We start from the raw sequence: 57,671 nt of genomic DNA, 5'->3' as shown, positions 1-57,671 counted from the left end.
ACAGGGGCTTCCGGCTGATTCGACTCCCGCGTCACCTTAATTTTGACTTCCTGATTTTCGTAACGCAATGTAAAGAGATTTTCGCCGAGTTGCAGCGGAAAAGTCGGGGCGAAATGGCCGGATGCGGTGCGCGAAATTTGGTTGCCATTTACTAACACTTGTCCCGGTGCCGGCGCTGTACCGATTAAAAAGATGCGATCGGCTGTAGTTTTGTGGTTAGCGGGAGGATAAGCGACGAACAAAGGTTGAACGGCAACAGCTACAGAGGCGATCGCCATTATTAGACCAAACACACATAATGCTAAAAATTTTCTCATTCTATATGGCAACTAATTGAGACTCTGTTGGTTATTTATACTAGAACTTGTGCTAAACCCGGGAGAAATCTGGGAAGAAACTTAGTTTCTGAGGATTAGCCGTAAGTCCTATTTACTCTACTGGCTCAATTTTATCAGGTTTGTAGTTGCAATTGAGCGATCGGCAACATAAATTTCCGCGTCAAACCCTTAAGTTTTAATTAATTCCGAGGTCGTTCTCCACAGTTGATCCAACCGATTCGCCGGCATCGTCAAATACAAAACATCCCCCGTAGTCAAACAACAATTCAGTAAATCCCAGCCATGGAGAGTTTGACACTTAGTTTCTACATAAAGAGGCACAAAATCCGCAGACTTAGCAGCATCTTGAATGCGCTGGCCGCAGAAAGGATGTTTTGGCGTAATCAATGTGGCTAAGCAAACCCATAGACTGTCAGCAGTCATTCCGTTGCCCAAAATTCGGCCTCCAATCGCCGCCGCCGCGAAAGCAGGAGCCGCCAATTCCGTCGGGTTCAAAACTCCTTCAAACTCAAAAACTTGCTGCACCATTAAAGCAAAATGGGGGTCTTGGTTGCGAACAATAACTGATAGTTTTGGTGCCAATCCTTTAGCGCTCAAGGCAATTTCGACATTAGACATATCGCTGCTAGTAACAGCCAAAAGTGCTGTCGCTTGCTTAACATTAGCAGCTTCCAAAGTTGCGGGCAAACTGGCACTTCCCTGAATGACCGGAATTTTCATTGAGCGAGCTGTGTTCAGAAACCGGCTGTTCGGATCTTGCTCGATCACCACAATATCGTAACCGTTAGTATGCAGTTCTTTAGCAATTTGGATACCCATTCCTCCCAGTCCGCAAATAATGTAATGATTGCGCTGCGGAACTCGCGCCACATCCCAATATTCGGTAAAGCGAGTTCCCAATACATAATCGTTGAGCAGTGCGTAGCAGATGCCGATGATTCCGGCTCCAACTAACATCATGACGACGGTAAATAGTTTAATGCTTTCGGGAGCTTGTTCGGCTACTTTTTCATGGCCTCCGGCTCCGGTAATCATCCCTACTGAAAAATAGAGAGAATCGACAATTGAGATATTATCGTCAACACAAATATAGGTAGCAGTAGCAACGGCAATCATTGACAGCAGCGTCAAGACAACAATTACTGCTGCTTGGCTGTGCTGCTGAAATCTGTGCAGTCTAGTTACTGTTTTGAGCAGTTTTTGAGTTAAAGTTTTTTGGGGGCTGTGGAGAGTGGGCTGAGTGGCAACAATTAGCCGATCGCCCTGCTGACACTGCCGATCGGCAAGCACCGCCGATACTAAATCAGTTTTGTTAGCAGCGGGCAGATAATAAATTAACATTCGCGATCGATTGTCCCACAAATCGCTCAGTTTGCGATTTTTCCAAGGATGTGTTTCATCGATATATTCTTCGTGAATCGGCCAAGTGCGATCGAATAAACGCAACTGTCCTATCGCCTGACTTCCGAGAGCCGCAAAAGCAAAAACCGGAGCCGCTAACGATGAAACGCTCATGGAGGAGTGATCGGGCAAAGTGTGGTCAATCCTGTCGCCCAAGCTAGTATTGAACAATCTGTTGATGATGCGAATCTGAGGATTGAGAATCCTCGCTTGCATCAAAATTGCCAAATTTACAGCATCATCGTCTGCTGCAATTACTAAAGTGTGAGCGTTTTGAATGCCCGCCGCCAACAAGGTAGAAGCTGCTTGCAAATTACCAACAACCACATCAGAAGTTTCGCTGCGAATAGGGCGATCGCTAATACCAACCACAATCGCTCCTTGCTGTCTCAACAAACAAAAAATCTTGTGTCCCGTGTGGCCCAACCCGCAAACAATGATTCGAGGTTTCATAAAAATTTATTGGCCAGCCAATTTCGGAGCTGTCCTTGTAGTTTTATTTACCATTGTTGACTGTCGTGGCTTTGCAGAATGTAGCTAAAAACACTATCTAGGATGCTTGTGTCACAGTCTCGAAGTTTTGGAAACAAGGACACGGCAGTGCCGTTTCCCTACTCCCAAAATAATCGTAGCTTGCGGGGAGGCACGCCATCGCCCTGTTAGTAACAATATCTTTTGTTTTCGTTGGGTTTTGATTGTCTTTTGGAGGTGCGTTTATGTCCTAGGAGGGTGGAGATGATGATGCAGCGTTGGCTGTTTCTTAAGTTGGGATGATATAGCGTTAGGGTTCCTTTGGCTCTGATACTGGTTAGAGTGCAGTCGTGGTCGCTTCGAGATACGGGGCAACCTCTGTGATTGAACATGACTCGCCGGATTGTGCCGTTTTCTTTTTGCTCGTTGTTTTCATTTACTTGGAGCACTGTTGTTTCATCTGGATCTATTTGAATTTGCGGTTCTAACTCTTTCCATTGGTTGGCTGGTATTTGGGCTGGGGGAATGTCGGCTGGGTGAACGGCTATTTGTACGTTTTGTCCTACTTGTTTGAAGCTGGCTTGCCATGAAATTTTGTCACGTTTGGCGTTGCTGTGGGCAAGTTCCATTGCCGAATAAGCCCGATCGACTGATACCTTCAACCGCTGGTTGTTGATGAACATTAGCCAAGACGGGGTGACGATCGCAGAAAATATCCCTATGATTAAAATAATTATCAATAGCTCAATCATTGTAAAACCTGCGGCAGGTGTAGTGGCTCTGCCTTTGAGCGTTTTATATATTGACACGTAGATGCACTCCCTGATATTTAGCTGGCCTAAAAAAACAGCTAGGAGGAGCTATTTTTTCTTGGGTATATTTTAACTTTTGGGTTGGGTGAGTGTGTAGATCGGTATTTACTGAAAATTTATGCGAATTTAAATGCGGGTAAGGAAACGGTAGTCAGGAAATCGGGGTAGGGAAACGGCACTCCCGTGTCCTCTATATCCCAATACGGTTCAGTTAACACTGTTAATTCCCCGGAGATCCCCCTCGCATCCCCCTTAAGAAGGGGGACTTTGAGCAACTTCTTGTCCCCCCCTTTTTAAGGGGGGCTAGGGGGGATCGGTCTTATCTGAACCGTATTGCTCTGTATCCTGTCTGCAATCCGAAACGATATCTCTACAGCAAATTTGTCGATCGCCCGATCGCATAAATTCCCCGATCGCATAAATCGCCCGATCGCATAAATCGCCCGATCGCATAAATTGCCCCAATAAATGCCCGATCGCGTAAATCGTTTGTGTTGATTCGATCGCCCGCTGTGGATGAGAGTCGAGCGCCCGATCGCTAAATTTGGGTTTTCACCCAAGATCGAAAGGCTTTCATGGCGACGTTTCTGCCGGCTGTTTTGCTTTGTTCTAAATACTGGGGGATGAGCTCGGTGATGGGGAAGTTGGGAAACTGGAGACTGCGATCGGACTGTATGTATTTTCCCTCTTGCAATACGCTGATTAGCAGGTTGTGGCCATTGTAGCGCCACAATTCGGGAACTCCTAATGCTTCGTAGTTGTTGAACTGAGTGCGGGAGGTGAGGTCGATTTCTATGGCTAAATCGGGAGGTGGGTCTGTTTCTAAGTCGATGCGGTTTTTGCCTCTGACTGCCGCTTCGTTTTGGATGTAGAAACAGGTATCTGGTTCTACTCCTTGAGCCATTTTTTGATTTTTGAATGTGGTGGAACCCAGAGACCAAAATTCCATACCAAGTTCTTCGAGTAGTGCTTCGACTAAGTTACCAATCAGGACTTTACCAATTTCGTGTTCGGGGAGGGGAACCATGATTTCTAATGTTCCTTTGCTGTAGGAAAGTCGGGATGCGCGACTTTCTCCCAATTCTGTTAGTAGGGTTTCAAACATCGGCCAGGTTATGTCTTTGAGTAATAGTTGATTTCCTGGCTGGATGATTATTTGTTTTAGTTCTAACTGCATATTTTGACGGTTTTAATAGGATTTGGAATATAAAATAATTTAAGTTAATAGATTTTAGCAATTCTGCATTTATACGGAATTGATGTTAGAGATTAAGATTAAATTTATTGAAAGCTATTAGGGGCACCCAGTTACGGGATCATTTCCTTCAGCAGTCCTCATTCCTCCTATGATAGTTTCTACCCTCGCGCACTGCTTAGCACCACCGCCAGATGGAGCAACTGTGACCACAAACGGAGTTGTGGAGGGATTGCCTTGGTAGTCAAAAACGAGCGATGATTTTTTAGGATCTGTAGAATCAGGTTTATTAAAGATAAGTGCAATAGTGCCGGGCTTAATTTCGCCTCCACCATTTAACGTCTGCGTACTACCTCCCGTAGCTACTGGCGGGTCAAACTTAACTTTTGGCGGATCGACAGTTGTATCAAATGTAATTGTGACACTGCTCTTAGTTCGCTTTGCTTCGCTTTGTGCAAGTCGTAATGATTGGAAAACACGATCGTTCACAGTGCGAACTCTTTGTCTGTTGATGAATGCCAGCCAACTCGGAGCGGCGATCGAACTTAATATACCTATGATTAACGCTATCACCAGCACTTCTAGAAGCGTGAATCCTCCATCATCTTTTCTGGATGCAGTTTTGTTAAAATTAGGGCTGGGCTTGGCAGCCGAGTTATGCAAAAGTTTTAATAATATTGGTGGGGTTTTCATGGTAATCTCCTATGTTTTATCGGCGGGCGGCGATGCGGAAATGTGTTTCAGAAATCAGTTATTTTCCTAACCCACCTAAACCTTGTACTTGCACAGTTGCTGTTGGGAAATATGCCGATTTATTGGCATCATAATCAGCATCGGTTTGAATGCGGCGGAGGCTGTTTCCTCTGATCGTAACTCTGGCTATGTTTTTAGATGTATCAACACAACTGTAAAAGCTGTGGTTTGAGGCGTCTGTTATTAGTAAATCGTTTGCATTGAATGTTGCTGGTGGTGGTGGAGGTGTTACGGCAAGAAGAGTTTGACACTGAGTTCCGGTTGGTATTGGAACATTAGTGCTACTGTAGTGGATGTAATTAACCAATACTTCAGGAGCGGGAAAATTGGCTCCCATAGTCACATTTACTGTGGGCTTACTAAAGTCAAAGTCTTTATTAAAGGCCTCACTGCCTTTTTGAGAATCACTTAAATCTGCCGCATCGTAATAAGGTTTTGTGACATCTGTTGTGTAGGGATTTCTAACTGGCTCCCTAATTTCATAGCGAGCAATACGGGTAGGACAATTGCCTCCTGAAGGCTGACACCAAATAGAGTTAGGAGTAGTATCTCTAATCTGGTAGTATGCCACTAAGGATAGTACGTAAGTATCGTTGCACTCACCTGCTGTACCTGTTAGTGCAGCGGGGTTACAATTACTTGGTTTAGGAGTCAATGTGGCATTAACAGGTACAGAATTTTTAATTTGCTGTCGCTTCCAGAAAACTAGAATTGGAGTACCTGTGGTATTTGCAGGAGGAGGAGGAAGTTTAGCAGCAGTGATAGCAGTGATTCCCGCCTGATCGTAAATATAAATAGCTTGGCTCAAATCTTGGGAGATGAAATCAACTGCCGCCTGAAGGTCTTGCTCGGTATTTGACTTGACTTGTTCCCTCCTGTCGGTATTCAGCATATCGACTACAAAACTGAGCATCGGCGTAATGATTAAAAACGCCATAATTGCTCCGACTAATAGCTCGACCAGAGTCATGCCCTTGTCTGTTTGAGCTGGCCCGGAGCGGTGGCGCTGGTGCTGACTTTTGAGAAGCAACCTGAGTAAAGTTTTCATTTTGACGGTTTCCTCTGCCAAATGGGGGGAGCGATTTTAAATTTAATAACGGGGACTTTGATGATTACTGACAGCCTGTGGCGCCATTGATATTGGTGCGAGTACAAAAATTGTTGTAAGCACCTTGTCGATCGCTAGCACCTATTTCTGTTCTCATTTCTACCAAAGGCGCTCGGAGATTTCCCAGCCCTGCGGTAGTAATTCCTTGCTGTGCTTTTAGATTCTTCTGAGTTGTTAGTGTCCCGACGCCACTAGCAAAAGAATTAGCCCTGTAAACCCGAACAATTAAGCTGTAGCCTGTTTTTGCCGGATTTGTAGCAGCGGGTAAGTTGTTATAGTAGTAGCCCTGAACTACAAGGTCTTGATTGCTGTCAGACTCACACTTTTCAGTTACCTCTTTTTTGTCTATGTCTATGCAGTAAAGAGCGCTGATGTCGGTTGGGGCGGCAGTGTCCTCTAATTTATTGCCGGTTGTGGACGGATCAGGAAACCCCTTACTACCTTTTTTGAGCGCCTCTGACCTGAGCGCCTCAATATAGGTTTTGGCGGCTTGAGTGGCCATTTCTATCCGTTTGGCTTGGACGCGAGTTGCTACTGAGAAAGCCATCACAGGGGCGATCGCAATCATCAGCACCGAAACTACAATCATCGCTACCAATGACTCGATAATCGTGTAACCGGCTTCTTGAGACTTATCTGAACTACTTTGTGGCTGTTGGCGTTTGATCATAGTAAGCACTCCGCATTTGGAACTCAGGAATGTGAGGGTTTAAAGGTCAGGGAAGTTAAGGACAGCCTGCTGGTTTAGTAGCGCCGTCATTGACAGCATATATTCCAGATGGCTGGCGATCATTATTGTTCAATTTTTCAGCGCACATTAAAGTTTTTACCCAATCATCATCCCGGCTGATTTCTCTGAAGTATTCGTCAGGTTTTTTCTGAGAAGCAGGGAGAGTGAATTTTTGGGCAAACAAATCAGGCGGCTGTGAAAGCAAACCTACATCAAATCCCCATTCCCGAGTGGGTGGAACAAAATAGCCAACCTTGCCACCAAAGTTGTCTATTTTGTAAGTGGTGGGATTGCTTGCAGTGTCGAATACCGGGGTATTATTAAGAACTGATTGGTAGGGAGCAGTTGCGTAAGCACTGCGCTTGAATTGGATAAACGAACCTGCGATTATGTTAGTTAGGTCTTTCCAATTTTCCACAAAGCGCGGTAAGTTTTGCAGACCACCATTGAAATCGCCAAGGGTGGCAGAGATAGCCCGTGAAGGAACGTCATTGGAGGCGACTATGAGGTTAAACTCGGTAGTTCGTGCTTTTTGTACCCATCGCATTTCGTTGCCGAAGGTGCCTGGTCCAGGGGCAGCACCAGTCGCCGGTTGAGAATTTGTGGCCTGAATCTGCAAAGTAGGTCTTAGCTGTGGCTGCTCCACTGTATTAGGAACTCCGCCACTAACTGTTGGTAATTTGGCGTAAAACAGAGGTTTATCATTGCCATAGTCCATTCCTCCTGTTCGATTAGCAGTGGTGGTGGTCGCATACCAAAGAGCGTTGGGTTTGGGCTCAGGCTGACCCGCGTCGGTGGATACACTAAGCGGACCACTAGATATGGTTACATTGACGCTATTTCCTGCAGCGTAGTGAGCTACCTTGCTACTATTATTAATTCCCAGGGCCACAGGGATAGTGCCATCCAGTACCAGTTTATTTTGGTTAGCACCTGAGCTGTTTCGCAAAAATGCTACGCGACGGGGATATCTGCGATCGGCTGGATCTAGAGCTGGTGTAGCTGTTGTACCTGATAAAACTTTAGCGAGATCTGTACCTGCTGGGACAGCGCTTGCCGGTTCTATTTCACCATTAAATTCCCCAACCGCACCAGCATCAATACCAACTACCCAGTCATTAGGCCCGCAAGCTGAAACAGGCAACTTCCGGCAGATTTCCATCACATATTCTGGAAAACTAGCCCGTCGCTGAACTGGCGTCACGAAATTGTTGAAGTATGAACTATTGGGTGCAGCACCTGTGGTAGTCCTGTAGTTTGTGTCTGTTGGTGTAACGCTAGTCCCCGCGCTTTGCCCGAACTTTTCTTGGTTTGTAATGTCAAAAGCAGCACCGCTACTCAAACCGTTAGTGACGTAGTTGTTAGCACCGAAACCGTTAATCCTGCGAGCTGCTTTAGCCGTTACATCGGTTTCTTTAACAGTCGGATCGGTCTTATTCCCATTGCCATTGAGGTCAAAGTCGAAGCTAACTTCACTAACTGTATTAGTACCTAGACTGCCATTTCCATCGAAGTCATAGCCCACAATCGTGGTACCTGCATTATTTCTCAGGTCAAAATCTCCGTGATTGCGGACACCGTACCGGAAGCCTTCCTGTAAATTAGCTGACACCGGCTCAGAGAGTAGGGTAATCGCATCCGAGAGGACTGTTGCCGCTCGCCAATTATCGCTGCCAGAACATTTACCAGGGTATCGAGGATCGCCGAGGCGACAAGCAAAATTGGGATCTAGGTTGCCAGCCGGGCGGCCGTAGAAATCGCTCGGAGTCCAACTAAAAGTCCCTGTAAATTCCCTCTTGGTGTGTTTGTTAAATTCACCTTGGATGTATACCGGCAGGTTAGAAGTCAACAGCAGACCCTTCTCTTTGAGTACGTCTGTCACCGTGCTTACAGTTGTTGGACGACCCAAGCTAGATCCGTTAATCAGCATAATTCCGTGGGGGCGGCGGCTGGGGTCTAGGCGAGAATCTGTTGAGCTGCTTAGCTGGCTGCGGGTTGTATCTATGGCATTGCCCAGACTATTCGGAGTACGATCGCTGCGATCGGGTGCTGCATCATCACGGCTGGCGTAAATTAGGCCGCTGTAAGGCAGCATATACTCTGGGTTAAGGGCGTTGATCTTGGGTAATCGGTTGTAGGCGATCGAATTTTTCTTCCGGAGTTTATCAATATCTAATTGCGTGACTCGGATTTCTAGGGGTTGTCTTTCTGCTAGCGGAAGGTCGTAATTTCCTGTTAGCTTGGCGCTCTGAGCGCCACCACCCAAAGGACTGCTGAGGCTATAAGTCTCGTCCACTGCTGTGGCTGGGTTGTCCTTGTCGATCGCCTTAACTTCCCTAGGATTGAGAAAAGCCACTTCTCGAATTGTCCCGTGATCCAGATAGGTAGTAGAAATGTCCGCTGTCGGATTGGCCAAAATTTTAAAAGAGCAAAGAGTAGAGTCGATCGCAGCTTTTTCCGACAAGCTACGTTCCGTGTCAACCTTCTGCAAAGCCTTCCTTAAGTTCTCATTGACAAACCGACCGTCGGGGAAAACGATACTGGCTTGATAGTTCAAGCGTTGCTCTGTTGTTCCTGCAGCCAGTGGTGGCAGACTCGATGCGTCTGTCTGGAGAGCCGCCGTCAAAATTGCACCTATCGCCGATCTTCCTGTTGGAGGGCCGTAGACGATGCCGTTGTTGGATTTACCATTTGCGTTTTGTCCCGATGGTAAACCTGGACGATTGAGACTGGAATCAAATAGAGTTGTACCTTTGCTGTATCGGTAGCTCGGATCGTAATAGCTGCTGACACAAGCCAGCGGGGTATCAGCTAATTTAGCAGCTTGATCGCTTGTGTTGTCGGCGTAGTGATAGATGGCACTTGCGCGCATCCGCAAGTCACCCTTAGCATACTGGGGAGTCTTGGGGTCAATGGTAATGGCTGCTCCTCCCGCTGGAGTTCCGTCGATGGGGAGAGCCTGCCAACTGGTAAGCGACAAAGGAACCCAGCCTATAGGACCAGCAGCAGTGTTATTGTTATACACTTGAGAATTCGGGCCCGGTGACATCGGCATGGAGTCGGGCCAAACCACGGGAAACTTTTCTACAGCAGTAGTTGCTGGATCGTCGTAAAACTGCGATACAGCACCACCAACCGGGTTTAAGACTTGAGGAGGTGGCAGAAAAGAGTTTGTGCGCTCGTAAACCCCCGCACCCGTAATTACCCGCAATCCGCCAATGCCATCAACTGCTGTTTGAGGTGCTTGGGCCGCACTTTTTTCCCAGAACCCGTCCCTCTCTGCTCCCCCTACATCAGCGAACTGCTTCACTTGGGGTTCTCGGTAGCGTTGGCCCCCATCCAGCCAATTAACTCCTGTTAATGTGTCTCTTCCTTCCTCACCTTCACCCACAAATTTGGGAGGGTTCAAATCGCTTCTCCACCTCAGTGCTGGTAGATTGTTCCCTACTACTATGCGATCGCCTAACTCGGATTCTTTATTATCTTCCTCTACCTTTTCGGGGCTGTTGGCTTTCAGCCTGACACTTGTTGTATCGAGTTTAGTGTTGCTGTCCAAAGGCATAACCCAGGCATCCACCGGTCGCAGTCCCTCCCCGGTACCGCCGAAGGGAGATGTAGTCACCACTTTTGTTGTAGGGTTAACAAAGCCAGCCAATGCGTCTCCAGTGGCCGGCACTTCTGCAAAAGGCACTTTCCGTGTCCGCAATCTAAAGTAAGATTCCAGGTTCTCTCGGCGAATCTCCTTTTGACGATCGGCGCTGGGAGGAGTGGGGTCAGTTTCTTCTTGAACTTGTGTGTTAAAGGCATTTTGAACTTCCTGGGGATCGGAAGCAGCGGGATTTTTTTCCTGTTCGGAAACTAACAGACCGATGCGATCGGAATAAGCCTTGTTATTGTACATCACCCCCAAAGCACCATCTTTGTAGGCTACAGATTGGTCGCTGCCGCCTTTGATTGCTTTTGTGGTGACTGGATCGTTAGCCTCTTTCCCAAATAGATGAACGGCTACGTCTTTGCCAGTGTTGTCATTACCTCCCGACCAGCCGTTAACCACATTACCACTAATGACTATTTTGCTATTTTCTAGGTTGTAGAAACAAGATTCTTTGCTGCTAACGAGATAGAACGCCACCGGGCCTGTATTCGTGTTGGTGACCATAAAATTACTGTTAGTAAATATCCGTCCGTTCAGACGCAGCGCCGGGCCGGGAGATACTTCTAAATCATCTTCATAAACCACCGCATTATTTTGTAGTGGAATGCGTTTTTGGTCTTGTTGGTACTCCAAAGCTGAGAAACTTTGAGTTCCTTTAAATGTTTCGTAGTTGGCTGCTGAAGCGACTCCCGTAATATTAGTTATCGGCACGTTCACTGTGTAAACAAAGAAGCTTTTTTTGAGTACGCCCTCTCCTTTGTACCAGTCCGTAGTGCCTACCAAACTAGCGCTAGTACCTGTTGCTGCTTTGCAGATCGCGCTGAGAGAACCTTGGCTTGCCATCGGAGGGGTTCTGGCTTCTAAAGCCTTTCTAGCTCTATTAAACTCTCCTGTGGCCGGATCGCGAGGTGGGCTGCGAAAAAATATTCCGTATAGAGTGTAAGTATCAAATTTACCATTGTTGTCAGTATCTACAGGGAACCTCCAAGCGGTATTTATCCTCTCGCTTTCATTAATTTTAGTTAGATCTGTAGGTGGAGGATTAATTGCATTTGAATTATCAAGATCAAATTTTATCTGTAGAACATCCTCATCTCCAAATTTAAAGCGATCTGAATCCATCCCTTGGTAAACGCTCAAGTCTGATGGTGTATCAAGTGTTCCGCTTCCTTGAGGGGATAAGGCATACTGAATTTTGGCTTTTGCCCGATCGAGCGCGGGAGTCGCGGCCGCCAGCACCTGCTGGTTCACGCGCACGTTACGCGCCGTATTGGCCCGATCGAACGATCGTAGCGTAATCGCCACTGTCAACAAAATCACTACCAGCAACACCATCGTCACCGTCGGCAGCACAAACCCCGCCATCGGTAGTCTTGCCCTGCGGCCCATAGCCATCAGCGCTTGCAGCATTGCTCTCATCAGCCGCTTCGCCCCGGATCTGGTAACACCAGCAATCCGCCGCAGCAGGGATACGATAACTTTGGATAATTTGCTCTTAAACATTGACGCCTTCCTGAATAATTTCAGAGATGGTATTGCAGGTAGTTACTGCTCGACAGTACAATCCCATCTTTATAGTTCCCATTTTTTGTAACTTACATATCAGCCTCTTGCACAAATTTAAATCTGTACTTTGGCTGAAAAATCAAACCCACACACCCCCAACCAAAACCACCGCCGATCATATATTTTTCAGCGAAAGATTTGCCCAGCAAGGATGAGATTTCCCTAACTCCACTCTAATCTAGTTAAATAGAAATGTCAGTACCAAGAGCGTGAGTGAATTAGATCACCCCAAAACAGTGATCGCGATCTTATCCGACGTATTGCCCAGCCCTTGCGGAATTTGTTTGTGTGTTCGCCTTGCTAGCAGTTTCAATCACCGGAATCTACAATCAAGATCGGGCAATGGAATTATGGTTAGGCCTATCGGTGCAATCAAATCTAAATTGGGCGATCGAATTTTCGTAATGCGTCCAAGTGCGATCGAATTTCCATTTTACCTTCCGGGGCACTGTCAGTACAAGTGCAAAATATAAAACATACAACCCATGAAACAAACTCCCAAACCCCCCGACTTCATCATCATCGGTGCCCAAAAAGGCGGCACAACATCTCTGTACAATTACCTAATCCAACATCCCCAAATCGCCCCCGCCGCCCAAAAAGAAATCCATTACTTCGACTTGAACTTCGATCAAAGCTGGGAGTGGTACTGTTCCCAATTTCCCCAGCCCCCAACAGGCGAAAACCTACTAACCGGAGAAGCCAGCCCCTACTACATCTGTCACCCCCAAGTTTCCCAGCGAATTTATGATTTATGTCCCAAAGTTAAAATAATCGCCCTGCTGAGAAACCCCGTAGAACGCGCAATTTCCCACTATTATTACTATATCAAAATAGGCTACGAATCTCTCTCATTAGAAGAAGCGATCGCCGCCGAACCCGAAAGACTCAAAGGCGAAATAGAAAAACTCCTAGCCAACCCCAAATATTATAGTTACGAACACCAACACCACAGCTATCTAGCCCGCGGCATTTACGCAGATCAACTTCCAGCCTGGATGAAACTTTTTCCCAAATCACAACTTTTAATCCTCAAAAGCGAAGATTTATATACCAATCCCTGTGGCACATACAACAGCGTGTTAGAATTTCTAGACTTGCAGCCTCACCAACTACAAACCTACCAAAAGTACAACGCCACCCAATATCCCCCCATCAGCGACACAGTATACGAGCAATTGAAAGCATATTTTCGATCGCACAATCAGAGATTAGCCGAAATGTGCGATCGAGATTTCGGCTGGGATTAATCAATATCTCTCCCTTGCATCAAAGTATCGCTCCCCCTCCCATCGGAAAGCTCCCTCTTGTCCCCCCCTTATTAAGGGGGGTTAGGGGGGATCGAAACGAAGGTATAAACGAGAAATACATGAGGACTTTAAATACTCATCCCCCTTAATAAGAGGCGTTAGGGGCGATCGAAACGAAGGTATAAACGAGACATATTCCTGATTAAGGGGCGAAAAGAGCGATCGAACTCCACCTTACTACTTAGCCCCTCGATCCCCCCTAGCCCCCCTTAACAAGGGGGGACAAGAGCGCCCATTATATAAATCTTTTGCTAAAAATATCTTGACATCCCAGTCTCCCTGTGCTAGCTTGTCGAATAGTATTGTGTTTAATCCACAAATCGCAGCACTTCACCTATGTTCACAGCCAACAGCAATTTTTATTTTTGGTACTGGAGAGTTCGCCCGGAGTGAATTTACAATTCACTGTGAACATCCGGGCGAACCGCAGATTAACACCTGCGGTTTTGTTTTTTCTAGTTCTTTTCCCAACAACCAATCGAGTACAAGCGAAAACAGCAATGACATTATTCAGTAACTGGTACTACGGCTTTTATTTTTGGCCCCACAGGAGTTCTGGGTAAATTGTCGCGCTGTCTTTTCGCACCAACCCGGAACTCCTAAAAGTTCCGGGTTTTTTTGTTGTCAACCACCCACTTAAATTTCCCGGAGAATACCCTCATGTTAGAAGCCAAACTCGTAACCAAATCTCATCCCGAACACCAAACAATTGTCAAACTCTCACAAACAGTCTCAGTCGGCGGCACAGAATTATTAATCATCGGTGGCCCCTGTACCGTCGAAAGTTCCCAACAAATGGAAACAGTCGCCCGCCAACTCTCCGCCGCATCCGTGCAAGCTTTGCGAGGCGGAGTCTACAAACCCCGCACATCTCCCTATGCTTTCCAAGGGATGGGAATTGAGGGACTGGAAATTTTAGCCGATGTCAGCCGGCGTTACGGTTTACCCGTGGTGACAGAGGTAATGTCGATCGCCCAAATCGAGCCAGTTGTCACCTATGCTGATATGCTGCAAATAGGTAGTCGCAATATGCAAAACTTCGAGTTACTAAAGGCGATCGGTCAAGCCGGAAAACCAGTCCTCCTAAAACGCGGCTTGTCAGCCACAATCGAAGAATTTGTCATGGCCGCCGAATACATTGTCAGTCACGGAAATCCTGATGTAGTTATGTGCGAAAGAGGCATCCGCAGCTTCGACAATTACACGCGCAATGTATTAGATTTGGGTGCAGTCGTAGCGCTGAAACAGTTAACTCATTTGCCAGTAATTGTAGATCCTTCTCACGCCGTCGGCAAGCGAGAATTAGTCGCACCACTAGCCAAAGCAGCGGTTGCTTGCGGTGCAGACGGGTTAATTATTGAGTGTCACCCGCAACCAGAAAAATCGGTTTCTGACGCGCGGCAAGCTCTTTCTTTGGCAGATATGGTAGATTTAGTTGCGAGTTTGCGGGCTGTAGCGGCCGCCGTTGGGCGGTGCCTACCTGAGATTAATTTGCCGACCCAGGTATTAAGTTTGAAGTGATATTCGTACCAGATAATGTATAACTTTTAACGTCAAACTCTACAGTCGGTTTTAACCGAATTGAGCTTTGAGGCAGGGGTTTAAACCCCTGCCGAAATCGGGAAAAGCGCGTGTTTCACCAATTTAGATTAAAATAAAAAATAATACTGTCATCTACGAAAATTTGCTTAATTATGGCAATACTACTTAACGTTCCCTCGATCGTCTGCTCTGGCTGCGCTGATACAATTACCAAAGCCATCAAAACTGTTGACTCCGGTGCTACTGTGAATGTAGATGTCGCAGCTAAGACTGTTACAGTAGAAGCTCAAGCTTCTGAAGAGTCAATTACACAGGCGGTTGTTGCTACGGGCCACACCGTCGAAGATTGATATTGAGTTTACAGCAGGCAGCCAGAAACCGGGTTTGATGGGCGAGAATACTTCCTTACAGCCTGTATATACGGCAAAAAACCCGGTTATGAAGGTTTACACCAGGAATGGGTGGGTTAGAAAATAGCTTCGAGGCGAGCGATATTAGTCAACCTGCCCCATGCTCAAAAGCTTATTCTGCTTCGTCTAAGTGTTCGGCGACTGCTTGGTAAAGTTCCAAAACGTGGCGATCAAGTAAACTATAAAAAACTTGTCTCCCAACCTTGCGGTAGCTTACCAACCGCATCGCCCGCAATGCCCGCAACTGGTGCGATACTGCTGATTCGCTCATACTCAACGCCGCAGCCAAGTCGCACACGCACAGTTCTTGTTTTGCCAAAACTGACAGCAGCCGCAGGCGATTCGCATCTCCCAAAAGACTGAAAAACTCTGCCATCCGCTGGGCTTTTGCGGTGTTGAGAACTTGTGTTTGGATGTCCCCCGCCCGCCAACAGTCAACTAAGTGCGATGAATCGCACGTTGGTGTATCGTTTTCTTGGTGAGGCTGACTTATCGCTCCATTAACAGCAGAGTTGGGTGACATCTTTTCCCGGCTAGTTTTAATTCTCATTTTCATTTTAGTGCGATCGGCAAACCTTTTGTTACAAAAGTTTTACATTCCCTTGACTAATGTCTGAATATGTGTTCAGATATTAGTAGAGACAAACAACCCCACCAGGAGAATCTAAAGTATGACTACCGCCACCCAAACAAAATGTGCCTGTCCTTCATGCGTGTGTGTTGTTAGCCTCAGTTCCCCCATAGAAAAAGACGGCAAACAATACTGTTCCAGTGCTTGCGCTGACGGCCACCCCAACGGCCAAGGCTGCGGCCACGCCGGCTGCGAGTGCCACAAGTAAATATTCGGCTTCACCAAAGATTAATCAACCACTCTAAAACCTATCTAAAGGGAGATGCGAACAGCGCATTTCCCAATTTTTGTGCTTTTAGGTTAAAGAAAAGTTAAAATAAAGCTAACTTAAGGTTAAGACTGCATTAATAGACTAAATACAGAGCGAAAAAGCACAATTGCTACTTACGCAATACAATAGAAGCAAGTTAGCGCCGCGATACTGAGTACCCATAGTGCTATTAAAAGCAGAGACCGAACCAAAAGTTGAATACCAAAAGTTTAATTAGGAGGGGGCAATGAAAGAGCGGGAAGATTTTTTACATCCTCGCAATCGCTACTACGGTGATTTCACGCCAGAAAACTTGGCGTTTAATGCCAACTTGCAGGAGTTTGCTCAAAAAATAACTTATATTTGCTCGCTGGAAACAGGGGGGAAAATTAGCGCTGAGAAAGCCTATAAAGATATTAAGATGCTTTGGAAAGACTTAAAATCCTCTAAAAAGCAATTGGGAATTGGCCAAAAACCCCCCAGTACCGACGAGCCAAATTCACCTTAAAGTCATCGCAGCAAACGCAGCGTTTGCAATCGAAAACCCCTGCGATTGCGAGCGCTGCGTTTTGCTGCGTACCCAAAAAATATAAGGCAATACGCTTGGGTTAAAACTATTTATTCCTCGGAGATTCCCCTCGCATCCCCCTGGTTGTTGGGGGACGCAAGAGTAAGTTCTTGTCCCCCCCTTAAAAAGGGGCGCGCCAGGGAGAGCGAGCTTAACTGAACCGTATTGAAATGTAAAGTGCTTGCTAGGCGCACTTTAGGAAGTCTATGGTTTGGGATTTGGTGCAGTTTCTCCTGCAAAGGCAGTACAATTACCACCGAGGCCAGAAATAATCGTGCAAGTATTAGTTTTCAGCATTCCCTGATATGTATCAGCACCAGTGCCGGGGCCACCCAACTCGTCGCTGTAGAGTTCCTTGTCGGAAATTTTGACATTTGCCTCCCTCGCCACAGTCTGCATCAACTTCGGATTAGTTGTAGTTTCCGCAAAAATTGTCGGCACTCCCGCGGTCTTAATTTCTGAGGACAATTCGGCAATTCTTGCTGCTGTGGGCTGTTCCTCTGTCGTCACACCTTGCAAAGCTCCAGCAATCTCCAAACCGTAAGCATCGGCATAGTAAGTCAGAGCATCGTGAGTTGTTACTAATTTGCGTTTTTGGGCGGGAATTGTCGCAATCTGAGCTTTTATCCAAGTATCTATTTTTTGCAAATTATCTGTTAAGATTGCTGCCTTTTTAGTATAAATTTGAGCATGGGTGGGAGAAATTTTGATCAATTCATCGCGAATAATTTCTACCATACGGATGCCATTTTGAGGGTTATGCCAAACGTGAGGGTCAGGGACTTTTTCGCCTTCTGCATCGGGTTTGTTTTCCGCTTTCTCTTCACCTTGTTCGTGCTCATGTTTGCCCATCAACGGTTTAGGAACAGCGAGTTCGTGGACGGCGATTTTGGGGGCGGAATTACTGCTAGATTCAATTAGCTTAATGATGCTGGGTTCGTGGTTGTAGCCACCGTATAAAATCAGATTTGCTGTTTCAATCGCTTTGCGGTCTTCCGGCTTGGTTTGGTAGGCGTGGGGGTCGTCTCCCGGCTTGATTAGACAGGTGGTGTCGATCGAACTTTGAGCAATTTCTTTAGTTATGTCGCAAATAACGCCAGTTGTGGCGACGACTTTTGGCAAGTTGGCGGCCCGACTGGCTTGAGTTTGAGTGGCGGCGGGACTCTCGGGCGTCCAATTGCTGGCGTTCTGTCCTCCACTGCACCCAACCACTCCGCAGCCAATTGCCAAAACAGTCGCACCCCACAATCTGGCGGTTTTTCCAGGCAACTTCTTTAACATTTTCACCTTTGGAACGATAATCGTTATTGCTTTTTCGAGTTATCCTATTCTAGTAGCTACGAACAAGAATCGTTCTCAAAATCTCTAATTATGCTAGAAGTGCAAGACTTGGCTGTCAATTATCGCGGAGTTTCGGCCCTCAACAGCGTGAATTTCCATTTAGAATCGGGGCAATTAACTGGTGTGTTCGGCCCCAACGGCGCGGGGAAAAGCACGATGGTGAAAGCCATGTTGGGATTGATCCCGGCCTGTCGGGGTTTGGTAAAATATCAGGGGCGGTTGTTGAAAAAACAGTTGTCGCGGGTGGCTTATGTGCCGCAGCGATCGCAAATTGACTGGGATTATCCGATTACGGTGTGGAATGCGGTGATGATGGCGCGAACCGTTCAGACTGGTTGGTTTCGCAGCCCCTCGAAGCAGTCGCAAGAATTGGTCAAAGCTGCTTTGCTGCGGGTGGGAATGTGGGATTTGCGCGATCGGCAAATTGGCGAACTGTCTGGCGGGCAGCAGCAGCGGATTTTCTTAGCAAGGTCGATCGCCCAACAAGCCGATTTATTCTTCTTCGACGAACCTTTTAACGCGATCGACAAAGCCACCGAAGAAATTATTTTCGATATTTTTGCTGAACTAAAATCTGAAAATAAAACCTTGCTAGTAATCAGCCACGATTTAGGCGAAACATTAAAACAGTACGACAATTTATTATTGCTAAATAAGCAGTTAATTGCAACTGGTTCCTGCCGGGAAGTCCTCACCGCAGCCAATATTCAAAAAGCCTATGGATACGATTTAAGTTTAGTTTCAGCGTAAGCAAAAAAAGATTTATCTTTAAAATTGATTCTGGCACAGGCGTCCCGCCTGTGCAGTTGATGGCGGGACGGGCGTCCCGCCTGTGCAGTTGATTGTGGCACGGGCGTCCCGCCTGTGCAGTTGATTGTAGTTGAAAAAATCCTATTATTGACCTAATTCAATGTTAAACCTACTAATTGAGCCACTCAACTTCGAGTTCATGCGAAATGCGATCGCCGTCGGCATTTTGCTAGGAATTCTCTGCGCGGTTGTCGGCTCCTACTTGATTGTACAGCAAATGGGAATGATGGTTGACATGATTGCCCATTCAGTATTAGCAGGATTGCCAGTAGCTTTTTCTTTAGGTTTCAATATTTCGATCGGCGCGTTTATATCGGGAATTATCAGCGCGGTAATTATGGCGTGGATTCAATCCCAATCTCGTTTAAAAATTGATGCTGTGATGGCATTAATTTTATCTACTTTCTTAGCAATTAGCGTCACGCTAATTAGCCTGTTGCGGACAACCAAATTAGATTTAGACGGGTTTTTGTTCGGGAATATCTTGTCAGTTGCACCTGCTGACGTGCAGCAGACTTTTGTCATAACTTTGATTATTTTGGTAGCGGTTAAACTCCTTTACAAAGAACTGCTATTCTATACTTTTGACCCGCTGGGGGCGCAAGCGTCCGGTTTGCCTGTAAACTGGATTTATTTGGGGATGATTTCGGCGATTACGCTGACGATTGTTGCGAGTTTGCAAACTGTGGGGGCGTTGTTAGTAATTTCTCTGTTAATCGGGCCGGGAATAACGGCGTATTTGTTGGTAAAAGAGCTACATTTAATGATGGGATTGGGAGCTATTATTGGGATTACAGCTAGCGTGACGGGTATGTATCTCAGCTATTATTTTAATATGCCGTCTGGGGCGGCAATTGTATTAGTTATTTTTGGGTTATTTTTAGGGGCCTTGCTGTTCAGTCCCAGTCAAGGAATTTTGACAAGAAAGAGAGGATAACAGTCCTGGACGCACTCTATCTGTTGGGCGATTGCTCGGTCGAGTTTATTTACTTCGTTCCAAATTTGGTAGAACGGGTGTTTCAGCAGGTGGTTTTGGTCGAGAATACTGTAGAGTTGTTCGAGAAATTGCTGTTGGGTAGTAATTGTCGATCGCCTTTGAGGATAGTGCAGTCACTAAAATGTTATTGTAATTTAGCATTTTGTCAAGACCAAGTTTTTAATTTTTATGTTTTGGTCAAACTGGTGCGATCGCCCGTTAGGCGAACTTAGCCCCGCCCGAAATCTTTGCCGCGCATAGATTTATGACCAAACCAGCAATTCGCCTCCACACCCGCCAGCGGCGAGAAACTGGCCTGCGGGATGCCATGCGAGACAGGAAAAACCGCCCTCTGCACCTTCTAGAATTTGCAACAATTGTTCTGCTTCATGCCACAAACAAACTTGACCATCTGCGGCGGCGGAAGCTAATAAAAACGTGCTAGGTTGAAAGGCGATCGCATTTACCACTTTTTCATGCACTTCTAACCCCCAAGAATCCCAACCGACTCTTTCATCAGCGTCTCTTTCCCAGACAGAAATGCCTTCAGAACTCGCAGCAGCTAACAAAGGTGAACCCAAGGAATTAGTTTTATCCGACCAAGCTAACTCCCGAACTTTCCCCGGAAAACCCTGCATTACCCAGGGTTCAAAATTCCCCCATTCATTAACAATGAGAGTATTGTCCATATTGCCGCAAGCTAAATATTCCCCTGACGGCGACCAAGCAATTGCACCTGTTGCAGAGGGTACTGATAAAATTTCCGGGTCTTCGTCCCAATCTTCGCCATGCCAAACTTTAACGCCTTGATAGCCGCTAACTGCCAGATATTGAACCATAGGATGCCATGCTAAATCTAGGATAGATGATGAGTCGAAATTCAGCGTTACTTCAACAACATTATCCTCAGCATTCCAGACTTGAACGTAGCGGCCCATACTGAAAGCTAACTGGTTACAGTTGGGACTCCAAGCTAACTTGTCAACCCAGACGCGCTGGTTGTCCAAATCAGCAATTAATTCCCCAGAATTAACGCGCCAAATTCGTACTTTTCCATCTTGTCCGCCAGCAGCTAGGAATTGACTGTGGCGGGAAAAAGACAAGCAATCGGCTGATTTACCCGTGGCAGTTTGTAGCGTTTGCAAGGACAATTTATTAACTTCCCCTACTGCCGCCAGCATCACTTCGCCTGCAGCGGAACAGACTGCTAAAGTTGTGCCATCCGGCGACCAAGTAACAGCAGTTACGTAGTCAGATAGCATGGCTTCGGCATGAAGTTCCAGGGTTTGTTCACTTTTTTTTGTCTTTTTGTTACCCATATTTATTGAAGCTGAAATGTTGCACTCTTCTTAAGAACGGGCAAGATGCCCGTTCCACAAGGAATGAATTTTATTCTTGTGGAACAGGCATCTTACCTGTTCCTAAAAGGCTTATTAAAAATGGTTCAATATGTCAGTTAAACCAGACATTTCCGAAAATCCTCTCGCAATTGATTTTCGTTTAAATTGCGACCGATGAACACAAGCTCGTTTTTCGGAATTTCGGTAGCTTTCCAAGGTCTATCCAGCCGGCCATCGAACACCATATGTACTCCTTGGAAAACAAATCGCTTGTTGTCTCCGGCGATATTCAAAATGCCTTTTGTCCGAAAGATATTCGGGCCTTGAGTTCGCAACAATTCCTCAATCCAATCGCTAAATTTGTTGCGGTCAAGGGCGCCGGATTCTACTATGGCTACTGAGGTAACTGTTTCGTCGTGTTCGTGAGTGTGTTCGCCCAAAAAGTCTGGTTCGATTTCTAATGCCCGGTTCAAATCAAACGCTTTAACGCCCAACAAAGCATCCATTGCTAATTCAGCGTTACGGGTGCGGTGGATTTTGGCCATTGCATTCATGGCGCGAATCCGCTTTTCTAATTCTGCCAATTCTTCCTCACTCACCAAATCAGTTTTGTTGAGCAAAACTACATCTGCAAAGGCAATTTGTTCTTGAGCTTCGTCTGCGTCCCAGTGCTGCCAGATGTGCTTGGCATCTACTACGGTGACAACTGCATCTAGCAGTAATTTTTGCCGCATATCTTCGTCTACAAAAAAGGTTTGAATTACGGGTGCTGGGTCGGCTAAACCTGTGGTTTCGATGACTATGTGGTCGAATTTGTCTCGCCGCTTCATTAAATTACCGATAATCCGAATTAAATCACCTCGGACTGTACAGCAAATGCAGCCGTTGTTCATCTCAAAAATTTCTTCGTCGGCATCAATTATCAGTTGGTTGTCGATGCCTACTTCGCCAAATTCGTTGACGATGACTGCAACTTTTTTTCCGTGTTCTTGTGTTAAAATGCGGTTCAGTAGCGTACTTTTGCCTGCGCCGAGATAACCCGTGAGAACGGTAACAGGAACTGATTCGATCGCCCCAGCAGTCACCATACTTTACCTCACTTATTGTACAATGATAACCATTATCGCTATTCTACACCAGACCTGCTGGCAGCGCCCCCAATATTAAAGAATGTTAATAAATTGTTCATGAGAGCTTGTAGGGGCGAGTTTTACCAATAATATTTGCTGCAATTCAAAATATCGATATACCCGCCCCTCTCAAATGACAATTAGTTGTTAATTATAGCTGCAATTCGATCGCGCTCTAACTCTCGACCGATCAGCACTAATTTGGTTTGGCGGAGTTCGGAAGGTTGCCAAGGGCGATCGTAAAAATATTCTATGCGCGAGCCCACACCTTGCAACACCATCCTCATCGGTTTCTTGGGAACCGCCACAAACCCTTTAATCCGATAGATTTCCTCCTGCTGCATCAAGGATTGCAGTTTTTTCACCAAAGCTTCAGGTTCAAATTCGCGATCGGCAATAAAGAAAGTCGAGTTAATATCATCATCATGTTCGTGTTCCTCCTCAGTGTCATGGTGACTCGGGCGAGACTCCAAATCATCCTCAACCGCCGCATTAAATCCCAATAGCACATCAGGGTTAATTTCGCCACCTTTGCAACGCACAATTTTCACACTTGGACGCAACTCTTGTTGCAACCAGCTTTGGACTTTCTGGTGAGTTTCCGCATCTACGCGATCGACCTTCGTTAAAAGTACCATATCGGCACAGGCTAACTGGTCTTCAAACAATTCCTCGATCGGAGTTTCGTGATCTAAACTAGAATCAGCCTGTCGCTGTGCCATCAAAGCATCAATATCACCGACAAAAGAACCGCTAGCAATAGCTTCGCAATCGACAACAGCAACAACACCGTCCACAGTAGCACCGGTGCGAATTTCCGGCCAGCGAAAAGCTTGAATTAAAGGTTTAGGAAGTGCGAGGCCCGAAGTCTCAATTAAGATACAATCAATTTGTTCTCGGCGCTTCAACAATTCCTGCATAGTCGGCAAGAATTCCTCTTGAACAGTGCAGCAAAGACAACCATTTGTTAGTTCAACAATATTGCTGCTAACATTTTCTCCTTCGTCGCAAACTTGGCAATCGCGCAGCAGTTCTCCGTCAATACCGATTTCGCCAAATTCGTTAACCAGAACAGCAATGCGGCGACCTTGATTATTTTGCAATAAGTGGCGAATTAAGGTAGTTTTGCCGCTACCGAGAAAACCAGTGATGACAGTAACAGGAATTTTGTGCATTGATAATTTTGTGCTGATTTGGTGATATCTCGTTCCCAGGCAGAGCCTGGGAATGCTAATCTAGAGGCTCTGCCTCGCTGGAATAAAGGAGCGCTTTTAATACGAGGCTCTGCCTCGCTGGAATAAAGGAGCGCTTTTAATACGAGGCAGAGCCTCTGGGTATGCGTTACCAGGCAGAGCCTGGGAACGAGAAGAACGAGAAGGAAAAAACTAAAGTCCCTACTACAAACCTATCTAATTTGGTAGTGGTGGAATCTTTGCTAAAACGCCTTTTTTCAGAGCCTGAGGACGTTCAGACCAAGGCAACAAACCGTCCGGTTTAGCATAGTATTGGCCCGCGCATTCGAGTACAGCCTCGACGCTTTCCGACTCATTTGCTGGTAAATCACCAAACAGATAAGTGTACTTTCCAACAGCAGCAAAAGACACCGCACAAGAGTGACTGCAAGCACTCATGCACTCAACCTCTTGAATCTCAAACTTATCATAAAACTCCCAATTTTTAGCGAGTTGCGACAAATTTTCCATGAATTGTTGACCGCCGCTTTTGCCTTCTCGCTTGCCGTTTTTCCAAACACTAGCGCAAGCAGTGCAAACAAACAGACTGTGCTTTGTGCGTACAGCCGTGTTAATTCCATCCATCATCCGTACCTCGCAGATGCGTTCAAAAGTGAGTTAGATATCGGCGGGCATTCTGACTTGAGAAACCACAACGGTTTCCTTACAGTTGCGGGACAGCGCCGGACTTGCACCGAACTTTCCCCGTTTCCTCTAACGGCTGCTCCCCGCTAGAACCGATCGCGAAATCACATCATACCGCACTTGCCGCCTTTTTGGAAAAAAGTTATGTTGGTAAGAGGGCTTTTTAATATCTAGCAGTATAAAAGAAACTTTTGTAGTAAGCACTAAAGTCCTTTTTAGGGAACTGGTATTAGCTTTTGGTTACATCCAGATTGCTTGAGCAACTGTACTGCGGATTCGCTTTAAGTTTTCCGAGCCTATATCTTTAAGGTTTAACAAAGACTCGTCGCTAGCTTCTGCTAATTTTGACACAGTGGAGTACCCAGCATTTTTTAGTATATCAATTTTAGACTGGGTGAGTCCATAAGGATAGGCCTGAGATTTTTTTAGTTTGCTAATATCTTCATTTAAGATTAGCATTTCTTCGCCATGCTCAGGTAATTCAGGCAATTTAATTTTAAACAATTCACTTGTTTTGTGTAATTCTAAAGGCTCATTTCTCTCATTTTGCTCATTTAACCACCTAGTATAAATTTCATTAGTAACCCGAGCTCCCGGAGTTTTTTCCAACAATGTGCATAGATTCAAGCTATATCTCGTTCCTCGTCCTCTCGATTTCATTGCCCGTGAAACATCTCGAATTGAAATAAATCCAGTATATTCAAGTAGTTCTAACGGCTTTGATAGACGTTGTGCAATTTCTCTTAAAATAAGTACATTCTGCTTATGTTGCTCACCAGCCTGCTGAAATATTGATTCTGCAATCTCCGTTGCAGGATCGAGCATTGGTGCATATATACCAAGTTTGGGCTTAAGCTCTTCAATCAAGGGCCAATAGTAATTACTGGCAAGGTCTATCAGTGTCTTGGTTATATGGGCTAAACTAATCTTGTCTTCTCCACAGTTTTCCGACAGACTATTCCATGCAAATATAAATCCCCTCATGTTTCCCAGTACAGCCCGTCCCATCAACCCCGCCACATTTTCTAAAGTCAATTGACCAGAGAAAGACTCTTCAGGAAGTCGCTGATAAAACCTTTTTCTAATTATCTCGGCAAAGTTGGTATTATAGTCTTTTAGTTCATCATTCCTTGAAACATCGATCACCGTAGCATCATTATATACATCAAACCTTGTTCCAAAATTAGTAACTCCCGGGTAAATAGCAGCTTTACATGATATTGTACTGCTCGATAAAGTCCGAAATATATCGAAAAATTCATGCAGCGGAGCTTCCCGACCAATGTGAGCCGCGTCATCAAATAAAATAACTATCCTTTTCCCAGATGCACTCGATAAACTAGATAATTCTCTCTGAAGTGATGTGATGTTTGGCAAAGCTTCAAACTCAAAGAGATTACCTGCTTTAATAACTGCCTTATTTACGGCATCAATTATTAGCTGACATAACATTCTTTCATACTTCTTACCTTCACTTCTGAGTAATTCAAGATGACGAAGACTGATGTATATGCCAAATGCCGAGCTTAGATTTTTTTCAGGATACATTCTTCTCGATGCTTCTCTCATAAGCGCACTTTTTCCACTACCACGCGCCCCTTTTAATAACACGGGGCCATGAGCAATCAAACTAGAAATAAAACGATCCTCTTGTTTTGAGAAATAATGCAGTTGCTCAAACTCTTCAGGCGAACAATCTTCTGCTGCTAAGATCAGCGATGGATTTTCAGAAATAGCATTAACCATTAGAAAACTCCCATTTCTTGAATTTCTTTATAAGCTGCGATCGCTACTTGAATATCGAGTTTATTCACTGCATGACTGACTACAGAAACAAATAACCCAAGGGTAGCGATATTACGAATTGTTGTCTCTATCAGTCGTTGAGTTGTTTCTCGATCCAAGGCTGAACTTAAAGGAATCACCCGTTCGTTATGTATTCCTTTTGAAAGTTCAGAGTAGACACTTGAAAAATCAGTGAAAGTTTCATGATAGAATCTGTCAAAAGTTTTTATTCTAAGATTGTCTATCCATTCATCCCCCCTGACATCTTCGATTGCATCCAACAGCTTATCAAAGTTAGCAAACCATATTAGTGTCTTATAATAATCTCCAAGCAAAGCTCTAGTAGGGTTTTGCAGTGACTTATCAGCCCAAGGCTCGCTAACCTTTTCCGCCAAAACATCACCTTTCCAACTTATAGAGGAATTATTACGCTTATCTATTTGATAATTGGGCCGCTTTTGACATTCCCTAAGGAGGAGGACTCTAAAAGGATCGAGCCTCGCAATTAGTGCGGTACATCCCAATTCCAGTATACTTCTCCCTAAAAATGGGGCAAATAATGAAATTTGCTTATCACTGAGGGATTCTAGTGTTACTAGCTCTTCAACAACATTATCAATTGACGCGGACAAATGACTGAGCACTTCATCAATATCACCTCCATCATGAACTACATTTCCACAGAGTAGTTTGGCTAACGCTGACTGATTACTTACTGGCTCATCGACACCTGATTCATTAGAACTCATTTTATTTCACTGCAACCCGATCGACCGCTCCCCAAATTTTCAACGTTGCTTTCTGAGTCTCTGTGATTCCTGTTACCACAAAAATATTCATGCCGACCAGGGGGCGAGCGCTTCTTAACATCTTCAAATACCTCTTTGTTTTCACATCCCAAACTGTGATTGTAGCATCCATGCTAGTCAGCATTGTGGTAGGGTGCGTCAGGTTTGAGATGATTCTCAATTCCCACAGAAAGTATGGTTCCGGGACACCATTTGTTGCGGGCGTCCGTCAGCTTTGAGATTGTTGGTTGGTAGCTTCAATAAATGTATCTGACGCACTAGACTTTAAGTAACGATCGCAGCCTTCGAGCCTTCTTCACCACTCCTGAGGGGGCTGTGTGCGCCGTGCGCGCCTTACGAATAACTACGAATACGACCTGTAGGGTGCGCCACAAGCACCCTACAGATTACAAATTAAGCTGTTTCGTGCTTCCGCCATGCAGGATGCCACAGCAATTCAGCAGTCGATCGCTTCTCGACCATTTCAGGAGTAATCATACAGTTAGCCACATCCTTGCGAGAAGGCAACTCGTACATCACATCCAGCATTAACTCCTCTAAAATGCTGCGGAGAGCTCTCGCGCCAGTTTTGCGACGATAGGCCTCCTGGGCGATCGCCCGTAGCGCTTCCGGCTGGAATTCCAACTCCACGCTGTCCATCTTCAACAGCTTTTGATACTGCTTCACCAGCGCATTTCGGGGCTCGGTCAATATCTGCATCAAAGCTGCTTCATCCAGTGGTGAAATCACCGTTACCACCGGAATCCGCCCCACAAACTCAGGAATCAAACCAAACTTGACTAAATCGTCCGGCTGTACCTGCTGCAAAATATCAGCGGCCCGCTTGTCTTTCGCCGGCAAAGTTGAGTTGCTATCGGTTTCTGTTGGCTGAATAAAGCCCAAGGATTTTTTACCCAAACGCTGTTCAACTATTTTTTCCAAACCGACAAAAGCACCGCCACAAATAAATAGAATTTTGCTAGTGTCAACTTGAATAAAATCTTGGTAAGGATGTTTGCGGCCGCCTTGCGGGGGCACATTAACCACCGTTCCTTCCAACATTTTTAGCAGCGCTTGCTGCACTCCTTCTCCCGAGACATCCCTGGTGATCGAAGTGTTTTCGCTTTTGCGAGCAATCTTGTCAATTTCATCAATATAAATAATGCCACGCTGTGCCGATTCGACATCAAAATCGGACATTTGCAAAAGCCGGAGCAAGATATTTTCTACATCGTCGCCGACATATCCAGCTTCTGTCAGTGTCGTCGCATCCGCTACCGCAAAGGGGACTTCGAGCATTTGCGCCAAACTTTGCGCTAACAAAGTTTTGCCACAACCTGTGGGGCCAACTAGCAGGATGTTGGATTTTTGCAGTTCTACATCGCTGTCAGGGGAAGGCTTGTCGTTATCTTTAGCTTGGTCAGCGCTCAAGCGCTTGTAGTGGTTGTAAACTGCGACAGAAAGAACTTTTTTTGCTGAATGCTGGCCGATGACGTGGTTGTCTAAATGCTGCTTAATCTCTGTTGGTTTCGGAATTTGAGCTAAAACGATTTTCGATTTATTCGATCGACCCGGACGCCGCGTTCCTTGTCCCTGAGACTCTCGCACCTCTGATTGGGGAATCTGTTGACCAATTGTTTTACTGGAGTCAAAGAACTCCTCCTCTAAAATTTCATTGCACAGTTCCACGCATTCATCGCAAATGTAGACGCCGGGCCCAGCTATTAACTTGCGGACGTACTCTTGCGACTTGCCGCAAAAGGAGCATCTGAGATGGGAGTCATATTTTGACATATTTGCCTCTTAATTTACGGTTGCGGTTGCTTGTTTCGACTGGGGAAGTTGCCGCGGGAGCGACCTTAGCTTTGCCCTAGAAGGGTTTCCCGATCGGACACCCAAGCCAGTCAAGCTTCGCGATCTCTATTTCTAAGTTAACACTTTTGAGGCTTTAGTCATTAGTCATGAGTCATTCGAGCAAATTTGAATTTTTCATTTTTACTTGAAAATAAACTGGCACGGGCTTACCATTTTTTGTATTCCAAAAATTTTCCCGACATAATTATTTTCACTCGATCGCCTTTTGGGTCTGCTTCTTTCTCGACATCCAAAGTAAAGTCGATCGCGCTCATAATCCCGTCACCAAATTTTTCCTGAATCACTGCTTTGAGCGGCATCCCGTAAACCTTCATTATTTCATAGAATCGATAAAGCAGAGGGTCAACTGGAACCGAGGCATCCAAAGAACCTTTTAACGGATGTTCACAAAGAACCGCAGCCGTCTCGCTATCTAGGCCCAAAGCCGAGACAATTTTCTCGGCTTCATCTGCTGATGCAGTAGCTTGACGGTAAATAACCGCGGCAATCCAAACTTCGTCACGCCCCAAAACTTTCTCTAAATCTGCAAAACTAATTCCTTGAGCTTTTTTAGCAGCCAAAAGCTTTTCTGTAATTCCTGAAATTGCCATTAAATACCCTTCCCTTCACTTCAGTGTCAGATGTGAAGTTTATTTCATATTTTGGTAATTTTGTCAATACCAAGTTGAGAAAAAAATCGAATTGATAGCTGCTCGGAACTTCAGCAAAAGCTGGTCTCGTCAACCCACAACTCATACAATTTGAGATTTGAGATGTTAGATGGGCACTGACTGATGACTATCAGGGTTTGGAGCTAGTCAACAGTTGCATTCTTTTTTCCAACTGGTATCACAACTGGTAAATCCTAAAATAACTCATAACTGCCCTGTGGCAATGGTACAGTTGGCAGTATATGTAATAAAAGTTACACACGCAAAGGCCTTCGGCATTCGGCAAACGGCTGAATTTTGATCGTGCTAGCCTGAAGCTCAATCCTCGCTCACGCAGCCAAAGCCCCTTTACCACTCAAAACCGGCAACTGACAAAAGTATGGAGATTCAGACCAAAGATTACACGCTCCAGTACGATCGCGCTACCCAAACAGTCACCTGTAGCGGCTCGTTCCGACTCAGCCAGGTGGAAGAATACGCACCGATCGTCGATGTGCTCAACGAAGTGGCTGACTCCTGCCCAAACATCGTTACTCTAGACTTGCGAAAGCTAGAATTTTTAAATAGTTCTGGAATTAATATTGTCTCAAAATTTGTGATCAAAGTGCGGCAGCAAAAAAATATTCAAATGGTCATCAAAGGTTCTAAACAGATCCCCTGGCAGATAAAATCCCTGAAGAACTTGCAGCGGCTGATGCCTTCCTTGCACTTAGAATTTGAATAGTAACGAAAAAGGTAAAGATGAATCCCCGGCTAAGTCGGGGAACCAGGAGGAGGGTGGCTGAAGTTAATCGGAATAAGTCATAGTTAAACTAGCACAAAACCCTAAAAAACTTCAGAACAGACTAAAAATTACCAATTTTCAATTGCTATGCAGGAAGAACCATCGACAGAACAGCTACTTTTCGACGTTCAGCGGCTGAGTGCGGAACTTGAAAACTTGAAGCGCGAAAAGGTTGACCTAGAACTTTTGCTGGAGACGACCACCGAACATTCAGATACGATGGAAGCTCACTTGCTGAGCAAAGCTCAGTTGGCGCTGCGTTCAAGCGAAGAGCAGTTTCGGGCGATCGCCTCGGCAACTCCCGTACCGGTATTAGTTTCTCGCCTCTGTGACGGCTTAATTCTGTATGCGAACGCTCAATTGGCTTCTCTCCTGAACATACCCCTAGAAAAATTGATCGGCTGCAGCACTCCAGACTTTTACTTCAACCCCGTCGATCGCCCAAAGGTACTTGAGGCACTTGCTAAAGAAGGATACCTGCAAAACTACGAACTCCACTGCAAAAAATCAGACGGCACCGCTTTCTGGGCGATGCTCTCGGTTCAGTCGCTGATGTTTAACGGGCAGGCGACGGCATTGTGCGCCTTGTACGACCTCACCCAGCGCAAGGAAGCAGAACAAACCCTTCAAGAGAGCGAAAAGCGTCTCCGCCGCCAGAGTTTGGCTTTGTTGCAGCTAGGTCGGCAGAGGACTCTCAATAGCGGTGCCCTGAATGTGGGAATTCGCGAAATTACCGAGGCTGCAGCCCGGACTTTGGATGTGGAAAAAGTCAGCGTCTGGCTTTACAACCATGGAAGATTTGGAACTCCCTACCCGACAGATCCCCAGCTAAATTTTACCGAGAGAGTGCTCGCCCAGAACCAAACAGAGCCACTCGATACAGAGGCCGCTGCCCCAGAGCAAGGCGAGGGGGTTAATCATTCTAAGTTTAAAATCCCCAACCTCAAATTAGTTTGTCTCGACTTGTACGATCGCACCCAGGAGAATCATTTGAGTCGGGAGTCCATATCGGCAAGCGATTTAAATTTATCAATTTTAGATGTTGAAGGCGACGCACGGGGCGAAAATTTGCGATCGGACAATGCTTTAGAACCTACGACAAAGACTCAAAAATCTCTACAAACAGATTTGTCCCACTCATCTTCGCTAGTCGAACATTCCGCGGTGCTGCCCAATGCCAGCAAACCTAATTCATCCATATTAAATGTAGCAATTAGGCTCGGTGGGCAGATCGTGGGTATCCTCTCTCTCGAACATATCGGCGCGCCCCGCCAGTGGGCTCTGGAGGAGCGCACCTTCGCTGATTCTTTGGCAAATTTGGTAGCGCTGGCGATCGAAGGATTTGAGCGCCAGCGGGCTCAGGAAGCACTCTCCAAAGCCAAAGCGCAGCTAGAAATGACCGTCGATCAGCGCACCACTCAACTCACCACCGCCAATAAACTGCTCCGCATCGAAATTGCCGAGCGCAAAAGAGCCGAAATAGCCTTGCAAGAAGCCTTACACAAAGCTGAAGCAGCTTCGAGAGCTAAAAGCACTTTTTTAGCCAATATGAGCCACGAGCTGCGGACGCCGCTCAACGCGATTATCGGTTACAGCGAAATGCTACAAGAAGAAGCACGGGAATCGGGACTCGAAGACATCATTCCCGATACCCAAAAAATTTATAACGCTGGCAAACACTTGCTGACTTTAATTAACGATATTCTAGACCTTTCTAAGATAGAAGCCGGTCGGATGGAGCTTTATCTAGAAAAATTTGACCTCAGCAATTTAATAGAAGAAGTCGTTGCAACTTTGCACCCTTTGGTCGAAAAAAATCACAATCAATTGCAAGTTTCTTGCTCTGAAAATTTGGGAGTGATGTATGCAGATTTGACTAAAGTCCGGCAAATTCTGTTTAATTTGCTTTCCAATGCCCTGAAGTTTACCGAAGGTGGAACGGTACTGTTGAGCGCGACTCGCGAACCAGCAGGCGGCAGCGATTGGGTTTATTTGCAGGTATCTGATACGGGGATTGGAATGTCGGCAGAACAGCAGCAGGGTTTGTTTCAACCTTTTATTCAAGGGGACGCTTCGACTACTCGCAAGTACGGCGGCACCGGTTTAGGATTGGCCATTAGTCGCTTGTTTTGCCAGATGATGGGCGGCGATATCATTGTTGAGAGTCAGTTGGATGTGGGCTCTACTTTTACTGTTCATTTAAAGACAAAAGTTGATATTAGTTAGAAGCAAGTTGGGCAACTAGCAATCTAGGGGATTTAAGGGATTTAACGGGTGGGGGTTTTGCCAGGAATTGTGTACCGGATTTAACGGATTTAACGGATGGCAAAAGATGGAATAATTCCCCCCTTCCCAATTTTCCCATTACCAATTACTCATTACCAATTACCAATTCGCTTTTTAATTGTGACACCGATCGCGATCAACCTCTGTTGTCGATCACACAGTAGCATTTTTTTTCAGCCTAGAATACCTATATTATCCCAAAATTGTCCTGCAGGCACGATCGGGCGCGTCGCTGCATTTACAAATCCCACCTCAACCTAATTAAGGGGGTGGGGGGTTGCTTCCAGACAGGCAATTTGGTAAAAGTAATGCTATGGTCGCGAAGCAGTAGAAGGCAAAAGTTAACAGGAAATCAGGAAGTTTCAAAAGTCTCTGGACGCAGAAACACAATTCTGCTTTTTGCCTTCATACTGCTTCTACTGGCGAGATAGCACTGCTGCTGAAAGCAATGCACAATTTCTCAGAATCAAAGGAGTGCATCTACATGATTAAACCTTGCAGTCAACCGCTAAAAATAAATCCTTTTACTTGTTATCGCGATCCGGCTACAGGCAGGTGGACTACTGTAGTTACAAGTGTTCCAAACACTTGCGAAACAGACTCTAGTTTAAAAGCAGAAGCCGAAGGCGAAAAGGAAGGTAAAGCAGAAACGATCCTTTCTGCTTCGCCTGCTGTATCGGGGTCGAGAAAAGTCCTTTCTTTCTCCTTGCCTCAGTTTAAACACCGTGCCAAAAAATCTGCTGTTAGTGTCAGCAGGTAGCTATCACAGGGGTCTAATCTAGTTTCCACGGTTAGTCCCCGGCGCTCGCCAAATCAAACAAAACAAACTTATCCATAGCCTCAACTGCCAAAAAGTGATATACTGGCAGCAAACTTTCTCCTTCAATATCCGTGAAGTATTTGCTCGATCGCGCCGTCCAATTTGTATGGACAGACCGACCACTTCGCCAACGGGGAACAGTCATCGTTGCTATCCCCGTGATTTGTCTGTTTGCTTCGCTGATAGCAATTGCAGGCCTCCGGAATACTACCCTACAGATAAGAAAGCGATCAGATACTAATAAGGCAATACTTCAGGAAACTAACCGCTTGTTAACAATGATGGTGGATGCCGAAACAGGCATTCGGGGTTACGGGTTGACGAAGCGCCGCGAATTTCTATCACCCTACTTAGAAGCCAAGAAGAGTTTGCCTCCGCTGCTGGCTAAACTCAAGGTTGCGGTTCGAGGCAATCCACTGCAAGCTCAGCGATTTGAAGAAATTAAAAAAAGTACCGAAGAGCAAATAAATTTCTTGCAAAACACTTTGAATAAGCTCGACATTTCGGCAACAAGCGTGCAGTCGCCGGAAATAATTCAGGTGTTCGGTCAAGGTAGGTTGCAGATGGATAACCTGCGCGAAAAATTTAATGCGTTTGTTGATGTAGGCGAAGCCTACCAGAAAGCAGTAGATCGGCAAATACGGGAGTTGATAGATTTCACTAATTTTGTGCAAGTTGCTGGGTTGCTTTTCGGCTGTTTGGGTGGAGGGGCTTCCTGGTATTTATTTGATAGTTTAGAGAAGGAATTGAGGAAGCGGGAAGCTGGCTTGGAAGAAAGTAAAAGTCGTATTCAAGCTGTGGTAGACAATGCGGCTGACGGTATTATTACTTTGGACGCATGGGGAAATATTGAGTCTTTTAATAGGGCAGCAGAAAATATTTTTGGCGAGAAAGCCGATCGCGTAATTGGCTCGAACCTGCGGCGGCTGATAGCTCAACCGCAGCCTTACAACACCGCAGGGGATTATTCTATCGAATATTTTGTGTTAAATCCCGATACTAAGCTGAAGACTTACCAGCAAGAAACAGTTGGAGTTCGCAGGGACGGAACTAAGTTTCCGATGGAGTTGGCTGTCAGCGAAATGCGTCTGGCAAATCAACAGTTGTTTATTGCGATTTGCCGCGATGCCAGAGGACGGAAACAAGCCGAAGAAACTCTCCGCAAGCAAGCGCAAATGCTGGATTTGGCGAATGATACGATCGCCGTACTAGACTTGAATGGGGCAATTTCTTATTGGAATTTGGGGGCCAAGTGGCTCTACGGGTGGCGGAAGTCGGAAGCAATAGAAAAAAATATTCACAAGCTTTTACAAACAGAATGGACTCAACCTTTTGAGGTAATTCAAAAAGTGTTTTTCGAGCAGGGTTCTTGGCAAGGAGAACTGGTGCGAACCAAGAAAGACGGCACAAAAATAACGGTGGCAAGCCGCTGGACTTTGCAGTACGACGATCAAGATCAACCCGTGGCTATTTTGGAAATTAGCAACGATATTAGCGATCGCAAACGCTCAGAAATTGCTTTAGCCCAAAGCGCGCAGCGGTTTCGCGCTACTTTTGAGCAGGCGGCAGTCGGCATGGTTCAAGCGAGTGTGGAAGGGGAATTTCTGTTAGTCAATCAAAAACTTTGCGAAATTTTGGGCTACAGCCGGCAAGAATTGGTGGAGAAAAGATTTCAGGAGATTACGTGGCCTGGAGATTTGGCAAGCGAACTGGAACTTTTGCGCCAATTGTTAGCAGCAGAAATTGAAAACTTCTCTCTGGAAAAGCGCTACATCCGCAAAGACGGAGAGTTGGTGTGGGCAAACTTGACGGTTTCGCTGCTGCGAGAACAAAATGGCACTCAATTTCTGATGGGTGTGGTAGAAGATATTAGGGATCGCAAACAAGCGGAGGAATCGCTGCGGTTGCGCGCTCAAGAATTGAGGTTGACAGCCCAAAACCTGGCTCAAACGACAAATGTTTTAAGAAAGCGGAATCAAGAATTAGACCAGTTTGCTTATGTAGTTTCTCACGATTTGAAAGCGCCACTCAGGGCGATCGCAAATCTCAGCAGTTGGATAGAAGAAGACCTCAGCGAGTCGATGACAGAGGATACTCTGCACCAAATGAACCTGCTGCGCGGCAGAGTTCACAGGATGGAAGGTTTGATTGAGGGACTGCTGCAATATTCCCGCGTCGGGCGCATTGAAGTAGCTTCAGAAAAGGTAAAAGTTGAGAATTTATTAGCAGAAATTATTGATTCGTTGGCGCCACCGTCTGAATTTGAGGTGAAAGTTGAACCGGGAATGCCAACTTTTGTGACCGAAAAATTGCCGCTACAGCAGGTTTTTTCTAATTTAATTAGCAACGCAATCAAGCACAACCGAGCTGAATCTGGTCACGTAACAATATCTGTTAAAGAGTTAGATGATTTTTACGAATTTTCTGTAAAGGATGACGGGCCGGGGATTGATCCTCAATATCACGAGAAAGTTTTTGTAATTTTTCAGACCTTGGAAGCTCGCGATAAAGTAGAAAATACTGGGATTGGTTTGTCGCTGGTGAAGAAAATTGTCGAAGGTCAAGGGGGCAGTATTTCCCTAGAATCTGCCGAAGGTGAGGGAGCAACTTTTCGGTTTACTTGGCCGAAGCAACCTATTAGCAAAGACGGCAAGTGAAAGAACTCTAAATGTAGGGTGTGCACCCATCACCGAGAACCCGAGAGCGACTGTTTAAACTGCATCACAACGGATTTCGATGATAAATCCATCAGGATCGTAAAAGTAAATGCCGCGTCCTGTAGGGCGAGTGACGGGGCCGCTGTCGATCGCAATTTGATTTGACTGTAGCACTTCCAGAGCGCGATCGAACAAATCCGGCTCGATATCGAAGGCTAAGTGGTTGGCGCGAGTAAAAGCTTTCTCCGGGTCTGGGTTTGGCGGTTCCAAGTCTGGCTGCCAAAATAAGTCAATAACAGTGCCGTCTGGAGTGACGAAATTAGCGACTTTACCAGCGGCTACCATTTCTGTTAAAGTGGCGGGAATTTCTGCACCTGTTAGTTCGTGCAGGCCGAGAATTGTACCGTAGAAGTGGCGGGAAGCTTTCATGTCGCGCACGTTTAAAGCGATATGGTGAACGCGGCGCAAATTCCCCGGCGCGAGGGCAATTTTGACGTTGTTTTCGGTAGTTTGCATGATTGTCCAGGGCGAATTTTCAAATTGAATGCTGTTAGATTTATTCAGATTCTGTCCTGTAAAATAACCGTTTTAAGTGGGTAGTGAAAACTTAAGTCTTCAGATTTCTATTAGGACTTAAGTTTTCACTACAAGCACTTTTGTTAGGGTCGTGCCATCCCGCATACGATCCATTAGTATTATTATTTTTCTTTAGGAAAGGATGCCATGCCTACAAATAACATGACTAGACCGCCTGCAAGAATTGCGAAGGCAAGTACACCTACAACTAAATCTAATCCCGATGTATTCTCCATTAAATTAAACCCTTCTCCCCTTAAATAATAACATCATCGGTAATTGTTAATTGCTGAGGGCTGACAAACAATGGGGAAGAGAAGAAAAAAATAAGCTCTCTAATTATTAGAAAAAAATCATATTAAGTTCTTCCCTCTTCCCTAAACATCCCTCGGTTAAATCCGTTAAATCCTGTACGCTGCTGCCTTGGGGAACTTCTTATTTTGCCAATTCTCGATCGATCGCAGCAATTAGTTCTGGCGAATCGGGGCCCACGCTGCTGCGGAATCGGGCAACCACTTCACCCTGTTTGCTAACTAAGAATTTCTCAAAATTCCAGGAAACCTCACCCTTGGGATCGACTGCACTCGTAAGCTTAGCGTACAGCGGGTGCTGCTGAGTGCCTTTAGCGCGTACTTTGTCAAATAATTCAAAGGTGACGCCGTATTTGGTAGTACAAAAATTGACGATTTCTGGATTACTTCCGGGTTCTTGAGCTCCGAAGTCGTTACAGGGAAATCCTAAAACACGGAGTCCAGCCGCGCTGTACTTTTGGCTCAATTCTTCGAGCCCTTTGTATTGAGGTGTATAGCCACATTTGGAAGCTACGTTAACTATCAAGAGTACCTTGCCCGCATACTCTCCTAGCTGTTTGTCTTCGCCTGCGATCGTTTTTACTTTAATGTCGGAGATGGTGTTAGGCATTTTCCCATACTTTTAAATTTGACCACCAAAAGTTTACCGCAATTCGGTACAATTTTGTCTAGAGTACCATCGCTAAAAATTTAAATATCCCGGTCGGGGCGGGTTTACGGATCTCAGGCTTATATAATAGATGTTCGTGAACCCACCCCTACCAAAATTACGGTTAATTTACTGAACACGATCTTAGTAGATGGCGGTGAACTTTCTCTCCCCCACGACTCGCCACAGTCCGCTCTTAGATTTAAGTTTCTTACTAATAGCTAAAATCTAGAGCGAAAAGGACGAATATTTTAACTCTCTGAGTGGTGTTCCGTCATCCATTTTTGGTAAGTTTCCTCCAGTTGCTTGTCTTCCAAAACCAGTTCTAGGCGGACTTTAACGCAACCGTGGCGGGGTTGAGAGGCGATCGAATTTAAGATTTTGCTAGCTTTCTGGACAGAGGTAAATTCAGCCTTAACTGTCGGTTCCTGGCGATCGCTCTTAATCTCTGTCAAATCTATACCGGTGATGCTTCCCTCGCCCAAATCTATTTCGGCCAACACCTTCGGATCGTCGCCGACTTGTTCGACAATCAGCTTTTCCCACTGGATGGGTACTTGTACCATCCGAGTTTCAATTTCTTTACGCACTATGACTTCGCCAACTTTGCGCTTGCTACGATTAATCACCAATCGTTCTTCTAGGAGGCGAATTACTTCTTGATCGACAATATCTAAATTTTCCTCATCCTCATCTGTCTCCAAACTTTCATCGGTGCGATCGGCATCTGTTAGATTTGACATAACTTTTGAGGGCTTCGTTAACTCGGTGTTGTTAAATTCACTATGCGGTTCTGCTGAGGCATTTTCTAAATACGGACGCCCGCTATTGGTCGAAATTACCGGCAGCAGTTCGACTTGCGCCGAATTTATACTTACAAAGAGGGATTTTTCGTGATAATCGACTTTTTTTAGCAGCTTAATACTTAATAAGAAAAGACGGGTATTTTCGCTGCCTAGCCCGGCTACCACAAAGTTTAACTGACCGTTATCATCAAAATAGACATCTTTAACTTTGCCTACCAAGTGACCTTGATTGTCTTTGACTGTAAAACTTTTTAGCTTAGTCCTGACTTTCTCGGGTACCCGGTTGAGAGGCGTAATTGATTTAGCAGTTGCTATCTTTTCGGCTGATGCTTGACCGTTCATTTTTTAAACTTTCCTGCTTAGGGATTTTTATTATGAATTGGTAAGGGCAAATGGGTAAAGGCGGGGAAAGTGCATAAACGTTGCCAAAACCAGACAAGTTTTGTACCCCCCCCCGCCCCTCACTTAGGAATTGCGCGATCGCTACCAATCCAATCAAACCTGCGCGGTGACAGAATTATGTCATTAAGGCGCAATTCCTATGCAATAGCTGTTGCGGTTGGTTTAGATCTTTGGATTTTTATTATCTACAACCGCAGTTCCATCAGTCTTAACGTCTAATTCTTCACGACGCAAGGTTTCTTCGCCCTCAACCGTGGTGCGAACAACTTCTTTTCTGACGTTGACTTCTTCCCGGACGAAAGCTTCCTTGTGAATGTCGGCCGTTTCTTCGTAGACTTCCATGCGTGCAACTTCCCCTGATTGGAAGTCAGCGTCACCGACTGAAACTACTCGACCAGCTTCTACCGGGGTTACTCGCTCGATTACAACTCGTTCTTTTTCAATAGGTACTGAAGCTCGCGCTGTTTCAGTTTCCACGCGCTTGCCAACGGCGACTTCGCCTGTTTTGGCGCGGTTTTTGTTGGCAATCAAGCGTTCTTCATAAAGCTTGAGATTTTGGTGCTGCTGTTCGTTGGTTTCGTAGAGGGGGCGGTCGATATCGTAGTTGTAGCTGCTGCGATCGTAGCTAGCAGGAGTTGCAGTGCTTGCAGCGGCAGTTCCTTGATTGCGGTAAACGCCTCTTACCTGTTCTTCGCGATCGTAATCTACTGATTCTAATTCATTGTAAGCAGGCAATTGTTCTGCTTGAGCTTTGTTGCGAAGGCCTGTTGCGTGGACGCGACGGGCTCCGTAGTCGAAGCGGGCCGAGCCGATTGGCAACAATACTTTTTTGCCAAAAATCCAAATACCGGTATCAATTACCAGATAGCGGAAACGACCCGTGTCATCAACCAAAGCATCATAAACCGTCCCTACTTTTTCATCAGAGTCGCCAGCATAAACATCAAATCCCTTGATGTCGTCTCCAGCAAAGATTTCTTCCTGATAGTTAGGATAAAATTCTGCTAATCTTTGAAGTGCCATGTGTTTTTTCCTCTTTGCTCTACTTAAGTTAATAGTAGAAATTAATTCGTTCAGTTCCCTCTCCCTAAAGTCAGAAGTGTATAATTTAGGTTGTTTAATACTATAGGAATACTACGGCATCTCTTCTTCTGTGCTAGCTGACTCAGCTATTTTCAAGATTGTAAAACTCTACAATCGTCAATCTTATAACAAGTATTAAAACTCAAAGCCAACCGTAGAGACGCGGCATTGCTGTGTCCTACTCCCCCTGCAAAACACTCCTTTGCGCTGTGCCTACTGTTAATAATTGTTAACTAGGTGGTGAAAAATCAACATTACATAGTAATACCTAAATATTAAAGCCCCTCATTTTGCAGGAGAGGGGCTTCCGGAAAGCTAGAAAATTTAAGTTCAGAGTTGATTGAATTGAGTTCTGATAGCTTCTATCCGACTGCGGTTAACCCCCAAATCCGACTCTCCCAGACGCGAAGCCGATCGCACATGGATGACTTTTGCTTCATCATCTACCAAAAATTCAACGTCATCAACAAACCCCATCAAAGCACTGCTGAACTCCGCATATAGGTAATTATCAGTTGCCGTGATAATTTTAGTTTTTCCATAGGACTCGATCGCCCCTTTGAGCTTTGCCATCGCTTCACTCTGGGACGAAGTGTATGCTAAAGGCTCAATTTGGTGTTCGGCATCTTGACTGAAGCTGCTGACGCAGTTGGCGGAACTCGGGCACGCTGCGAGTTTTCCGGACACAATGCCGATATTGGCAGGTCTTTTTCCAGCAAACATTGTTTTTTCTCCGGGAATTGCGATAAAAGTAGCGATCGACAGTACCGCTACTGCTAGCAGCGATATTAAAATAGCCAGGACTTTTTTCAATGCTGTCGGCGATTTTGTTTCAACTGTTTGCAAAGGATTAGCCTCCTGAAAGTAAAAATTCTGTCTAATTTTAATATTAATTGAAATTTACATCAAAAATTTAAAAATATTTACTTTGTTCTTCAATCAACCAGTAAGTCAGCATTCTTCCTTTACCTTTAACCAAAATATGACCCCGTTCTTCAAGAACAAACTGCTCTTTCAAACGCTGGTAAGTCGGTACCGTCACTTGAATTTTACCAGGCAATCCGTTCGACTCCATGCGCGAAGCAACATTAACAGTATCCCCCCACAAATCATAGCTAAATTTGCTAATCCCAATAATTCCCGCCACCACCGAACCGCTGTGAATTCCGATCCGCAATTGAAAATTTTCTCCTATTTTGGCATTAAACCTCCTCAAAGCTGCCTGCATCTCCAAAGCTAAAAGTGCGATCGCCGAGGAGTGATCCTCCCGCGCTGTCGGCAAACCCCCAACCACCATGTAAGCATCCCCAATCGTCTTAATCTTTTCCAACCCGTGCAACTCAGACAACCTATCGAACTCCGAAAAAATTCCGTTCAAAATTTCTACCAACTGCGTCGGACTTTTGTGAGCAGAAAACTCTGTAAAACCGACCAAATCAGCAAACAATACGCTCACCTCATCAAAATGATCTGCTATCAACTTTTGCTCTTTTTGCAAGCGTTCGGCAATAGGTTTCGGTAAAATATTCAGCAACAATTTCTCTATTTGCTCTTGCTGCAATTTCAGCGCTGCCTCAGCTTGTTTCCGCTGAATCAGCGAACCGAGCTGCGTAGCAACCGCACTCACTAATTCCAACAAGCGCGGCTGACATTTCAGAACTTTCTCGCGATAAAAAATCAAAATAGCTAATACTTGGTTGTCTGCCAAAATAGGCACCCCAAAAGCCGCTTTCAATCCCACAGCCGCCGCAATTTCCGAGCGCAAAAAAACTTGTTTTGGTGCAGTAGAAACATCCTCGATCCATTCAGACTGCTGCGACTGCCAAACCCTCCCCGATAGCCCCACACCGGGAGCAAAAGTTAACTGCCAACTTGTTTGTCGGAATTGGGCAAAACTCAAGTCGCTAACGTATCGGCCTGTAGCGCATTTTAAAACGCCATCATTGCTAGGAATCCAAGCTTCGCCCAGATTCCATTCAATAGTTTTGCAAATTAAACCTAAAATCACATCTATAGCCGACTCAAAATCCTCCGATTTGCTAATAGCTTGAGTGGCCTTCAGCAGCAAGCTTGTTTCCATTTCAACCTGGCGGCGTTCGGCGATTTCCTGGTGCAACTGGACGTTTTGATCTGTCAATTTTTGATTTTTTTCTTGCAATTGCAGTTGCAATGAACGCACAGTAAGTTGATTGCTCACTCGCGCCAATACTTCTTTCACCTGAAAAGGTTTTGTGATATAATCTGACCCGCCCACTTCAAAAGCTTTTGCCTTATTTATTCCTTCTTCTAACGCACTGAGAAAAATGATGGGAATTTCCCTATATTGCGGTTCTGATTTTAATTTTTTACAAAGTTCGTAGCCGTCAATATCCGGCATCATAATATCGAGTAAAATTAAATCTGGTGCGCTCGACTGAATGGCATCTAACGCTGAAAAACCATTAGTAACAGGTCGAACTTTATAGCCATTTTTTTGCAAAATTCTAATCAACAGACGCAGATTATCTGGCGTATCGTCAACTACTAAAATATCTGCTTGATAGTCTTCAGTTTGTTCCGCCTTGATCTGCATTATCTGATTCCTCCGCCTCGGCAATTAAATTGAGTATTTTCTGGTAATCAAAATTATCGAGATGACCCTGGAGGATTTCGGCAAATTCAGGATGAGCATCCCTTATTTCCTCGATTGTCCTGACAATTAAGTCAAAATCTGCACTGCGTATTACCTGCTTCATGTTGTCTATCCATTCTGCGGGAAGTTTGGGCAAACAAGCAAGCCCAGCATTAAGGTGGGTGGCAGATAGATTATTTCGCTCGCCTATTGAGATAAAGTCCCTTGAGTTAGAGTAGAGATACTTCACCCCCAAATGTTTGTTGAGGGTATCAAATATATCTGTTTTGCGGAAAGGTTTGCTAATAAAATCGTCGCAGCCGACCAATAAAGCAAACGCTTGCCTCCCTTCAATTGTACTAGCGGTCAAAGCAATAATCTTCGGAATCGGGGAGTTGGGATGGGAAATCTTAATTTCCTCGTTTCCTTGCTGCTTTTGCTCTCTCTGCTTTATTCTGGTCTTAATTTGTTTAGTAGCTTCGTAGCCGTCCATCACTGGCATTCGCACATCCATCAAAATTAAGTGCGGATGCCAATTTTCCCACATTTCTATTGCTTCCTGACCGTTGGTGGCTTCTTGGAGCCCGAAACCCAAGGGAGAAAGCATTTTGACTAAAAGTTGCCGGTTGTCTTCGCGATCGTCCACAATTAAAATTCGGTAGCACGGTTGATTTGGTTCCAACCCCGTAACTTCGCGGTGAATTTGCGGAGCTGGAATATCAGCAGCATAAACCGCACCGACTGGAATTTCAAATTTAAAAGTTGTTCCGAGTTCCAGTTGACTTTCTACTACAATTTCTCCTCCCATTAGGCGGACAAATTGACGGCTAATATTCAATCCTAAACCCGTGCCTTTCTGGATTTTTTGACCGGAAGCTGTTTGCACAAAAGCCTTAAAAATATTCTCCAATTCTTCCGGAGAAATACCAACTCCTGTATCTTCAATTTCAAATACAAGGAAAAACCCCCTAACAGTTAAATCCTCAACCTCTTCTTTCACTTCTAGGCGGGTCAAGTTAGTGCTACTTGTCGAAAATTCCCGAATACTTCTTGTGGTATCAAAGCAAGATGTGGGACTGTCCAATAAATCCATAAATCCCGATTTGTCTAACTTTATAACTCTTAAGATGATTTCTCCTCTTTGCGTAAACTTAATCGCATTACTCAAAAGATTAATCAGCACTTGTCGCAGTTTAATATCATCGGTTCGCACATACTGAGGAACCTCAGCATCGCGCTCGAAACGCAACTGCAATTCTTGAGTTTGCACCCGCAGTTGAAACATATCTTGTAAATCGTCAAGCAAGCGGTAGATGTCGAAGTTTTTCGGGTTGAGGGTCATCCGCCCCGCTTCGATTTTTGACAAGTCTAAGACTTCATTGATCAATGTCAGCAAGTGTTCGCCACTACGGCGAATAATTCTCATATTTTCTCGGTTTTCGACAGTAAGATTCGGGCTGGGTTCCATGATTTGTGCAAACCCGAGTATGGAATTGAGAGGGGTACGCAACTCGTGGCTCATATTGGCAAGAAACGTACTTTTAGCTTGGTTTGCTGCTTCAGCAGCTAATGCGGCTTGTTGCAGTTGTTCTGTGCGTTCGTAAATTTGGGCTTCTAAGGTTTGCTGGTAATCTGCTAGTATTTTTTCGGCTTGTTTACGATCGCTAATATCTTGAAAAGCTGCGATCGCATAAGCAATATTTCCGCTAGCGTCAAAAATCGGCGTGGTATTGATCTCGATCGCAATTACTTTGCCATCTTGACGGATTTCTACATCGTCAACCTTGACAAATTCTCCTTTCAGTGCGCGCACAATTGGCAGATTTTCCGGCGGGTAAAGCTCATCAGTATTGGCAACATAAAGTTGATAAGTTGCAGCTAATTGTTCCGCAGTGCTTTCCGGGATAGTGTCTGCACCCAGCAAATCCCGCGCTGTCTGGTTGAAATAGGCGATCGAGCCATCGGGATTATAAACAGATACCCCCACTGGCAAAGCTTCTAAAAATTGACTCAGGCGGCTTTCACTCGCAGACAGCGCCTCATTTACTAGCTTTAACTCCTCGTTTACTTCTTGCCGCTTATGGATTTCATCTGTTAGCTTTTGGTCTTGCAAATAACTGTGAACTGCTTCTACTACCGTTAATTTTAAGTCTTCATTTTGCCAAGGTTTAGGGATATAACGGTATAATTTAGCATACTTTATAGCATTACTCAGGGCTTCCAAATCTGCTTGCCCCGTTAGCATAATGGTCAGCGTATCCGGCGAGCTTTCGTGAATTTTTCTAAGCAATTCGTCCCCTTTAATATCCGGCATGATATAATCGGAAAGCACCAAAGCAATCTCGCATTCCTCGGCCTTCAAATCTGCCAGCAACTCTAAAGCATCAGCACCCCCTTCAGCGGTTTCAATAATACACCGATCGCCGATCGCCTTTTTTAGTTCAATCTTTAAACTGTTCAAAACGTCAGGTTCATCATCAATACAAACAATCACAGGTTTTTTCATAACTTAGCCAGCCCCGATTTTATAGTCTCTATTAAGTCTTTGCTTTGCCAGGGTTTGGACAAACAACAGTATAAATTTGCTTCTTCTACTGCCCGCTGAAGTGCCACTGCATCCGCTTGTCCCGTCAACATCACCTTAATAATTTTAGGATATTTTTGGTGAACTTTAATTAAAAGTTCGTCACCTTTAATTCCCGGCATCAGCCAATCCGAAACAACCATAATCACCTGATCTTCTTCTTCTTGAAAGTCCTCAAGTAAATCTAAAGCTTCATCACCACTTTCAGCTAATTCATAAAAGTAATCATTTTTAAATTCATTTTTTAGCTGCATCTTGAGAGTATTCAAGATATCGGGTTCATCGTCAACGCAAATAATTACAGGCTTATTCATCTTTTCCTATCTGCTTTAATTTTACTGGTTTTAGCGACATGACTTGCTTATTACGTTATTGATTTTGCGGGGGGATGCATGCTATCTGTCCCCTATCTTATATCATTTTAGATTTTAGATTTTACATTTTATATGGAATGACTAATTTCATAAGGGGTTGGAGTACGGACATACAGTAAAAAAAAAATTACTGGTATTATTTTCATAAAACTTGCGAACATAAACTCGGTTTACCGCCATAAATCTTGTCTTTGTCAGGGAGACAGCGAGGAGTGCCACGGGGAATTAGCCACCTACAGGTAATTTTTGTTTAATAGATTGGCAGCGAGACTATAAAAGTTGTCTGCCCCGGTACAGAATCTACAGCAATCCTGCCTTCGTGTTTTTCCACAATTTTTCTCACAATATCCAATCCCAAGCCGCTACCTTCGCCCGCAGATTTAGTCGTAAAAAATGGCTTAAAAATTTTGGGAATAACTTCTGGGGGAATGCCTTTGCCGTTATCAGTAAATTTGAGGAAAATATTGGCCTCTTGCTGCCGAGTTTCAATCGTCAATATACCTTTATAATCCATTGCTTGCAGGGCATTATGAAGGAGATTCGTCCAAACTTGATTTAAATCATCGGGATAACACATAATTTCGGGTAAATCTCCATAATTTTTAACTACTTCTATACCGTGTTTGAGTTGATTTTGATAAAGAGTTAACACCGTTTCAATGCCATCGTGCAAGTTCGCCTGAACTTTTTCAGGTTTGCTATCGAAATGAGCGTAGGTTTTCAAGGCAAATACTACTTTTCCCGACTTCGCTGTCGCTCTTTGTATCAGACTAATACTTTTTTTAAAGCTCGCAAACTGGTAAGCAGTATTTAAAACTACTTCCCAATCCGGCGATTGAAAAAGCGGCAACAACTTTTCTAGGTTGTCGTAGATTTCCATATCAACTAAAGTATCGGCAATTTCATCGGCTTTTTCAACAGATTGTGCCATCAAATCCCCCGTCAACTGCTGCTTAAATTTCCGCTTCTCTTTGCTCGTAAACAAAGTTTCTTGATGTGTAGCTCGGTAGAGTAAATTAAAAAAATAACCTTGGTTTTCGTCAGAAAGTTCTTGAAAAATTTTAGGAAACTTTTGTAAAAAGTCATCCGAAAAAGTAGCTATATTATTGATTGAGGAACCTATAATGCCTAGGGGGGTATTGATTTCGTGGGCAATGCCGGCAATTAGTTGTCCCAGGGCAGCCATTTTTTCCGATTGAATCAAATGCTCTTGGGTGGCTTGCAGTTGGTGGAGCGCCGTTGCTAAATCTTGATTTTTTTCTTGCAAAGTTTGTTGCAGTGAACAAATTTTTAAATGAGTTTCTATCCGGGCTAAAACTTCTTCAATCTGAAACGGTTTAGTAATAAAGTCAACTCCGCCAACTGCAAAAGCTTTAACTTTATCCAGCACGTCATTAATCGCACTAATAAAAATAACAGGAATGTCTTTGGTGATTTCAGAATCTTTGAGTTGCTGGCAAACTTGATAGCCGTCCATTTCCGGCATCATAATATCCAGCAGGACTAGATCGGGGGGTATTTTTTGAGCAGCAGATAATGCTAGCTTGCCGTTGGGAACCGGGCGAACTTGATAGCCTTTTTCGCTCAAAATTCCTGCCAGCAGCCGCAGGTTTTCTGGCGTGTCGTCCACTACTAAAATATTAGGTCTATTGGTTTTAGGTAAAGTTGAATTCATCGGGTATTTATTGGTTATTTATGATATCGATTATGTTTAAAATTCGGTCATATTCAAAATTATTAATGCAATCTTGAAGCCTGTCCGCCAGAGAGGGATTAACAGTGCTGATTTGTGCGATCGAACGGGCGATCGCCTCCATGTCCACGCTCAAAATATTTTGCTTGAATTCGGCCATCCAGTCTGGAGAAAGAGAGGCAAAAGCCTCCGGTGTCAGCGCCTCCTGACTTGACTCCCCCATACCTGCCCCACTGACTACGGTTGGATCTTCATAAATATAGCGTACTCCTAAATGTTTTCCCATTGCCACAAAAATGTCCTCCTCTCGGAATGGTTTCCGCATAAAATCATCGCAACCAGCCGAAAGAATCACCGCCCGTTCTTCCTCCAAAACGCTAGCCGTCAGGGCTACAATCGCCGTTGCTTGCCCGCCAGTTGTAGTTTTAATCTGTTTGGTTGCCTCGTAGCCGTCCATCACCGGCATTCTCATGTCCATCCAAATCAGATGTGGCTCCCACTCCATAAAAATATCCACCGCTTCTTTACCGTTACTCGCTTCTCTCAACTCAAAGCCGAGTGGACTCAGAAGTTTTACCAACAGTTGGCGGTTCAAAGGTTTGTCGTCCACAATTAGCAAGCGATAACTCGGCTGATTCGGTTCGAGGGCAACAACTCGGCGTTGAGTTTTTTTGCTTTCAATATCAGCAGATTCAACCAGATGAACTTGGATGTCAAACTGAAATATTGTACCCTTTCCGACCTCGCTGCTAACAGTAATTGCACCTCCCATTAATTGTACGAACTGCCGACTAATTGCTAACCCTAAACCTGTTCCTTCCTGAGATTCTTTACCTGTTTTTGTTTGCACGAATGCTTCAAACAACTGATTTATTTCTTCAGCAGCAATGCCTGCACCGGTATCTTGAACTTCAAAATGCAGCGAGTAGCGATCGGGCAATTGGTCAGCGCTGTTATTGTGTATATTCCGCCTTCCTCCTTTGACTTGCACCGCTACTCCGCCTTGTGAAGTAAATTTAATGGCATTGTTGAGTAAATTAATTAATACTTGGCGCAATTTCACTTCATCAGTGCCAATGTAATGGGGTACTTCGGCGTCCCGAGCCAACATTAATTGCAAGCCTTTTTCCTCAGCTTTGAGAGCAAACATCTCTTCTAAATCGTCGAGCAGCCTGTACAAATCGAAGTTTTTTTCATAGAGGGTAGTGCGTCCTGCTTCGATTTTTGACAAGTCTAAGACTTGGTTAATTAAAGACAGCAAATGTTCGCCGCTCCGCAGGATAATACCGACATTTTCTTGATTTTCAGGAGACAGAGTTTTACTGCGAACCATGACTTGAGCGAAGCCGATAACCGCGTTCAAGGGCGATCGCAATTCGTGACTCATATTGGCGAGAAACGTACTCTTAGCTTTGTTTGCGGCTTCGGCTGCTTCTTTCGCCTGCTGCATTTTAATTTCCGCTTGTTTGTTCTCCGTAATGTCTTTAATAAAACCTTCGTAGTAAAGTAGATTTCCTGCTTCATCGCAGACAGCGCGACAATTTTCCGAAATCCAGATTATGCTGCCATCTTTGTGGTAAATTTCCGATTCAAAGTTTGATAGTATCCCGTACTCGTTCATTAGCGCTGCAAAGTCGTCGCGGCGGTTTGGTTTCACATAAAGCTGGTTATGGAAATTCGGCTGTGCTGCTATTAATTCTGCGGGCGATTCGTAACCATAAAGCTGAGCTAAAGCGGGGTTAGCGCTGATGTATTTCCCGTCACTAGCAGTTTGAAAAATGCCATTCAAAGCATTTTCATAAATGTTGCGGTACTTTTCTTCTGCTTCCCGGAGGGCAGTTTCTGCTTTTTGGCGATCGGTAATATCGCTAGAAATCGACAAAAAACAAGCTTCTCCGTCAATATCGATGGTTTCTATCGACAGCAATGCCGTTCTTTCTGTACCATTTTTATTACGAAACCTGAGTTCATAATTGTGAAGAGCCGTCTTATTTTTTAACATTTGAATCATGCGATCGCGCTCTCCCAAACTCGCCCAAAAATTGAGCTGTACCGCTGTTTTTCCAATAATTTCTTCGTGACTGTACCCCATCATCCGACAAAAGCTCTCATTGGCTTCAATGTGGCGACCATCGCTAATTCTAGTCAGGGTAATCGCATTAGGACTTAAACGGAAAGCTTTAGAAAACTTTTCTTTTGCCTTGGCAAGATCGGCGGTACGTTCTGCAACTTGCACTGCTAAATTCTCGTTGTATTCATTTAATACTTTCTCCGCTAGTTTGCGTTCTGTAATATCTTGAAAAGCGCACATCCCGTAGATAATATTTCCTTGAGCGTCATAAATAGGAGTTCCCCAAACTTGCAGGGGAACAGTTTTGTCAGCCGAGGAGATTTCTATGTCATCAACAGTTACACTTTTACCCTGCAAAGCATTTAAAATTGGGTCGCGTTCCGCCGGGTATATTTCCTGAGTGCCAGCTAAATAAACTTGGTAGGATTGACGTAAACTTTCGGAATCTGCTGGTACAATTCCTTGAGATAAAAGTTGCTCTCCGGTAGGATTAATGTAGTGAGGTTGACCGTTGGCATCTGCAATGAAAATTCCTAGCGGTACTGCATTGAGAAATTGTTTAACTCGGTTTTCGCTTTCCGAGAGAGAAGTAAATGAATGCTGCAATTGCTCTGCCATGCTGTTAAAAGCAGTGGCAAGTTCTCCGAGTTCATCTTCGCGATTCAGAGTGAGCTTTGTATCCCATTCATTCCGCGCCAAAGCTTTCGCAGCCGCATTCAATTTTAAAATCGGCTGCACCACCCATTTAGCAGTAAGAATACCCAGAAGTGTCGCCCCAATTAAAGCTGCAACCGACAGCAAAAAAGTCGTGCGCGTATTGGCGTTAATTTGTTCCATAAAGTCCGATTCTGGCACAACTACTACAATCAGCCAATCCAACCCTCGATTGTCTTTAAAAGGAGCTACCTGAATAAAATTTCGCTTGCCGTCAACATCAAAAGTAAGCTGTTGAGAATTATTGATTTTAGCTAAGCTATCGTAGGATTTGTCTAAATGCTGTGCAGTTTGGCGAATTATCGGATTCTCGCTTTCTGAAGCTTTAATGCGTCTTGTTTCTTTACCTTCCACCACGACGAATTCTTGACTCGCCGTTGAAGTGGCAATTAACATTCCCGATCGCTCCATCACAAAAGTTTGTCCTGATTTGCCAATTTTGAGGCTAACCAGAAATTCTTTGATGCGGGAAAACAGCAAATCGCTGCCCGCTACGCCTAACAATTTGCCAGCGTCGTCGTAGATAGGCAAAGCAGCAGTAATTGCCAGTTCCCTAGTCAAAAAATCTGTATAAATTGGAGTCCAAATAGGTTTTTTTGCCGCCGCTGCCGCTATGTACCACGGGCGAGTTCGCGGGTCGTAAATATTGGGTGATATTTGCACTAATTGAAGGCGGTTTCCCTGAGAGTCCGCAGTATATCGAGCTAATTTATTGCCAGTAGAGCTGTCAGCAGCCGATATCAAAATCCTATCTTTAGTGCGGATTGCTCCCGAATGTTCTCCATTTTCTTTGCCTGTGTAAATGATGCTGATAGAATCAAAATATTGAATTTGTTCGAGGAAATGATGTTCTAGTTTTTGGTTGTCTTCTAGGTTCAACTGCCCCAATTTTATGCCCTGAACGTTCAGGTGATTGACTATGTGGGGAATTGACATATAATTTTCCATGCGGTCTTTGATGCGATCGCTAATTTCTCCCCGCAACTGAGCGGCCACATCGTTGACTGCCCGCTGACCGTTTTGGAACGACAGCCAACCTACAACTCCTACGGTGCCGACAATCTGCACTAAAAAAGGAACCACTAGCACCGTTTGTAATGGAGCTTTGCCGATAATTTTGGTAGCAAAGCGATTGAGGGGTTTAGGAAACATATTCATCCTCAGAGGAATTGGGAATTGGGCATGGGGAATTGGGCATTGGTAATTGTTGGGAGTTTTGATTGTAAATTATGTTCCCTTTGCCCTTCCTTTTCTCCTTCTGCTGTAGTTTACTGACCACAGTACCGTCGATCAATTTAAATCAATATAGCGTATTTATACTCAGAGTTTTTTCGTAACTACTGATACAGATAATTGGGCGCGCTCGGCCCTAAGTCGAAATCATCTTATGTATTGCACAATTATCAATAATTCTTGGACGGGCGGGCAGAATACCCACCCCACAAGAAAACTCATTCTTTGTCGAACAGGTCAGAAAGCATGTTAAGCGAGAATGGTGCAAGATATCAGTTTTAACAAACAGTAGCTAACCAGAACTCCGCTCAAAAACCTGCATTTACCTGCGATTCAGCTCCATCCTTTCACCGTAACGTAACAGCATATCCAAACTCTCCAAACGATTTTGCCAAGTTTGAACTTGATAGCTATTATCTGCCGAATGCAAGCGCATTGAAGATTGAAATTGAGATTGAAAACTCCCCAACAATCTTTTAGCAGTTGCTAAACTTTCCCTAGAAGGATTTGCGGCCAATGTGCTCAAAGCTTGCGCCAATTCATCCGATCGACTTTGCAAAACTTTTAGTTCAGATTCCGACACCCGCAACTGATTGTTAGCCAACAAAAAACTCCATTCCTGCTTGAGAGCAGTATACCGCGAAGCCGCCGCCGCAAACGGCTGTCGGTAAGGAATCGGCTCTGCTGCAGAAGTGGAACGCACCGGCGGGCCTTGAGTGCGGTTAAAAAAGCCTTGCATCCCGCTGCTGATACTTTCCACCGCAAAAATAGCATAGCCCCCAGTCGGCAAATCGCGCAAAGCTTGAATTTGGTCGATCGCCACAACTTCCGGGAGAGTCAACAACTTAACCGCCGGAGAAATCAAAGCCGAACCCAGAATTTGTTCCTTTACCAACGGTTCGGTGATGCGCTGAAGTCGGTTCGTATCCAAAGCATAAGTCATCGGCACAATCAAATCTACAATACCTTGACGAGCCCAAACTTCCCAATTTTGCTGAATTTTGTAAATCCGCTGACTTTCCGGGTGCGGAAACACCGCCACCGACAGAATTGTGCGCGGATAATTCTGTCGCAAAAGCTGAGAAACTTCAGCTACAAAAGTATTAATTTGATTAGTTTTAAACTCAACCCACTGCCGCCACAAACTGCCGTCCCTGGGGGAAATATTTACCGGATCTGCACCAGTTAACTGCTTAAATTGCTGCCTCCCCGCAATACCGTAACCGTAAGTAAAATTCGCATTGTCATCTTGAAAAGGATAGCGAATATAGTCTAATTGCACCCCATCTACTTTGTAGCTATTGGCAATTTCGCTGACAATTCGCAGCAAATAATTACGCGCTTCCGGGTTAGCAGGATCGAGATAAAATTTACCATCGTTAGGATTTTGTGTGCGTCCTTTATTGTCAATATTTGCCCAATCTGGATGAGCGGAAAGCACTGGTCCCGGATAAGAACTAGGCTTGCCAATTAAAGTATTGTGGCGCTTATTTCCTGTAGCAAAAACCCAAACCCAAGCGTGCAGTTCCATGCCTCGCTCGTGAGCCAATTTAACCGCAGATTGCAGGGGGTCCCAGCCAACGGTGAGGGGGTTTTGTTGCGGTGCAACTTGACTGGGATAAATGGTATATCCGGCATTCAATGTTTCAAAGAAAACGGTATTGATACCGGCGGCGGCGAGCCGATCGAACACGGAGGCCAAACCCTGTTCAGATCGCGCTGCGACGATCGTCCCGCGATCGAGCCAAACCCCCCGAATTTCCGCCCCAACGCGCTGTCCTTCCTTCGGGTAATTTTGCCACAGCAACTGCCGCGCTTCCACCCACTGCTTTCTAGCCTCCGCGTAGTTTTGCTCTTGCAGGAGTTGGTCAAAACTTTGCAAAACCTGTCGCGCTTGGGCGATCGCCCGCGCCGTTGCTCCTTGCAGAACAGGCGGGCGGCTGGCTGCCGGGCCGCCGGCACTGTTGCTTGCCGCTACCAGTTGAGGGGGGGTAGCAGCATTGAGATTAACAGGCGTATTGGCTGAATTAGCTGCTGTCAGGGCGCTTTCAAATCTGCCGAGGAGGTTGGTGAGTTCTTGGCGCATCAAGTACGCTTCAATGCTGACGATCGGCTTATTGGAATTTGCCTGCACATCCAAACCCGCCGACGCCGACTGATCAGAAGGGTCTGTAAAAGTTGCAGGTACTGGATCGGAAAGCGCACCCGATGGAGAAAGTCGGCTCAGCGGGCTACTAGGTGGCGAAGTAGGGCTGTTTCTAGTGAGTCTGGACGGGGGATTGGGTAGTGGAGCCGTAGCAGCAGTGGGCGGCGCTACAGGCCCAGAAGCGATTGTGCCTCCCCAGCGGGCGATCGAGGCTTGCAACCAAGCCTTATCTACATTTTCCGAACCGTCGCTACCCCAGCGCCAGCCGAGATAGGTAGCGCGATCGGTGGCGATGGCTGCGGAGGAACCGGAACTATCTTTCCAAGTAGCAATAGTTTGACTGTTCGCATCAGCCGGAATCAAGACACCGCCTTGGACTGAGGCATTTTTTTGTTCTGGTGGCATCCAACTGCTAGAAGTAGTGCAAGCCAGATCCCGACAGCGGTTGCGCGGTTGCGGGGTCGCCGGTTGGGTTAACGGAAAAGCCCAATAGGCCCCAAGGAGCGATCGCAAAGATTGGCGCACCAAGGCCGGGGAACTGCGACCGACTGGGCCCGAAGCAATCAAGCGACCGCCCTGGGATGCCCAAGCTTCTAAAACTTTAATTTGCGCCGGACTCAAGGTTTCAATATTGGGCAAAAACAGCACGTTAACGCCTGCTAAATCCGCCGTACTTTTGATTTCTTCGAGATTGATTGGTTTGTAAGCAATGCCACTTTCCCAGAGGCGCGTGGTAATCTTTACCCAATCGGGAGAATTCTCGGAACTGCGAACAACACCCAGAACTACTTCAGCGAAACTCGGAGAGGGAAATAGGATAAAGAGATTGAGTAATGTACTTGCTAGAGTGCCAATTAAGACTCTTTGCAAGAAAGTGAAAAAGCGAATTTTTTGAGCCTGAGAGCAGGCATCAGGCATTTGATGAGGCTTTTTGATTTGTTGCATCATAAATATGAGAATTACCCAGCGCACCGCTAGACAAAAATTCAATAACAATTAAGAGCGATCGATCCGCACCATACAATTTTCTATCCTGCCCTGCAACCTGAATCAGGAAAAAGTGCGATCGATCGATTTTAGATTTTAGATTTTAGATTTTGGATTTTAGATTTTGGATTTTAGATTTTGGATTTAAATCGGGATCTATTCCTCATGACAGTTGACTGTTGACTGTTTGGACATTTGGGCATTTGAACAATACCGATGCCACCGGAAACGATTTTAGATTAAAATCTGCGTGCATTTGGGTTGAAAAACCAAAAATACAATTTAGATGCCGGACAGCTTACAGCCAACAGCCAACAGTCAACAGTCAACAGTCAACTGTCAACAGTCAACAGTCAACTAATTTTCTGGCGTTGCAGCTTCATTCACCGGGAATCGATCGATTAACTGCATCGCCCGACAAGCATTCCTCCGCAAAGAATCCGAAACATGAGGAACATGAGGAATCTGAGACAAGAAATCCAAAGTCCGGCGCAAAATCCGCACCACATCCCCTTCATCCAAACTCGTATGGCTAATCAGTTCCAGCCATTCAACACCCAGAGCCCACTGTTCGACCAAAGTCACTAAATCCCGTTCCAGCCAAATCGGGATCGCAGCTTCATGACGGTACTGCACTTGAAACAATCGGCGCCGCAAGCCTTTTTGCAGATTGTCCAAAGGTGCCAAAACTTCCGGCGACAGCGAGTAGTGAGTCCAACTGTCGGGCCTGGAAACTTCTGTAACTAAGGCCGCGCAAGCAGCAGCGAGGTGGTGCGGGTCGAGTTCGTCAAACTCCGCAGACATCAGCGACAAACCCAGCCATAGTTCGTTATCGCCGCGAATGGCGGCGCAAGCTTGGCCCAAGACTGTGGGTACCAACCTGTCGGAGGAGTCATCTCGGTTTCCAGTTGCCGAAACAACTTTTTCCAAGCAGCCGAAATTCAGCAATATGTCGATTAAGTTGAGAAATTGCTCCCAGTAGCGAGCTCGCTGCTTTTCTAAGTCTTGTTCGCTTTTGCGGATTTCTTTTTTCAATTCTTCCCGACGGCGCTGGCGTTTGAGCAAAGTACCGGGATTGCCCCATACTAGAACCGGGTGAATTTCTAGCTTAGCTTCTAGGGCTGCGATTTTCTGCTGTTGCTCGATCGCCTCTGGGCTCGGTTCCGGTGTCGGCAATTCTGGGATCGATGCAGCAATTGAAGCAGTTTCTTCATTTGCCAAGCGGCACTGGCCGAGTCTCAGGGGCATTTCCGACGGCGGGTTCAAGGTATCTGCAACGGTCAAGCGAGGTAATTCGGCGTGCAGACTAGCGACATCGCTAATGGCAACGACATACCAGCGGTTATCTTTGCCCAAGCACACCAAATTTGGTGCTTGGCCAGAACCTGCGATTTTGGCAACCAATACGGCGGGTACAGGATTTGTGTGCGATCGTTTGGCTGTCGGAACGTGCTTACCTTTGAGACTCAGAACCGTACCGAGAACTGCAAAAGCCACAGCTACTGACATTTCCTTAAATCGCGCTTCTTCAGCTTGCTGCAATAGAATTTTGAGCAAACGTTTGTCTTCTTTGAGTCTTGCCTGCAATTTTTCGTAATGGGCGAGCTCTTTTTCCAGGGTGGAGACATTTCCTCCGGCCGCCAGGGACTGTTCAAGCACCGCCAATTCTGTTTGCAATCGGTCTAATTCTTCTTGCTGCGGCTGCAAGTACAAGGTAGACAGGTATTGACCAAAACTCCGCTCTACCAACTCTTGAGCTTCGTCAAGAGTGTGAGTTTGCAGCAAATTCAGCACCATGCCGTAGCTGGGCGTAAACTGACTGGCGAGGGGGTCGGCTTTGGCTGTTGCCAAATATGAGGCTTCTTTTGCGCCTTCAAAGCGCGTCTGAACTGCTACCACGTGTCCCAGCTTGTCCATGCCCCGCCGACCCGCCCGACCGGCCATTTGCAGGAATTCTGAAGCGTTTAGCAGCCGATGTCCCTTGTCGGTGCGCTTGGACAGGGTGGAAATAACTGTGGTGCGGGCGGGCATATTAATCCCGGCTGCTAGGGTTTCGGTGGCAAATACGACTTTTATCAAACCTCTGCCGAAAAGTTCTTCTACTAAACCTTTCCAAGCGGGCAAAATGCCTGCGTGGTGGGCGGCGATGCCTTTTAAAAGTGCTTCTTTTTGACCGAAGCGTTCTGCTTCTGGGTTTCGCTGTAAAAAATCGTCAATTATGCGTTTGAGTTCGGCTGTTTCGGCTTCGTTAACTAGGGAGAAATTGCCGACTTCTGCGACTGCTTGGTCGCACCCGCGACGGCTGAAGATGAAGTAAATTGCTGGTAGCATATCTCGATCGTCCAACCGGGCCAAAACATCGGTCAAACTCGGAGTGGGGATGCTGCCTCTTTCTACTTTTTGCTGCTTCTTTTTGGGGACTAACCGGATATTGGCTCTTTTGCCGGTCTCGTCTAGCAGGGGAAATATCCCTTTTTGGTTGGCGAAGTGGAATTGCAGCGGTACTGGCCGAAAGTCTGAGTAGACGAGCTCTGTGGGCCCGTGGACTTTGTTAATCCAGTCTGTGAGTTGGTCGCTATTGGCAACGGTTGCTGAGAGGGCGAGCAGTTGAATTTCGCTCGAACAGTAGATGATGGATTCTTCCCAGACGGTACCACGCTGGCGATCGTTCATGTAGTGACACTCGTCGAGCACCACGGTTTCGACTCCGGTGAGGGAAGTACCGACTTCTCCGATCGGCGTACCGTAGAGCATATTCCGAAATATTTCGGTAGTCATCACCAAAATCGGCGCATCTCGATTAACGGAGATGTCGCCCGTCAGCAAACCTACGTTGTCGTCTCCAAATTGACTGCGGAAGTCGCGCAGCTTTTGGTTGGAAAGAGCTTTGAGGGGAGTGGTGTAGAAGACGCGCCGCCCCCTGGAGAGTGCTTGATGGATGGCGTATTCGCCGATTAAAGTTTTCCCCGAGCCTGTGGGAGCGCACACGACAACGGATTTACCTGCATCGAGGGCGGCGATCGCCTCTCTCTGAAAGTTATCTAGCTCGAAGGGAAATATGGTCTTCAGATCCAGCTCTGGGCGGTTCTGGGCAGTGTCTTGCACAAGGATTATTATAAGGTTTCAGGGAAGTATGCTTAAATCTTGCTCAAAGCAAGTCAGCAGAGGACTGTATTGATTTTAGACCTTCGCCACCAAATCGGCTATGAAGGAATAAGTCTGTTGGCAGTTGGCAATTGGCAGTTGACAGTTGACAGAAGAAATTTTTGCCTTCTTCCCTCTTCCTTCTTCCCTCTTCCTTCTTCCTTCTTCCTTCTCTATGATTCCAGTTATTTCGACTATTCCTGTGGTGCAGCTTGCTTCGGGCGATCGGCTTTCACTGCAAGTCTATCAGTTTCAAGGTGCTGTTCCCGGCAAAAAAGCTTATCTCCAATCTAACCTCCACGGCGCTGAGATTAGTGGTAATGCTGTGATTTACCAATTAATTGAGTTTTTAATAGACCTCTTGCGAAAGTGCGCTCGTTCTAGGTAAAATAAAAGAAAAAATTAGATTAATAATATGAATTACGAAC

At 45.4% G+C, this 57,671-nt stretch carries 44 protein-coding genes, 1 pseudogene and 1 riboswitch (1 of these 46 running past the window's edge); of the genes and pseudogenes, 13 read left to right on the top strand and 32 right to left on the bottom strand.

Annotated features, from left to right (window positions below; genetic code table 11):
- The 9 genes from QT996_RS15420 to hpsA form a co-directional block, all read right to left on the bottom strand.
- A protein-coding gene (locus tag QT996_RS15420; RefSeq protein ID WP_333047553.1) for an N-acetylmuramoyl-L-alanine amidase crosses the window boundary here: on the bottom strand, positions 1-317 show its start. The gene continues 1,477 nt to the left of window position 1, outside the view; 317 of the gene's 1,794 nt are visible here — the first part of the coding sequence; the start codon lies at positions 315-317; its stop codon lies off the left edge, out of view.
- Positions 318-506: 189 nt separating this feature from the next.
- Positions 507-2,192: an NAD(P)-binding protein gene (locus QT996_RS15415; protein ID WP_333047552.1), complete on the bottom strand. Its 1,686-nt coding sequence runs from the start codon at positions 2,190-2,192 to the stop codon at positions 507-509.
- 206 nt (positions 2,193-2,398) lie between these two features.
- On the bottom strand, positions 2,399-3,019 hold the full coding sequence (locus QT996_RS15410) for a prepilin-type N-terminal cleavage/methylation domain-containing protein (protein WP_333047551.1): 621 nt from the start codon (positions 3,017-3,019) through the stop codon (positions 2,399-2,401).
- Between the two features lie 296 nt (positions 3,020-3,315).
- Positions 3,316-3,582: a hypothetical protein gene (locus tag QT996_RS15405; protein WP_333047550.1), complete on the bottom strand. Its 267-nt coding sequence runs from the start codon at positions 3,580-3,582 to the stop codon at positions 3,316-3,318.
- Positions 3,561-4,199, bottom strand: coding sequence for a Uma2 family endonuclease (locus QT996_RS15400; RefSeq protein ID WP_333047549.1), 639 nt, complete (start codon positions 4,197-4,199; stop codon positions 3,561-3,563). Before QT996_RS15400 ends, QT996_RS15405 begins: the two co-directional genes overlap by 22 nt.
- 117 nt (positions 4,200-4,316) lie before the next feature.
- Positions 4,317-4,910, bottom strand: coding sequence for a prepilin-type N-terminal cleavage/methylation domain-containing protein (locus QT996_RS15395; RefSeq protein ID WP_333047548.1), 594 nt, complete (start codon positions 4,908-4,910; stop codon positions 4,317-4,319).
- A 58-nt stretch (positions 4,911-4,968) separates the two neighbouring features.
- The gene (gene hpsC / locus QT996_RS15390; protein WP_333047547.1) at positions 4,969-6,018 is read right to left on the bottom strand and encodes a hormogonium polysaccharide secretion pseudopilin HpsC; all 1,050 of its coding nucleotides are present in this window, start codon (positions 6,016-6,018) and stop codon (positions 4,969-4,971) included.
- A gap of 64 nt (positions 6,019-6,082) precedes the next feature.
- Positions 6,083-6,748 (bottom strand): hormogonium polysaccharide secretion pseudopilin HpsB, encoded by a 666-nt coding sequence (gene hpsB / locus QT996_RS15385; protein WP_333047544.1) that lies wholly within the window; start codon positions 6,746-6,748, stop codon positions 6,083-6,085.
- Between the two features lie 55 nt (positions 6,749-6,803).
- On the bottom strand, positions 6,804-11,966 hold the full coding sequence (gene hpsA / locus QT996_RS15380) for a hormogonium polysaccharide biosynthesis protein HpsA (protein ID WP_333047543.1): 5,163 nt from the start codon (positions 11,964-11,966) through the stop codon (positions 6,804-6,806).
- 548 nt (positions 11,967-12,514) lie between these two features.
- Between hpsA and QT996_RS15375 the strand changes: the two genes are divergently transcribed.
- The 3 genes from QT996_RS15375 to QT996_RS15365 all read left to right on the top strand — a co-directional run bounded on the left by QT996_RS15375 (position 12,515) and on the right by QT996_RS15365 (position 15,231).
- Complete coding sequence (locus QT996_RS15375) at positions 12,515-13,279, top strand: sulfotransferase domain-containing protein (RefSeq protein WP_333047542.1); 765 nt, start codon at positions 12,515-12,517, stop codon at positions 13,277-13,279.
- 720 nt (positions 13,280-13,999) lie between these two features.
- Entirely contained in the window at positions 14,000-14,860 is an 861-nt protein-coding gene (aroF, locus tag QT996_RS15370) for a 3-deoxy-7-phosphoheptulonate synthase (protein ID WP_333047540.1), read from the top strand.
- 173 nt (positions 14,861-15,033) lie between these two features.
- Positions 15,034-15,231 carry a heavy-metal-associated domain-containing protein gene (locus QT996_RS15365; RefSeq protein ID WP_333047539.1) on the top strand — a complete coding sequence of 66 codons (198 nt, stop codon included), beginning with the start codon at positions 15,034-15,036 and terminating at the stop codon, positions 15,229-15,231.
- Positions 15,232-15,403: 172 nt separating this feature from the next.
- Here the strand turns inward: QT996_RS15365 and QT996_RS15360 are convergent, their stop codons facing one another.
- The gene (locus QT996_RS15360) at positions 15,404-15,814 is read right to left on the bottom strand and encodes a metalloregulator ArsR/SmtB family transcription factor (RefSeq protein ID WP_333047538.1); all 411 of its coding nucleotides are present in this window, start codon (positions 15,812-15,814) and stop codon (positions 15,404-15,406) included.
- A 148-nt stretch (positions 15,815-15,962) separates the two neighbouring features.
- Here QT996_RS15360 and QT996_RS15355 point away from each other — a divergent pair, with 148 nt between their 5' ends.
- Both QT996_RS15355 and QT996_RS15350 read left to right on the top strand, forming a co-directional pair.
- Positions 15,963-16,130, top strand: coding sequence for a metallothionein (locus QT996_RS15355; RefSeq protein WP_333047536.1), 168 nt, complete (start codon positions 15,963-15,965; stop codon positions 16,128-16,130).
- A 289-nt stretch (positions 16,131-16,419) separates the two neighbouring features.
- Positions 16,420-16,680 carry a DUF7219 family protein gene (locus QT996_RS15350; protein WP_333047535.1) on the top strand — a complete coding sequence of 87 codons (261 nt, stop codon included), beginning with the start codon at positions 16,420-16,422 and terminating at the stop codon, positions 16,678-16,680.
- A gap of 264 nt (positions 16,681-16,944) precedes the next feature.
- On the opposite strand, the gene QT996_RS15345 is transcribed toward QT996_RS15350, so the two are convergent.
- Positions 16,945-18,021: a metal ABC transporter solute-binding protein, Zn/Mn family gene (locus QT996_RS15345; protein WP_333047534.1), complete on the bottom strand. Its 1,077-nt coding sequence runs from the start codon at positions 18,019-18,021 to the stop codon at positions 16,945-16,947.
- A gap of 90 nt (positions 18,022-18,111) precedes the next feature.
- Between QT996_RS15345 and QT996_RS15340 the strand changes: the two genes are divergently transcribed.
- From QT996_RS15340 to QT996_RS15330, 3 genes are all read left to right on the top strand, one after another.
- A complete protein-coding gene (locus QT996_RS15340) occupies positions 18,112-18,831 on the top strand; it encodes a metal ABC transporter ATP-binding protein (RefSeq protein ID WP_333047533.1) in 720 nt (239 codons plus the stop codon).
- A gap of 160 nt (positions 18,832-18,991) precedes the next feature.
- Complete coding sequence (locus tag QT996_RS15335) at positions 18,992-19,828, top strand: metal ABC transporter permease (protein WP_333047531.1); 837 nt, start codon at positions 18,992-18,994, stop codon at positions 19,826-19,828.
- A gap of 23 nt (positions 19,829-19,851) precedes the next feature.
- The gene (locus QT996_RS15330) at positions 19,852-20,100 is read left to right on the top strand and encodes a hypothetical protein (RefSeq protein ID WP_333047530.1); all 249 of its coding nucleotides are present in this window, start codon (positions 19,852-19,854) and stop codon (positions 20,098-20,100) included.
- Between the two features lie 30 nt (positions 20,101-20,130).
- On the opposite strand, the gene QT996_RS15325 is transcribed toward QT996_RS15330, so the two are convergent.
- The 9 genes from QT996_RS15325 to cynS form a co-directional block, all read right to left on the bottom strand.
- Positions 20,131-21,186 carry a WD40 repeat domain-containing protein gene (locus QT996_RS15325; protein WP_333047529.1) on the bottom strand — a complete coding sequence of 352 codons (1,056 nt, stop codon included), beginning with the start codon at positions 21,184-21,186 and terminating at the stop codon, positions 20,131-20,133.
- Between the two features lie 137 nt (positions 21,187-21,323).
- Positions 21,324-22,295: a GTP-binding protein gene (locus tag QT996_RS15320; RefSeq protein WP_333047527.1), complete on the bottom strand. Its 972-nt coding sequence runs from the start codon at positions 22,293-22,295 to the stop codon at positions 21,324-21,326.
- Positions 22,296-22,477: 182 nt separating this feature from the next.
- Entirely contained in the window at positions 22,478-23,512 is a 1,035-nt protein-coding gene (cobW, locus tag QT996_RS15315; RefSeq protein WP_333047525.1) for a cobalamin biosynthesis protein CobW, read from the bottom strand.
- A gap of 234 nt (positions 23,513-23,746) precedes the next feature.
- Positions 23,747-24,157 (bottom strand): DUF1636 domain-containing protein, encoded by a 411-nt coding sequence (locus tag QT996_RS15310; RefSeq protein ID WP_333047524.1) that lies wholly within the window; start codon positions 24,155-24,157, stop codon positions 23,747-23,749.
- A 22-nt stretch (positions 24,158-24,179) separates the two neighbouring features.
- Positions 24,180-24,326: riboswitch (cobalamin riboswitch) on the bottom strand.
- A gap of 128 nt (positions 24,327-24,454) precedes the next feature.
- The gene (locus QT996_RS15305) at positions 24,455-25,960 is read right to left on the bottom strand and encodes an ATP-binding protein (RefSeq protein ID WP_333047522.1); all 1,506 of its coding nucleotides are present in this window, start codon (positions 25,958-25,960) and stop codon (positions 24,455-24,457) included.
- Complete coding sequence (locus QT996_RS15300) at positions 25,960-26,748, bottom strand: hypothetical protein (RefSeq protein WP_333047520.1); 789 nt, start codon at positions 26,746-26,748, stop codon at positions 25,960-25,962. The genes QT996_RS15305 and QT996_RS15300 overlap by 1 nt, the downstream gene beginning before the upstream one ends.
- Position 26,749: 1 nt before the next feature.
- Positions 26,750-26,920, bottom strand: a complete 171-nt coding sequence (locus QT996_RS15295) for a hypothetical protein (RefSeq protein ID WP_333047519.1) — start codon at positions 26,918-26,920, stop codon at positions 26,750-26,752.
- 281 nt (positions 26,921-27,201) lie between these two features.
- Positions 27,202-28,581 (bottom strand): ATP-dependent protease ATP-binding subunit ClpX, encoded by a 1,380-nt coding sequence (gene clpX, locus QT996_RS15290; RefSeq protein WP_333047518.1) that lies wholly within the window; start codon positions 28,579-28,581, stop codon positions 27,202-27,204.
- 227 nt (positions 28,582-28,808) lie between these two features.
- Positions 28,809-29,252, bottom strand: coding sequence for a cyanase (gene cynS, locus QT996_RS15285; RefSeq protein ID WP_333047516.1), 444 nt, complete (start codon positions 29,250-29,252; stop codon positions 28,809-28,811).
- A 439-nt stretch (positions 29,253-29,691) separates the two neighbouring features.
- On the opposite strand from cynS, the gene QT996_RS15280 reads away from it, so the two are divergent.
- The 4 genes from QT996_RS15280 to QT996_RS15265 all read left to right on the top strand — a co-directional run bounded on the left by QT996_RS15280 (position 29,692) and on the right by QT996_RS15265 (position 35,859).
- Positions 29,692-30,036 carry a slr1659 superfamily regulator gene (locus tag QT996_RS15280; RefSeq protein ID WP_333047514.1) on the top strand — a complete coding sequence of 115 codons (345 nt, stop codon included), beginning with the start codon at positions 29,692-29,694 and terminating at the stop codon, positions 30,034-30,036.
- Between the two features lie 147 nt (positions 30,037-30,183).
- Positions 30,184-32,322 carry an ATP-binding protein gene (locus QT996_RS15275; protein WP_333047513.1) on the top strand — a complete coding sequence of 713 codons (2,139 nt, stop codon included), beginning with the start codon at positions 30,184-30,186 and terminating at the stop codon, positions 32,320-32,322.
- A 544-nt stretch (positions 32,323-32,866) separates the two neighbouring features.
- Positions 32,867-33,142, top strand: a complete 276-nt coding sequence (locus QT996_RS15270) for a hypothetical protein (protein ID WP_333047511.1) — start codon at positions 32,867-32,869, stop codon at positions 33,140-33,142.
- 131 nt (positions 33,143-33,273) lie between these two features.
- Positions 33,274-35,859 (top strand): PAS domain S-box protein, encoded by a 2,586-nt coding sequence (locus QT996_RS15265; protein WP_333047510.1) that lies wholly within the window; start codon positions 33,274-33,276, stop codon positions 35,857-35,859.
- 54 nt (positions 35,860-35,913) lie between these two features.
- Here the strand turns inward: QT996_RS15265 and QT996_RS15260 are convergent, their stop codons facing one another.
- From QT996_RS15260 to QT996_RS15205, 12 genes are all read right to left on the bottom strand, one after another.
- Positions 35,914-36,375, bottom strand: a complete 462-nt coding sequence (locus tag QT996_RS15260; protein WP_333047508.1) for a VOC family protein — start codon at positions 36,373-36,375, stop codon at positions 35,914-35,916.
- A 495-nt stretch (positions 36,376-36,870) separates the two neighbouring features.
- Positions 36,871-37,356, bottom strand: a complete 486-nt coding sequence (locus QT996_RS15255; protein ID WP_333047506.1) for a glutathione peroxidase — start codon at positions 37,354-37,356, stop codon at positions 36,871-36,873.
- A 290-nt stretch (positions 37,357-37,646) separates the two neighbouring features.
- Entirely contained in the window at positions 37,647-38,543 is an 897-nt protein-coding gene (locus QT996_RS15250) for a DUF2382 domain-containing protein (RefSeq protein ID WP_333047504.1), read from the bottom strand.
- 222 nt (positions 38,544-38,765) lie between these two features.
- Entirely contained in the window at positions 38,766-39,626 is an 861-nt protein-coding gene (locus QT996_RS15245) for a DUF2382 domain-containing protein (RefSeq protein ID WP_333047501.1), read from the bottom strand.
- A gap of 390 nt (positions 39,627-40,016) precedes the next feature.
- A complete protein-coding gene (locus QT996_RS15240; protein ID WP_333047500.1) occupies positions 40,017-40,532 on the bottom strand; it encodes a DUF1499 domain-containing protein in 516 nt (171 codons plus the stop codon).
- Between the two features lie 67 nt (positions 40,533-40,599).
- A complete protein-coding gene (locus QT996_RS15235; RefSeq protein WP_333047499.1) occupies positions 40,600-42,258 on the bottom strand; it encodes an adenylate/guanylate cyclase domain-containing protein in 1,659 nt (552 codons plus the stop codon).
- Positions 42,233-44,803: a response regulator gene (locus tag QT996_RS15230; RefSeq protein WP_333047497.1), complete on the bottom strand. Its 2,571-nt coding sequence runs from the start codon at positions 44,801-44,803 to the stop codon at positions 42,233-42,235. The genes QT996_RS15235 and QT996_RS15230 overlap by 26 nt, the downstream gene beginning before the upstream one ends.
- On the bottom strand, positions 44,800-45,195 hold the full coding sequence (locus tag QT996_RS15225) for a response regulator (RefSeq protein ID WP_333047495.1): 396 nt from the start codon (positions 45,193-45,195) through the stop codon (positions 44,800-44,802). Before QT996_RS15225 ends, QT996_RS15230 begins: the two co-directional genes overlap by 4 nt.
- Positions 45,196-45,505: 310 nt before the next feature.
- On the bottom strand, positions 45,506-46,930 hold the full coding sequence (locus QT996_RS15220) for a response regulator (protein ID WP_333047493.1): 1,425 nt from the start codon (positions 46,928-46,930) through the stop codon (positions 45,506-45,508).
- A 7-nt stretch (positions 46,931-46,937) separates the two neighbouring features.
- Positions 46,938-50,885, bottom strand: a complete 3,948-nt coding sequence (locus tag QT996_RS15215; RefSeq protein WP_333047491.1) for a PAS domain S-box protein — start codon at positions 50,883-50,885, stop codon at positions 46,938-46,940.
- A 403-nt stretch (positions 50,886-51,288) separates the two neighbouring features.
- Positions 51,289-54,030: a family 10 glycosylhydrolase gene (locus QT996_RS15210; protein WP_445304572.1), complete on the bottom strand. Its 2,742-nt coding sequence runs from the start codon at positions 54,028-54,030 to the stop codon at positions 51,289-51,291.
- Between the two features lie 426 nt (positions 54,031-54,456).
- The gene (locus tag QT996_RS15205; protein WP_333047488.1) at positions 54,457-57,204 is read right to left on the bottom strand and encodes a DEAD/DEAH box helicase; all 2,748 of its coding nucleotides are present in this window, start codon (positions 57,202-57,204) and stop codon (positions 54,457-54,459) included.
- A 214-nt stretch (positions 57,205-57,418) separates the two neighbouring features.
- Here QT996_RS15205 and QT996_RS15200 point away from each other — a divergent pair.
- A pseudogene (locus QT996_RS15200) lies at positions 57,419-57,604 on the top strand (succinylglutamate desuccinylase); the annotation flags it as partial.
- Positions 57,605-57,671: the final 67 nt, after the last annotated feature.

Origin of the sequence: Microcoleus sp. S13C4 (assembly GCF_036700865.1) — a bacterium.
In the GTDB taxonomy this organism is placed as follows: Bacteria; Cyanobacteriota; Cyanobacteriia; order Cyanobacteriales; family Microcoleaceae; genus Microcoleus.
This window is presented reverse-complemented; position numbering and strand designations above follow the sequence as displayed.

Bases quoted from the DNA above. Each gene is read 5' to 3' on its own strand.
- QT996_RS15415 (WP_333047552.1), bottom strand. From the start codon at position 2,192: ATGAAACCTCGAATCATTGTTTGCGGGTTGGGCCACACGGGACACAAG.
- QT996_RS15400 (WP_333047549.1), bottom strand. From the start codon at position 4,199: ATGCAGTTAGAACTAAAACAAATAATCATCCAGCCAGGAAATCAACTA.
- QT996_RS15395 (WP_333047548.1), bottom strand. From the start codon at position 4,910: ATGAAAACCCCACCAATATTATTAAAACTTTTGCATAACTCGGCTGCC.
- hpsC (WP_333047547.1), bottom strand. From the start codon at position 6,018: ATGAAAACTTTACTCAGGTTGCTTCTCAAAAGTCAGCACCAGCGCCAC.
- hpsB (WP_333047544.1), bottom strand. From the start codon at position 6,748: ATGATCAAACGCCAACAGCCACAAAGTAGTTCAGATAAGTCTCAAGAA.
- hpsA (WP_333047543.1), bottom strand. From the start codon at position 11,966: ATGTTTAAGAGCAAATTATCCAAAGTTATCGTATCCCTGCTGCGGCGG.
- QT996_RS15375 (WP_333047542.1), top strand. From the start codon at position 12,515: ATGAAACAAACTCCCAAACCCCCCGACTTCATCATCATCGGTGCCCAA.
- aroF (WP_333047540.1), top strand. From the start codon at position 14,000: ATGTTAGAAGCCAAACTCGTAACCAAATCTCATCCCGAACACCAAACA.
- QT996_RS15365 (WP_333047539.1), top strand. From the start codon at position 15,034: ATGGCAATACTACTTAACGTTCCCTCGATCGTCTGCTCTGGCTGCGCT.
- QT996_RS15360 (WP_333047538.1), bottom strand. From the start codon at position 15,814: ATGTCACCCAACTCTGCTGTTAATGGAGCGATAAGTCAGCCTCACCAA.
- QT996_RS15355 (WP_333047536.1), top strand. From the start codon at position 15,963: ATGACTACCGCCACCCAAACAAAATGTGCCTGTCCTTCATGCGTGTGT.
- QT996_RS15350 (WP_333047535.1), top strand. From the start codon at position 16,420: ATGAAAGAGCGGGAAGATTTTTTACATCCTCGCAATCGCTACTACGGT.
- QT996_RS15345 (WP_333047534.1), bottom strand. From the start codon at position 18,021: ATGTTAAAGAAGTTGCCTGGAAAAACCGCCAGATTGTGGGGTGCGACT.
- QT996_RS15340 (WP_333047533.1), top strand. From the start codon at position 18,112: ATGCTAGAAGTGCAAGACTTGGCTGTCAATTATCGCGGAGTTTCGGCC.
- QT996_RS15335 (WP_333047531.1), top strand. From the start codon at position 18,992: ATGTTAAACCTACTAATTGAGCCACTCAACTTCGAGTTCATGCGAAAT.
- QT996_RS15325 (WP_333047529.1), bottom strand. From the start codon at position 21,186: ATGGGTAACAAAAAGACAAAAAAAAGTGAACAAACCCTGGAACTTCAT.
- QT996_RS15320 (WP_333047527.1), bottom strand. From the start codon at position 22,295: ATGGTGACTGCTGGGGCGATCGAATCAGTTCCTGTTACCGTTCTCACG.
- cobW (WP_333047525.1), bottom strand. From the start codon at position 23,512: ATGCACAAAATTCCTGTTACTGTCATCACTGGTTTTCTCGGTAGCGGC.
- QT996_RS15310 (WP_333047524.1), bottom strand. From the start codon at position 24,157: ATGATGGATGGAATTAACACGGCTGTACGCACAAAGCACAGTCTGTTT.
- QT996_RS15305 (WP_333047522.1), bottom strand. From the start codon at position 25,960: ATGGTTAATGCTATTTCTGAAAATCCATCGCTGATCTTAGCAGCAGAA.
- QT996_RS15300 (WP_333047520.1), bottom strand. From the start codon at position 26,748: ATGAGTTCTAATGAATCAGGTGTCGATGAGCCAGTAAGTAATCAGTCA.
- QT996_RS15295 (WP_333047519.1), bottom strand. From the start codon at position 26,920: ATGGATGCTACAATCACAGTTTGGGATGTGAAAACAAAGAGGTATTTG.
- clpX (WP_333047518.1), bottom strand. From the start codon at position 28,581: ATGTCAAAATATGACTCCCATCTCAGATGCTCCTTTTGCGGCAAGTCG.
- cynS (WP_333047516.1), bottom strand. From the start codon at position 29,252: ATGGCAATTTCAGGAATTACAGAAAAGCTTTTGGCTGCTAAAAAAGCT.
- QT996_RS15280 (WP_333047514.1), top strand. From the start codon at position 29,692: ATGGAGATTCAGACCAAAGATTACACGCTCCAGTACGATCGCGCTACC.
- QT996_RS15275 (WP_333047513.1), top strand. From the start codon at position 30,184: ATGCAGGAAGAACCATCGACAGAACAGCTACTTTTCGACGTTCAGCGG.
- QT996_RS15270 (WP_333047511.1), top strand. From the start codon at position 32,867: ATGATTAAACCTTGCAGTCAACCGCTAAAAATAAATCCTTTTACTTGT.
- QT996_RS15260 (WP_333047508.1), bottom strand. From the start codon at position 36,375: ATGCAAACTACCGAAAACAACGTCAAAATTGCCCTCGCGCCGGGGAAT.
- QT996_RS15255 (WP_333047506.1), bottom strand. From the start codon at position 37,356: ATGCCTAACACCATCTCCGACATTAAAGTAAAAACGATCGCAGGCGAA.
- QT996_RS15250 (WP_333047504.1), bottom strand. From the start codon at position 38,543: ATGAACGGTCAAGCATCAGCCGAAAAGATAGCAACTGCTAAATCAATT.
- QT996_RS15245 (WP_333047501.1), bottom strand. From the start codon at position 39,626: ATGGCACTTCAAAGATTAGCAGAATTTTATCCTAACTATCAGGAAGAA.
- QT996_RS15235 (WP_333047499.1), bottom strand. From the start codon at position 42,258: ATGCAGATCAAGGCGGAACAAACTGAAGACTATCAAGCAGATATTTTA.
- QT996_RS15230 (WP_333047497.1), bottom strand. From the start codon at position 44,803: ATGAAAAAACCTGTGATTGTTTGTATTGATGATGAACCTGACGTTTTG.
- QT996_RS15225 (WP_333047495.1), bottom strand. From the start codon at position 45,195: ATGAATAAGCCTGTAATTATTTGCGTTGACGATGAACCCGATATCTTG.
- QT996_RS15220 (WP_333047493.1), bottom strand. From the start codon at position 46,930: ATGAATTCAACTTTACCTAAAACCAATAGACCTAATATTTTAGTAGTG.
- QT996_RS15215 (WP_333047491.1), bottom strand. From the start codon at position 50,885: ATGTTTCCTAAACCCCTCAATCGCTTTGCTACCAAAATTATCGGCAAA.
- QT996_RS15210 (WP_445304572.1), bottom strand. From the start codon at position 54,030: ATGCCTGATGCCTGCTCTCAGGCTCAAAAAATTCGCTTTTTCACTTTC.